Here is a 57,671-nt window from a genome sequence, read left to right as displayed (position 1 = left end):
AGAACACCTCGGAACAGAATTCGCAGAGTTTCCAGGACATCATGTGGGCTATAACACAGTGCATCATAAAGAGTTTGCTGAGAGGTTACACGACATTCTTGAGAATTAATCCGGAAACGTATCAATTGGTAGTGTATGAGCACACCAAAGAGTTATAAGACACTTCGTAATTTAGGGTTTTGTCTTTATATCTAAATTATAATACGATGCATGTTGTTTAAGAAAAGGGCGCGTTTGTTGAAGAATAAAGATAGAAAATGACCAAACTTTTTATAGTATAGAAACTTAAATTTGTTAGATAAGAATTCATTTTGATCAATCTTTTTTCAAAATGAATTCTCCTTGTTTACCATAAAGTACGAGTCTGTGAGGTATTTTTAATCAAAGTTTATTTCAAAGCAACAATAACAAACATTTTTCTTTCCTATCAAACTTCAATCTTATTTTTTCTCAATATGTTTCGTTTAATTTTATATTATAATAAACTTAGTTCTTTTTATTTATGCATATTTCCTGGGGGGAATCCTTTTGCTGAGGATTCCTTTTTTATTATTAAATAATTCATAAATAAACATAATTCAAATTGAATTTTAAACTGCTATTCATAAAGAAACTGTTGAAATAGCATGTTTATAAATGAATTGTTGCTTTCCGTGACTGGAAACTAGCACTGAAAATTTATCAACAGCGATAATGATTCCAGGTACTCTTACTCCGTTTAGTAGAAATATCGTTACTACTCTTTGTTTCTCTATTAATTTTTTATAAAAACTTTCTTGTGTATGCATTAATAGTTTCTTCCTCTCTTTAAATGTTCTAATCTTTTTAGATTCTTCTTATGGATGCAAAAAGAACGGTATAATTATAACATTTTTGATATATTAAAATTTTAGGATTTTAATATATTGTTATTCTTACACAGAGATCCCATATAAAAATAAAAGCCCTCACAATGAAGTGAAGACCTTTGTTTTTTTATCATCCACCAGTATGGCCGTGAGCATATTGTACGATTTTATCTTCGCTAAGAGCTTTTTGTGTATCAGTTACATTGCTAGCGTTAAACATAAACGTGAATACGGCTGTTAATCCAATTAAGCTAGACATTACTTTTTTCATTTTAAAGCCTCCATTTCAAAGTTTTGTTCTTCTGCTTGATGGCTAAGATAAAAATAATCGCTTGCTTTTGAACGGTTATTTTCTTGGTGGAATAAAACTGCTAATTTTTTAGCGTATTCCTGTACGTACTCATGTAGGTTTTCTCTTTCAAAATAAGAGATTCCTGTTTTAATTGTCTTCTCTAATTCGTCAGCAGAGACCTTTTGATTTAATTTTTCTAAAATTAAAAAGTGATGTTTGTATTCCTCATTCTTTAGCTCTTTACAAATCTCTAAGCCTTTCACTATAAGATTAGAAGTTTCTTTGGACTCACCAATTTTCATATGCTCTCTAGCTTTAATAAAGATTGCTTTATAATCTTTAGGGAGTTCTTGTATTACTTCAGAGAGGTATCGTATTGCTAATTCAGATAAATTTTGTCCTGAATACATTAAACCTAGGTTATGGCGTACAAACGTGATATTCTTTTCTTCACCAGATTTTTTGAATGTATTAATAGCTGTAATGAAATGTTCTTCAGCTTCCTCAAATTGTTTTAAATGAGTACAAGCTAATCCAATTAAATTATCGCATAATCCAATATTAGTTTCATATCCTGCATGTTTTTTAAAGATATCCTTTGCTTTGGTAGCTTCTTTAATTGCAGCAAGCGGTTTATAAATATGATAATGGAAAGTTGATAATTTAAAATAGAATTCAGCATGCTCAATTTCATCAGGAATGTGTTTTAAGAGTAATTCAGCTTGATTATAATGTTCTTTTGCACATGTGAAATCACCTGTAATATTTGAATGAATAGCTTTAAAGAAGTGGTAGTAGTATTGTAGAAACTGATCTGCAGGTACACCCAATGAATCTACTTTATCAAAACTATCTTTTCCAATACTTAAACTATCAAGCATATATTGATGACGAAAGTCTAAAAGAGCATAGTATAAAAGTAGGTTTTGATCTTCTTCGATGTTATGTATTTTTTGATCAATCTCAAGTTTTAAATTATGTGCCTTTCCTACATGTCTAGCGCGTATCTCTATATACCAGTCATTTAACATTTTGGTAACTTGCTCGTTCCCCTTTACTGAAGCAATCATTATATATTCCCCCATCCTATAGAAGTATGATAATGTTATATATTTCCATTGTAGCAAAATTTAAATAAAATTTAACTGTTATAGAATTATTTTTCAATAAAATTCAGAAAAAACATTCAATTTTAAATAACCGACTTATATTGAATTCACACTTTATGAGTAGTACGGATGCAATAGAAGTATGGGGAATTAAATCATCGACATTACGTAAAAGAATTAATGATTTCCCAAAAGGCTTAATCCGTAAAATTAGCACGGCATATGCTGTTACTTAATTTGGAAACCGCTGTGTTTTCGGTTCGGATAAGAAATAAGTAAAAATAAAATAGGGGAGGTGGTGTTCAATGAAGAATCACACAAGGAATTCCAAAGGTCAATTACTAAAAACCAATAAGAAATGATCTCACCTAAAGCAAAAACAGCGTGAAACCATATCAACTTGGCTAAGGGAGGCTTATATAGAGAAGATTAAGGTTCATAACCGTAGATTGAAACCGAGAGAACATGAGGATGTTTTAGAAAGAGTAATGAGTAAAATCTATGATCGTGAAATTTGGATTTCGGATTACGAAGTAGAAAAGTATTACAAAGGAAGAATAAATAAATGGTATAACAAACACATTTCATTGAAAGAAAAAAATGATAAAGAGGAGAAAATATGAAACATAGTATCGGAAATTTTAGTTCTTTATATATTTTATTATAATTATAGTTACTTAACTTATTTTAGAACAATTGGTTATGCTTTTGAGAGTTTAAGATCAGTCCAAGTGGGTTTAAGAAGCCTTGATGGGGAAATAGTAGTAAAAATACTACAACGCTATCTAAATACCAGAAAATCAAACGTTCAAATTCAATAGATTAAAGAACTTATTTTAACCATCCCGGATCCTGAAAGACAAAACGAAATAAGATTCGAATATATTCACAAGAAACCTATTTTCGAAACTCTCCATCGTACAATATCGATGCGATTAGATAGAATCTTGACTAAGGATAAAGGCTTTGAACCACGCTTTGACCACCAATTTTTTGATGATTTCAAATTAAATGGTAGTTATGTATCCTCAACCAATAAAGGATTTCTTATTTCGTATAACAGTGATAATTTAACTATTAAAGTTTCACCTAATTTTACAACTGGAGAAACGAATTTAGTAAGTAACAATACTGTTTATAATGAAAATGATCCGTTCGAAATACGAGAACGGATCATTCCAAACATTAATGAAACATTTTGTAAGTTAGGGATTACTATCAGAAGAAACTGTACTATAGCAATATATCAAATGAGCTGTCCCTATAGACGGCTTATTTGATATGTTGCTTTGCGTGAGTTTTTTCAAAAGTGTTGGCGGTATCCCATCATTATCAAGTCAATATAACCGTACTACCTTTAAAATGGAAAAAGTGGTACGTCTAGGATGATAAACTGCATATATTAAACCTCCCCTTATTGTTAACTTTTAATAAGAAGAGGCAATGTGTATCCAAATTATATTTTAAAGTATCCCATGGTGAATAGTTTGATTATAAAGAAGGGTGTAATTATACATATTTAATAGAATTGGGACTTGAAGTGTTAAAAGATCATAGTTTAACAGACATATATATTTCATTTTATAAAGTACGATTAACGTGTAGTATAACCACCATTTGCAAAAATAATTTGACCGTTAATCCACCAACCTTCAAGAGTTAAGAACTTTATGATTGGTGCAATATCTTCAATTTTAGTCAATTGATTATGTAATGTTTGTGATTTATGAAATGCTACAGTTTCATCTGTCTCTTGCTCGTAGAAGAATGGTGTATCCATTGGTCCTGGGGCAACTGCGTTAACAGAAATACCACGATTCATAAATTCTTTTGATGCTGCTCGTGTATATTCTTCTACCGGTGCTTTTCCACCTGCATAAGTTGAATAGTATCCTGTATATGCTGCTAGTAAGGAAGTTGCTAGTGTAATAACCTTTCCGTTGTCATTCATTTGTTTTTCAGCTTCTTTAATAAAGAAGTATGCAACTTTCGAATTCACTTTATCCATTTCATCAAATTCTTCTACAGAGGTTTCAGAAATTGGTTTACGTAATACCTTTCCCACTGTGTTAATAGCGATGTCGACTTTTCCGTATGTTTCGACTGCGACTTGAAACATCTCCTGAATTTTAGTAATATCCGTTAAATCAGCTTGAAATAATTTTGCCTGGCCACCTGTATTTTGAATATCTAAGAGAATTTTTTCAGCATCTTTTTGTGATTGCTTACTATGATAATGAATAAGAATCTTAGCTCCTTCAGCAGCGTACATTTTACTTAATAAGCCACCTAAATTTTTAGCTCCTCCAGTAATAACAATAACTTTCTCATTTAAAGAATCAAATTTTGCCATAAAATATACCTCCTAAATGTAATTAATTATTAGTTTAAACTTTAAAGTGCACTTTAGGGCAAGTGGTATTGTGAGTTTCTAGCTTTTGCATCTTCATCTACTAGTATTTTTTCTATCTGAATAAGTAGGTACATACTGTAAATGAAAGGTATTATTTGACCCCAAAAAAGACATTAAAGACATTGCAAACTACAAAAAAATAAAGGAACATTAAATTAGCAGTAAATAGTAATGTTATAAAGTTAAGTTGGTGAAATTATTGAGGGTTTAAATTCTATAATTAATAGTTAATACATTAAAGGTAAGAGAGTAGCTTAGGTGTTTATGTGAAAAATATAAACCTTAAAGAAATAATTGTTAGTAATTATACGTTGAATTAATTGAAAGTTCTGTTTTAAAGATTATAAACACAATATAAAAAATAGAAATATTGAACTAAAATATATGGGAATTAGTAAGGAGAGTAATAAATGAATGTTTATTATACGTATAGACAACAAGCAGAAATATTAAAAAAAATTGGACACCCTGTTCGTTTGTGTATATTGCAGCAATTAATCAAACGAGGTAACTGTAGTGTGACTGAATTATGTGACCTACTAGAGGTCCCACAATCTACCATATCTCAACATTTATGGATTTTAAAAGAATTGCATATTGTGGATTGTAAGAATGAAGGTAGGGTGAAGATATATAAAATTTGTCATGAGGGCGTAATAAAAATCGTAACATTATTGGTGAAAGTATGAAATGTAAATTATAAATGTAATGTTTTATCAGGTGATTTATGTAATGTGGGGAATAACATGATGTGATAATGATTAAGCGCTAATCACAAATATAATAATAAAGGAAGGAAGGAATATGAAAGCAGTCGAGCGAAAAATTAGAATTCTGTATTTACAAGAAAATCATTGCGGAGAATGTAATTATGTAGATAAAGAGTTTCAATATTGTATTCAAAACTGTGAGGTAGGACAAGAATTAAATAAATTATATGACAAAGGATTTAAGAAACGATCTAAACAAAGGAAAAATAAAGGGGAAATTTGGGATGAAAAGTGTGAACATGCAAATTGGTTATATGAAAAAGGAATAGAATATCCTGTTATTGCGAAGATATTGGGGTGTCATATAAGTAGTTTATATAGGGAGCTCAAAAAAAGAGGGGATTTAAAGAATCCTAGTAATAAAAAATTAAAGGATTTTAAGTTTTATGTATAGATTTTTTAGGAGAAGTATAAGTAGTGAATATAACCCCTTATAAAATATGAAATATCTATTGAAGTAGTCTTCTACAAAATGGAATTTATTCTTATTTTTTCAAAAATATAGAGTAAGGAAACTATTCAAGAGGGAACAATAGATGAATGGAGTGTTGGGATTCTTGAAATTAATTTAGTAAAAATTATCGATATGCATATTTTATTCTTAGCAGAAAGCAAAAGAATTGGTGGAAAATGGAACGAAGGATTTTAAAGAATATTATAATATTGAATATATTTCTATTCAATTATATGAATGGGATTCGAAGGGACAGGATCAGTCTAATATAATGTATAATTTTACTGATGATTAAACTAAATATATAACGGATAATTCTAACCTATCAGCTAGCTTTGTTCTTGTTATTGGGTTTAATGCTAATAAAGATTATGGTAATGCTTATGGAGGAATGTTACCACAAACGGTAGGTTTAGAAGTGGGTGAATCCATTCCATTAGTTACTATTAAAGATGTTCCTATCGATAATATGATTTGTAGTATAGAAAGCACAATTAAACATGAGTTATCCCATACTTATAGTGTTCCAGATGATAATAAATGGCGAAGAAATAGTGTAATGTCTTCTAAAGTAGGGGTTACAGAATGGTCTTCAACTGAAATGGAAATTATTAAAATAAATAGGGATCGTTATCAAGACCATAATATTTAGAAGGGTATTGGTTACTGTTCACTACATATTAGTTTATAAGTATGATGATTTGTTAAATTTAGAGAAAGAATATAAGTAGGTACACAATCGTAGAGGGTGGATGAGATTGATGTGATATTTAAGAATGAAAGAGGTCTCCCTTATGGTGCGATTGCCAATAGATCCTTTAGATTTCCGACTCCGTAAAAAATAAAATAATCAGGTGATGTATGTTTTTATGCACATATTATTTACTATAAAAGCAGTATTTGAGACAACATATTGAATAAGGAAAATAAATATTTAAAAAGACGCTTTATTAAATATTTAAGGTTCTAAAACATGTTAGGATTCTCTTGCAATCAAAGTTATCAAAAAAATAAATTTTGTCTTATATAAACAAAACCGAAGCTCGTAATGAAACTTCAGTTTTGTTATGTAAAATGAATTTTTAATATTAAGTAACTATTAATATCTTTTTCAAATTTTAACCACTATACGTGAAAATATCTAATTTTAAATATTTATTCGCAAAAAGGATAATATTTTCTTTAGATTTCAATGGTGAATACATTTAATCATAAGAATTTTTTTATTTCTTCCAAGTTACGCTTGGTAGGTATAGTAGAAATAAAGATAACTGGTACGTAATTAACTTTAATAGGAGTATCAGTTATAATGCAGGATAGATCTGAGTATTCTGTATTTAATCTTATTAAATCTTCATAATGTACATCTATAAAATTTATATTTCGTTTGAATATTAGTTTAAAGAATTCCACTAAATATCTTTTCCAATGTTCTCCTTCCTTAGTGTATAGAATTATTTGAGATGCTTTTTGTTGTATTTTCATTTGTCGCGTTACAATATACATAGTTAATAAAGCGACATGAGTTGTAGATATATTAGGACGTAGGCTAGCATTGCTCATTTCATACATTTTCTGTAAAATTCCCAATTTTCTGTTAATTAAATAAAAGATAGCAGAGTGTTTTTTTCTTACATGAGAAGTAGTTACATGGTTTTTCCGATCATTAGATCGTAAAAAATTTTGTTTTTTAGGCAACAGTATTTGGTTTAATAAATTTATAAATTCAAAATCACATAATAAGTTCATTTTTAATTTTTCCTCAAGTTGGCATATGAAATCTTTTAAAATTGGCGAAGGCTCTTCTATGGAACGAATGGGTTCAGGATTTTTTGCTTTTTTATACGTATACGCTGAACAATTAATTGCAATGATAAAAATAGCAATATCCGAGTCTGTTAATTGAATATTTTGTTTTTCGAAAATACATTTAGTGATTTCTTTTAATTTTTTATATTTAAATGATTTTTGTATTTGTTTAATTTGCCAATACTTTAATGAAATTGAATACCCGTTGTATTTTCTTTTTAAGTATAAACAAATAAAAAAAGATAGTTTTTTAATAGAGTCTTTATAGAATATTATACCTTTAGTCTTTTCAACTGTTTTTAAGTATTCTATGAGTAATTCGCGCTTAAATTCCTTAAAAGGCCACTCCTGATCACTATATGCATTTAGATATAAGTCATAATACATAAGGAGTATGTCCACATTGTTTCCTGATAATCTTAAAGGGGATCTTTTTAATTTTATATTGTGCTGCTGTAAGTGATATGTGACCTCGTTTAAAATATTCTGTACTTTTTTATTTTGAATATATAATTTTTCGGCTAATACTGAATTAGATGATATTTTTGTATCTAATAAAATAGTTAGTGTTTTAAAAAATAGAGTGTGTTTCCAATATAAAAAATCTATCTCTTTATTGTATGAATTGAAAGGTTTGCATAATTTTACATCTTTATTTTTGCTAGTTTTGATAGACCAGTTATTAGGAAGGTTTTTCTGTAAGTATAATAAATCTCTTTGTATTGTTTTTGTAGAACAATTAAGTTTAATAGCTAGTTCATTTATGGAAAACCATCTAAACTCTTGTACTAAATGTTTTAAAATATGATATTGACGTTTAATTAGCATATCGGATTCAGTTTATTGATTTTTAAAGAAATATTAAAAATCAATAAACTCCTTCCACCTCCAGATTAATAGTTTTTTGTGGTAATTTTAATTAAGTATGTTGAACACAAAATATTTTAAGGTATAAAGTGCACTTTAGGGCAAGGAAAGAACTGTTCATAAATCGATAAGTCTAATAAGTGTAGTTAAAAGGGGCTATTTGAACAACATTAAATTTGTCCGGAATGTGGACAAAAGGTATTTTAGATTTATAAATAGATGCTATTCATACCTTGCTTATATTTAAAAAAGGGAAATGATGACTGGAGGGTTGAAATATAACGGTAAGTGGTATTACTTTACCTCTAATGGAGATATGGTCCTAAATACAAAGTTAGATATAAAGGGTTTATTTATAGCTTTGATAAAAATGGTGCATGCATAAACTCTATTGTATAGTAGCTTCATATAGCTAAAGTAAATAAGATTCTTCAACCTTTAAATGTAAAGGTTGAAGAATCTTATTTTTATACATGTATGTTTATCGTCATCAATATACTCGTTTAATAATATATATAAAGTTCCCTATTATTTGATGTAATACTTCCTTAAAAAAAGAACCATCCTAAATTTTATTAAAATATATATTTAACATTTTATTTTTTTGACATTTTCGATATCTCTGTAATTATATTAATAAAACACATAATTGTAATTATGGGGATGGAATTCTCTGTTGGGTTTTAAAAAGTGTATTTAACATGATTTTTTATTGTAAGAAAAAACAAATTAACAAGTGTAGGCGAAAAATTATATAAAGTACGATTCTCAATTATAAAGTGAAGTTTTGCGGATGCAAAAGAAAAACATGACTATTGATAAGCTTGATTTCAAGGGCTGAATTATGTTTGAATGCACGCATAATATATAGAATAATAGCCTTTCACCTGATCAAAAAGAATCAGGTGAAGGGCTATTATTTTCTTTCAATAATATATGAGAGTGTTGAATAGTTTAAAGGTGTTCCAACACTCCTTTTAAATATGGTGATTGAAATATTCCAAAGAATCTTGTAGTTGTTTCTTTAAAATTTTCCTCTATAAATAATGTTTAATCTCACTAGTCCTTTTTGCTAAATTTTGTACGTGTAATTGCCCCGTCTAGCATAATCTTTCTATAGAAATAGTGATCAGTGTCTTTATAGCATTTCCATCCATCTTTGTCACAAAATCGTTTTAGTTCTTTAAATGGCGGCATGAATTAAGTGTATAACGCCGTCTAAATCATCTTATAATAAAACGCTTATAATAAACGGAAAGTGTTCACGACGATTTGAGGCAGTGTAGTATAGTTAGAGGTTATCAAAGTAATCTTGTGCATATTCAATAAATTCAATAGCTAAATCACGAATAGACGGTTCTGACATCCGAAAAAGTTAGAAAATTGAAAAAATATATTTGTCAAACTATTAATTTGAAAATTGAAATGTGTTATTTATTGTACATTTATTAATGTAAATTTTCCTTTTAATAGTTTACTTTGAAGCATTTTACCGAGGGAAATTTATGGGGAAAGTAGAGGCCCATTATTATTTTTTCTTACTTAGTGACAATTTAGTTATCAGAGAATTGGAAGGGGAGGTATGAATGAAAAAATCAACAATATTTACAGGCTGTATTATTACAGCTATTGTGGCTAGTCAAGTACTACCATTACCAGCAAGCGCAGCTGATAAAAAACAAGCGGATATTCAAGGGATAAATACAAGTAATGTCGTGGTCTCATCAACACTACAAAACTTAGGAACACAGAGTGTTTTATTAAAGACATATGCATTAACTTTATTAAAACAACCTACAGTAGCAATTGAGGCTATGCCAAACTTGGGGGTGTATCAAGAAAAGGCGAAGCAACATGCCAGATATTGGTTGGATACAGTGCAACCTAGTTTTATTGCTGCAAACCAGCAATTTGTTTCATTCCAGCAAAAATTTCTAAATTATTATAATAAGTTAATCGAATTATCTTCCAAAATAGAAACAGATAATCAAGCTAAGCAAGAATTTGTTATTGGTATTAAAAAATTACAAGAGTGCTTGAATAATCATCAGAATGAAATTCAGAAAATGTCATCTGGTTTACAGAAGTTTCAACAAAACTTTAATGTTGATGCAGAAAATTTTATAAGTTTAGCTGCAACAGCAAAAACATCTTTGGTAAATAAAAATGGGGAAGTAGAACAATTAGTAAAGCAAATTGAAACATTGAATAGTGATATTACATCTCAAATTGGAGTAATTGTAGGCGGAACTATTGGTATGGTAGCGGGAATTGGAGCTATTGTTTTTGGAACTATTGTTTTATTCACAGCAACTGTAGCAACAGGTGGTGTTGGTGCTGCAGTTGTCGTGCCAACGCTAGGTAGTATAGCGCCTGCGCTAGGTGGAATTGTTGGTGGAACAGGTGGACTTATTGGTGGTGGTGTTACAGTCGGATTTGCAGCTAAAAAATTAGAGGGAAAACGTAAAGAATTACAAGAAATTACGCAGAAATTAGAGAATGCCAAAGCAGATGCAGCTGCTTTAACTCTTTTAGTAGGACAAGTAAACACATTTAAAGATACTGTAATAAAAGGTAAGGAAAGTCTAGAGGGATTTGGCGACAATTGGTATGAATTAAAAAATAATTTTACCGAACTGCAACAGAATGTGAATAAAATCAACCCAGATAGTTCAGTTTTACAAAATAATTTAGTGCAGATTAAAAAGAAGGTAGATGGTTTGGCTGTTCAAGCTAAGCAACAAGAGAAAGTAATTACGGATATTTCTTATCAATAGAAAAAGTTTTGATCATTATTAACATTATTTAACTATTAAAAAGGAGGATATTTATGAAGAAAATACCAGTTAAATTAATGACATGTGCTGCATTGGTAGCAACTTTATCTACAGCAAGTATTATGCCATCCTACGTTTTTGCGGCTGGAACAAAAGAAGTTACGATGAATACGGAAAAACAACCGAAATTACCTGACAAATATTTGGGACCAGAGGGGCTAAAAAAGTCATTGGAAGATACAGGTTCACATGTAATAGTGTTAGATGCTTATGCCCTAACTTTATTAAAATCACCTCAAATTAAACTGGATAAAGCTTTATTTAAAGAACAGAAAGAGAAAGATCTAGTAGACGCCGTTATAAATACTCAAAAAGTAGCTCAGGGTAATGCAACACATTGGATAGATGTTTTAAAGCCAGAATTAATTAATGTAAACCAAGGTATTGTTAATTATGGAGCAAAGTTTGATAATTACTATCAAACTATTGTGGATGCTGTTGATGCGAAAGATAAAGAAACTACAAAGCAAGGGATTGAGCGTTTATATAATAGTGTACAAGAGAATAAAAAGAAAGTAGATCAGTTGGTAGAAAATTTGAAAATCTTTCGTGATAAGTTACTTACAGACACGAATAAATTCCAAAGTACGACAAATCAAATAGTTACAAACTTAGAAGGGAAAAATGCTATATTGCCATCACTAAAACAACAAATTGATGCCTATAATTCTCAAGTTAGTGCATCAATTGCAATGATTGCCTCTGGTGGTGTTTTAACCCTTATGGGAACAGGATTTGCAGCACTTACAGTAGTATTAACCTTAAGTGGGGTAGGATTACCATTCGCAGCTATCACAGGTACAGTAGCAGTAGGAGCTATTGGTGGAGGAGTTACGCTAATCGTAACAGGAAATAATAAATTAAAAGAAGCAAATGCTCAAATCGCAAAATTGACAATGCAATTAAAGGATACTGACTTACAAGTGGCAGCTTTGAAAGTTGCGAGTGGTCAAACTAAGACATTTGCAGATACAATTAATGTAGCGATCGATTCTGCAGAAGCATTAAAAGATCAGTGGACAACAATGGGGACAAAATACAAGTCTTTAATAGACAATATTGATGAAATTTCACCAAATTCCCTTGCATTTATTAAGGAAGATTTGAAAACAGCAAAAGATAGTTGGGTAAATATTAAATCTTATGCAGATACATTATATTCTAAAATTACAATTCGAAAATAATATTTAGCAATTAAAAGTTGTCTATCCCCTTGTGCATTAGAGAGTGTACAGGGGGATAATTATTCAGGTAAGAAAGCGGTGATGTGCATGTGCTTGTTATCTTTTAAAAACTTTATTGCACGTTTAGGTTTATGTGTTGGTATAACCCTTTTATTTTTCACACCAATGTCTGTATTAGCACAAACAAAGAGTCCAGGTGCTATATTAAATTTAGAGGTTGGCAGATTACTAGATTTAAGTTCCGGATTTTATAATACGTTAGTACAATATAAAGGCCTAGAACATAGACTTATTTCTGAAAATACCTTAGCATCAGTTGCTAAACACGTAGATGACATGGGGGGATTAGGAAAAAGGTGGTTTATTGAAATTGCGCCCCATATGAAAAATAAGAGAAAGCAAATTCTTTCTTACAACGCCATTTTTCAACAAAAGTTTAATGCTTTGCAACTACAAGTGCTAAATAAAGATAAAGAAAAAATTCTTAAATCGTTAGAAACTATTCAATCTGATATTGATATACAAAAACAAGGTGTTACAGAATTTCTAGCAGTTGCTAAAATATTTAGAAATGATGTTAGTGCTATTTCTAGGCAACTTCAAAATGATTGCAAGTTAATAAAAGTTATAATAGATATGAAAGAGGAAAAACAAGGCTATCCTGTTATAGGAGAGAATCTTTTATTAAATCGTATTGTAGATAGTATTAATTATATTAATGGAGTTAATGGAGGAGCAGAGGGGTTATTGAGCCATTTAGAAGCAATGAATACAAATTGGATAGTCTTAGAGGCAAATCTGAAAAATCTCATTCAAAATATAAAAGATACTTCTGATATAAATATGAATTTTATTAATGCGGATATGAAAATGATGAAAGAAAATTGGAATAATATTCATCTTAAGACTCAACAACTATACTGGGAAGAGGACTAGATTTAAGCTATTTGGATATCATAATTACTTAAAATTCAGCTACTTCTACTTTCAGTAAGATCGTAAGGATTACTAAGTCATGGATAGTTCAATGATGGTATTATAATGTGTTAAATAGCAATCAGATAAGGTATAGAATTTAAAAATTTATATTTTTTTATAGAGAGTTGTCACTTCTAATAAAACATTAAAACAACGTAAGATTTGTCAATTTCTAAGACAAATCTATTGTTTTATACTTGGTTGATAAGAATTAAAATTTAATTAGTGCATATAACAATTTTATAATATATCTAGGGAGTATTATGGTTAATAAATAGATTACAATTTTAGAAATTAATGGCCCCCTAAAAGTTAAAAAAAGATAATTTTAATCAAATTCATTTATCGATGTATTGGTAATTTAATCTGTTTGATTTAAGCTTATACCCTTATTAGAACATGATAAAACCATAAACCTAACTATCTAGATTATATAACCATTGTTAGGGTTGCACTATTTTTTAGACAAACTCTTTTTAAAAAGAGTTTGTCTTTTTTTATACATATGACTAATTATAAAATTTTTTAGGAGTATTTTTTAGAAAAAGTATCTATTCTGAATTTTAATAAGGGTACTTTATAAAAAATTAAAAAGAATAACATTCTGATTTTGTTATTAAGAATTACTATTATTATTAAAGAGGTATTATCTGAGTAATAAGTTATCGTGACACCTAATAAATAAAATATTTATATTTAAAAAGGTTTTATTTTCAGTGTAAAAACATACAACCTTTTTATTGAAAACAACATATTAGGTACTACTTAATGTGTTGTTTTCAATAAATTTTGTTATGCATCTATAATCGCGCTGGGTAGGTAAATTAAAGATTTTTATAACTGGTATTGATTGATGAATAGGAAGGTTTGTATTCGTAATAATTAAAGCAATTTGATTGTTATTTAAAAACTCCTTTAGACATGAGAGGGATTTTGTAAATATTATAATTTCAAATTGAAAAGGAAAATATTTTTTTATCCAAGATTTTAAGTAAAACAGTATCCCTGAATCAGTAGAAACATATAATAATAATTTGAGTGGTTGTTGTTCCGTATATCCCCTTACGGATTCTATTAATAAACTAATGATCGCAACTTCTTCTTCTGGAATCTTAAAATGATATTGAGAAAACAATAAATTGTATTGATTTTGTACTTGTGAAAAGGTCTTAGGAAAATTATTTTTTATATAGTAGGTATTTGTTTCGTATAAATTATTTTGTAAAGAAGAGGCAAATCTGTTAAATGAGTGTATGTTACTCAAGTAGAATACCCTCTGTATACATTTTGTAACATGGTTAATTAGCTCTACATTTTTCAATACTGGAATTTGTAAGTTTTTTTCTAGGTTTGACAAAAAATCGATTATTTTTGTATCTAAATAAATTGCTTCTTTTTGGGTTTGACTTGGTGTAATATTTTTAGAAATAATGTGATTCTCTCCCCAATATTTCGCGCCTATTAAATGTATAGTGAAATATAATATTTCATCATTAGAGAAGGAAATATTTGTTTCCTTTTCCAGAGGAGATATAATCTTTTTACAAGTTTTATAATATGAAGTATCTTTTAATATAGCGTAATCTCTAGAATCAATATGAATGGGTTTATTGGTTTTGATTCTAGATACGGTTATTGCTAAAATACAAGCTAACAGATGTTTATCATTTTGAAAAAAAGTAATGTTCCATGTTTTTTCAAACATTTCGATAAAATAATGAATTCGATTTTTTTCATAATAATTGAATGGCCAATTTTGTCCATATATATTTACATATAAATCAACAATACATCTTCGAATTAACCATTCTTCGCCCTGGATTTGTAGAGGACGCTTTGTTAAATGTAAATTATACCGTTTTACAAATGTTTCAATTTTAAGCAATGTACATTTAATTGTATAATAAGAATAATTAAATTCACTTGATAATGATGTGAGTGTAACGTTTTTATGATGTAGTATATGACAAAATATTTTATAGAAGCTTGATTGATTTCTAATGTTATATATTATATCTTCGATTGAAGAATTTGTTGGTTTTCTTAATCGAATACCATAACCTCGTTTAGTTTGAATTTCCCAACTATTGGGTAGATAATCTTGTAAAATGTGTATGTCTTTTCTTAAGGTATTACTGGACCAATTTAGAGTATTTTTTAATTCTGTTAAATGATACCATCTATCTTCTTGAGATAAGATTTCTAAGATTTCTTCTTTTCTTCTAATATGTAAATCAATACAATCATTGTAAACTTTTTGTGGCATCATTCTCACCTCCTAGATTATGTTATAAAGACAAATTTAGTATTATCTAATTTGTAGAAGTATTATATAAAAATTTGAGGATGAATAAAAATCACAAAAAATGATTAGTTCAATCAATTTTAATGATTTTATCTGTAATAAATTTTTATATTGTTGTTTTTAGATAACAAGTTTTATTGTGAGAGTGATTGGTTCATATTCCAACTGTATGAGTTACAGGAAGGTTCTAAACTAAAGCTTTTATGTAAAAGGATATTTAAACTTCAAGAAAACCTGTTTGAATACTAAGAGGCATTATATTTATGGTTATTTGGATAGTTTTCCTGAGAATGGGTTTTAAAATAGGGGATGTGTTTGTAAAAAATATTGAATTATTTTGTATGGACTATAATACATACAATTTCCTTCTAATCAGTAGGACTTAAAGCCACTATATTATTATTTGCTCCGATAATAAGAAGTGAATAGCATTTGGATGGTTTCATTAATAGATGTATATGTTTGGCTTTCTAAATATTTTCAAGTGATTACTTAAAGTTATTAGAATATATATTCTAGATAGGGTAAAAATCTTTTGAGTAAAGTTCTCGTTTTTGGACAGCTGTGTTAATACTTTTATAAACTTACGTAGTAGTAAATAAAAAATATAGCCCCCTTTGTTGGGAGCTATATTTTGGTTGAGGGAAACATCTGTAGAGAAATAAAATTGATTTATGAGTATTAATATCTATTTTTAATTTAAGGAATCTAACTTGATCATTTTTTCCTCTACTTTATGAATTGCCTGAACTATTTTTTCTTTATCTGCTAATAATTTCTTTTTTTGATTAAGGAAAATCTCTTTTCTTTTTGGAAGCGTTTCAGGACCTTCCATGTGAAGGTCCACAATATACTGTAATGTTTTAATAGGCATCCCTACAGACCTCATACACGTAATTAATTCGACCCAAAATAAATCATCCTCGGTAAAACAACGATATCCATTGCTATCGCGTTCTATAAATGGAAATAATCCCATTTTGTCATAATAACGAATAGTGTGTATAGCTATATCTAATTTTTCTGAAACTTCTTTGATAGACATTGTCATTGAAAATGCACCCCTAATATTTATATATTAATATTTATAATAATTCATTTAATGGCATTGTTAATTGTTTAAAATAGAATTTTTTTGACAAGTAGATAGCTCTGGTAACCATTTATATCTATTAATAGTTCATGCCCTATTAAAGGCTAATCCGAATTAATAAAATCTTTTTTGTACTTCAATCTATTTTATGATATTTAAAAGGAGGATAAGGTTTCTATATGTATAAGTGGATTATAACGCAATTATTAGATAACTACAAATTCACAAAATTTAGGTAACTCTTGTGAATTTAAAAAGAATAATTAAGAAATCCAAATAAAAAAACTGCCTAGTTCAATAATGTTTAGAAATAGGTAGTTTTTTTATTTGGAAAATCTAATTATGTATAAAAAGTGATTTAATTATTTATGTAGTGAGAAAAAGATGTTATAAGAACTGTTTTATTTCTTCTAAATTGCGCGGAGTAGGAATTGAAGAAATTAAAACGACAGGTATATATTCACATTCGATAGGTGTATCTGTTATTACACAATGAATATCTAAATATTCCGAATGATCTTTCGTTAAATTCTCAAGTTTTATATCTAAGAAATCAATAGTTTTTTTAAATGTAAGTGAAAAAAAGGCTTGTAAATAGAGTTTCCAATACTCTCCTTCTTTAGTATATAAAATTACTTGTGGATTTTTCCTTTTAAGCTCCATTTTCTTTGTTGCAATATACATAGTCAATAAAATGGTATTATGTATTGAAATATTAAGAGGAATATTAAGTTTATCATATGTAATTTTTAGATCTATTAATTGTTTGTTAACAGATCTAAAAATAGAAGAATGAGTTTCTTTCAAGTGAGTTATAAAAACATGATTTTTAGTATAACCGCTAAATAGATTATTGTTTGCTTTAACAGAGTTAGTGAGTGTTTTATTTAGGGCTTGTATAAATTTTATATCATTTAACAATTCAACTTTTAGATTTTTTTCTAAATTTCGAATGAATTTTTTGATAAATGGACACAAGGGTTTTGTAACAGAATGAATTGATTTGATATAATCTTGTCTTTTATAAGTATATTCTGAGCGGTTAATTATTGTAAGTATAATAGCAACGTCTACTGTTGATGGTTGAATATTATATTTCTTGAAAATATTCTCTATCAAATCTTTTAGTTGTGTGTAATCATTTCTTTTTTTTATTTTTTTTATTTGCGAATGCTTTATTGCTACCAAATAACCGTTATATTTTCTCATTAAATGTAGGGCAATAAAAAACGAAATTTCTTTTTTTGTTTCTTTATAAAATTTTATTCCCCTCAATTTTTCTACTTCTATTAAAAACTCTATGCAAAGTTCACGGTTTATACCTTCAAAAGGCCACTCTTCATCACTATAGGCGTTTAGATATAGTTCGTGATACATAAGAAGAATTTTCATATTATTTCCTGCTATTCGTAGAGGACGTTTTTTTAACGATAATTGGTATTTGTTTAGATATAATTCTACGTCTTTTAAAACTTTTTTTACCTTCTTGTTTTGAATATATAACTTTTCTGCTAGTACTGAATTAGATCCTACGTCAGTAATCATTAATATTTCTAGTGTTTTAAAGAGTAAGGTGTGACGAAGATACAGATAATTTATGTGATCAATAGATGAATTAAAAGGTTTGTATAATCGTATACCATTGTTTTTATTTTTTTTAATTAACCATTTCTCTGGTAATTTTTTTTGTAAGTATACTATATCTCTTTGAACGGTTTTAATAGAACAATTGAGCTTTCGGGCAAGTTCATTCATAGAGAACCATCTATCTTCATGTACTAAGCTTTGTAGAATGTTGTATTGACGTTGAATTAGCATAGTGGGATATATCTATTGGTTTATTAACTAAATTTGTTAAAACCAATAAATTTCTAGACCTCCTGTTCAATTTAGTTTTAGATTATTATAAAAGTGTGAAGGTATTCTAACCCCATAAAGTGAACTTTATGGCAAGGCCCAGTAAGCGTGAACTGCTTTTGCATTCTACATAGGTAGGGTAATTTAATTGTGAAACTATCATAATTAAGTGACATGTATTTCAACAATGTTAAAATTGTTCATAAAATTGACAATTTTATTGTTTCGCATTTAATTAAGAACTGCTTACATATTATATAAGTAATAGGATTTTTTAATTTTGAATTAAGTACTTAAAGAAAATCAAAAATTTTAAAATTTGTATATTTAGTTGAACTTTTTTAATGAAATTGCGCACCCAATCTCTAAATAGAGGATTCTTTTATACGAATAAATGAAGTTGAAAAATATGATTCCATTCATTTGTATAATTTTAATGTTTGAAGTTTTATTATTGTACGTTTTTAATTTTAGAATTTGTAAAATTAGAATGGACTTTTTCAATGGAATTAATCGTATGTATTTGTTGAGAATTAAATAAAGCACTATATAAAGATAGTAATTGTAAATTTAAAAATGTATATTACAGCCATCATAAAAAGTGATGAGTGTGATCAATTGTGTTCATTTTAAAGTTTACGTCTATTAAAATATAATTTTCTTGTAAGTAATTATTGATATGTAATATATATTCCTATATTTAAGGAAGTGATAGTTGGAGAGAGTTAAGTTTATACCTGTGGTTTCGAAATGAAAATAATAACAATTACGATTTTCATATAGTGTAGGATATATCAGTCCTTATGTGGAGTTGGATGGAGGTATTTTGAATGGTTAAAAAAAGCATAATGGTTTTAGTATTAGTTTTTATTGGTGTATTTTTATTTTTATATTTTTTTAATTCTGGAGTAAGAGCAAAAAATGAATCCAGCAATAAACATGATATAGCTCAATTAAGAAATGGAAAAGAATCCCAAAAGGAAATTAAACAGGAGAATGATAAAAAGAAAGTTGAAGAAGAGGCACAAGCCAAAAAAGTTATATATTTAACTTTTGATGATGGGCCAAGTAAGTATACGCAAGAAGTATTAAACATTTTAAAGCAAGAGAATATAAAAGCGACATTTTTTGTAATTGGCTCAAATGCGGAACAATTTCCAAGTTTGATAAAAAGTGAAAAACAATATGGACACTATGTGGGTCTGCATAGTATGACTCATGATTATAAAAAATTATACACTAAAGGAAATTTTTTATCTGAAATGAAACAAGTTCAACAAATTCTTCAACGTATTATACATGAGAATCCAATACTTTGTAGACCACCATATGGATCTAAACCAGGATTAACTCAGGATTTACGCAATCAAGTTGCTGAAGCTGGGCTGAAAATTTGGGATTGGACAATTGATTCTTTAGATTGGAAGTATAACAAAGTTCCATTAGAACAGTCTGTCCCTAAAATAGTTGAAAATATTGTATCACAGGCAAATAAAGATAAAGAAATTATATTAATGCATGATATACATCCTCAATCGGTTAAGGCTTTACCAGAAATTATTAAGCAGTTAAAGGCGAAGGGATATACATTTAAAACGTATAGTGAAAAAGAGCATATGACTTTAAATTTTTGGCATGACAATCGTTTATAAACTAATATATCCAGGTATTTGATTAATGATTATAGTGTAGAAATATATTTTTACAAAGGGAGACGTTATGAAAAAGTTGAAGGAGTTATGGCATCGCTCATTGACGCAATGGATAGTAAAAACTGTTTATTATCTTGCAATTTTATTTGCATTACTTTGGTTATATGGGTTTCATGATACAAATACAAATCCTTTTATTTACAATGAATTCTAAGGTGGGAACGTTATGAAGTTATTAGAACAAATTGAAAAGTGGGCTGCAGAAACGCCTGATCAAACCGCTTTTGTTTGGCGAGATGCGAAAATTACGTACAAACAATTAAAGGAAGATTCTGATGCGTTGGCACATTGGATTTCTTCTGAGTATCCAGACGATCGTTCACCAATTATGGTGTATGGCCATATGCAACCTGAAATGATTATTAACTTTTTAGGATGTGTAAAAGCTGGACATGCTTACATTCCTGTAGATTTATCTATCCCAGTTGATCGTGTACAACGTATTGCTGAAAATTCTGGTGCGAAATTACTTTTATCGGCAACAGCAGTAACTGTAACTGATTTACCAGTTCGCATCGTAAGTGAAGACAACTTAAAAGATATTTTCTTTACTCATAAAGGGAACACTCCAAATCCTGAACATGCGGTAAAAGGTGATGAGAACTTCTATATTATTTACACATCAGGAAGCACAGGTAATCCGAAAGGGGTTCAGATTACTTATAACTGCCTTGTTAGCTTTACAAAATGGGCTGTAGAAGATTTCAACTTACAAACAGGGCAAGTATTCTTAAACCAAGCACCTTTCTCATTCGATTTATCTGTAATGGATATTTACCCATCATTAGTAACAGGTGGTACACTTTGGGCAATCGATAAAGATATGATTGCGCGTCCAAAAGACTTGTTTGCTTCTTTAGAGCAATCGGATATTCAAGTATGGACTTCCACACCTTCTTTCGCTGAAATGTGTTTAATGGAAGCATCTTTCTCTGAGAGTATGCTACCGAACATGAAAACATTCTTATTCTGCGGCGAAGTGTTACCAAATGAAGTGGCTAGAAAATTAATTGAGCGTTTCCCTAAAGCAACAATTATGAATACGTATGGTCCAACAGAAGCTACTGTCGCTGTAACAGGTATTCACGTTACAGAAGAAGTGCTTGATCAATACAAATCACTTCCAGTTGGCTATTGTAAATCAGACTGTCGCCTTCTTATTATGAAAGAAGATGGCACGATCGCACCTGATGGTGAAAAAGGTGAAATCGTAATTGTCGGTCCAAGCGTAAGCGTTGGATATTTAGGAAGCCCTGAATTAACAGAAAAAGCATTTACTATGATTGACGGTGAGTGCGCCTATAAAACAGGCGATGCTGGCTATGTTGAAAATGGTCTTCTATTCTATAATGGTCGTCTTGATTTCCAAATTAAGCTGCATGGTTATCGAATGGAATTAGAAGAAATTGAGCATCACCTTCGTGCGTGTTCTTATGTAAAAGGAGCAGTTATCGTTCCAATTAAAAAAGGTGAGAAATACGATTATTTATTAGCGGTTGTTGTTCCTGGAGAACATTCATTTGAAAAAGAATTCAAATTAACATCTGCAATCAAAAAAGAACTCAATGAGCGATTACCAAACTACATGATTCCACGTAAATTCATGTATCAATCTTCTATTCCAATGACACCAAATGGAAAGGTAGATCGCAAAAAATTATTGAGTGAGGTTACAGCATGACCGCATATGGATCATTTTATTTTTTCGCTATAGTGGGCATTTTATTAATACCTACTATCATAGCTGGATTAAAAGGTAAAATGTTGCGCAAATATAATGCCGTTTTAACATTAGTCATGATTGCTATTATCTTCTCAGATAAACCAAAGCAAGCAATGATGTTAGCTGCATTTATTATTTGGCAATATGCCCTTATTAAAGGCTATTTAATTTTAAGAAAACAAAATAATAGTACATTCACATTTTGCATAGCTGTTATTTTATCGATTTTGCCTCTTATTTTGGCAAAAATCGCACCATTTGCATCGTTATTACCTGAGTTAAAACTTGTTGTTTTTCTAGGTATATCTTACGTAACATTCAGAGCAGTTCAAATGGTATTTGAAGTTCGTGATGGTTTAATTAAAGAGCTTTCTTTCTTTAACTTCTGGGAATTCGTTTTATTCTTCCCTGCAATTTCAACAGGACCTATCGATCGTTACAGAAGATTCCAAAAAGATATTCAAAAGCCACCTAGCGCTGAAGAATATCAAAATTTACTATATACAGGACTAAATCGTATTTTCCAAGGTTTCTTGTATAAATTTATTATTGCTTACTTAATAAAGCAATATTGTATGGATCCAGCATTCGCTCAACACGATACAATCTTTTCAAATATGATTTACATGTATAGCTATAGCTTATATCTATTCTTTGATTTTGCTGGTTATAGCTCTTTTGTAATTGGTGTAAGTTATATGATGGGAATTAAAACGCCAGAAAACTTTAATAAGCCATTCCTTAGTCGTAATATTAAAGACTTCTGGAACCGCTGGCACATGAGTTTATCATTCTGGTTCCGTGATTTTATTTACATGCGTTTCGTCTTTTTTGCAACGAAGAAAAAGTTAATTAAGAACCGTTACACTATTTCGTATATCGGGGCATTTTTAAACTTTTTCATTATGGGAATTTGGCATATTACTGGTGAGCATGTGTATCAATATATCATGTATGGCCTTTATCACGCTGCCTTGTTCATCTTATTCGATATTTTTGAACGAAAAAACAAGCAGTATAAGTTTTGGCCAAATAATAAATTTACACACATCCTTGCGATTGTAATTACGTTCCACGTTGTATGTTTTGGTTTCCTAATTTTCTCTGGATATCTTAACAGATACTTTTAATGCTCCTCCTTATTTCATTAAGAAGTTGCACATATAATGTATTCGGAAATAAAGGAGATCTTAAAATGATAGAATTTAAAGAGCAAGTATTAGATATTTTAGAAGAAGTAAGTGAAAACGATATTGTGAAAGAAAACTTAGATGTTTTATTATTTGAAGAGGGGTTTATTGAGTCATTAGCTGTAGTGCCTTTATTAATAGAATTTCGTGAGCGTTTAGATATTGAAGTTTCTATTTCTGATTTTAATCGTGACGAGTGGGCTACACCAAATATGATTATTAAGAAGTTGGGAGAAATTCGATGAACAAAGTTAAAAGTGGTTCAATGTTTCTAGCGATGACCCTTTTTGCTGTATTCTTACTTATTCCAACGCGCTTCCTACTTCCACTTTTAAGTGATGAAAAAGTAGAACAAGCTGCTACTTCTTTAAAAGAAGAAAAAATTCAAAGTATGATTTTACAGCAAAAGATGTTAGCAGATCCAAAATATCTTCCGATGTACGGTTCATCGGAATTCGCACGTATGGATGCTTTCCATCCATCTAATTATTTTAAAGTAAAGCCTGAAGGATTTACGCCATTCCTTCTTGGACGCGGCGGAACACAAGACCTTGTACATGTATTAAACTTCGCATCTACAATGGATCAATTGAAAGATAAGAAAATGGTATTCGTTCTTTCTCCGCAATGGTTTGTACCACAAGGTATTGACGAAACGCACTTTGCACCTAACTTTTCAAAACAACAAGGTTACCACTTCATTTTCAACAATGATTTAAAACCTGAAATGAAAAAACAAATTGCAAAGCGTTTATTAAACTTTGAGATTGTAAAAAAAGAAACTTTATTAAAAATTTCGCTTGAAGGTATCGCTTATGATGATACGAAGTATAAAGTAAAAGCACTTGCTGCTAAACCTTTCGCTTATATTTACCGTAACATTTTAGATCGTAAAGATTTATTTACAGCTATGTTTAATATTAAACCGCATAAAGAGAAGCTCGATCCTTCATTAAAACAAATGAACTGGGAAGAGGCTCGTAAACATGCGGATCAAACAGGTGCAGCAGAATCTGGATCTAATGAATATGGTATCGAAGATGGTTACTTCAATAGCAAAATTAAGAAAAAATTAAAGCAACGTGAAGGTTACTTAAAAAATGATGCTTATGACCAATCGCCAGAATATGAAGATTTACAAATTGTACTTGATTTATTAAAACAATCTGGTGCAAAACCACTCTTCATTTCTGTTCCTGTCAAAGGTCCTTGGTACGACTACGCTGGCTTCCCGAAAGAACGCCGCGAAGCATACTATAAGAAAGTTCATGAGCAAATTGAAAAAGCTGGTTATCCAATTGTCGACTTCTCAAATCATGAATATGATAAATACTTCTTAAAAGATCATATGCACTTAGGTTGGAAGGGCTGGGTTTACATCGACGAAGCCATCCAACAATTTTATAAAGCAAATTAATGAAAAGACCGCTTGAAATATGTAGTGATATTGTTTGATAAGCTGAAAACGTGTTAGTTTTGGTTTTTGGCAAAGAAGGTTGTCGACTATTTTTATCTATGAATTAAGAATCCTGTGTTCTAGATTAAATTCTCTTAGAATACTTTATCTCTATACTGTACCACCTCAGTTGATATTTTAGGCAGAAACTCACTGGTTTGGTTTTCGCACTCTATGTTCTTTGATAACTTCATGTATCAAGTTATCAAAGAACTTTATAGAGCTAGTTTTTTAAAGTTTTTGGTTATACTAAACTGAAATTCCTCTCCTACTTATCGTTGGGCTATTCTTCTTTGCATGATTAAGGAAGGAGAATTCTTTCGCTAAATTTATTGAAAATAGAAACGTGTGTAGTTCAATATTACCGAATAGAAGAAGAGTGGAATATATTAAGTTTATGGGTCCATACTGTTTAGATTATTAAATGTTTGTTTATGCAATAAGGATTGGAACCACAAGGAGAAACAAATCTAATCATCATAAAAAAACAACTAATATTAGTTAAAATGAAACATTAAAACAGCAGCCAATTTGTCTACGAATTATACAAATTGGCTGCTGTTTTAATGATATTTATTGTTTAAAATTTAAATGTAATATCACACTGAATACATTAAATAATGAGGGAGGTTCAGTAATGAAGACTAATTTCTTTGAGGTGGTACAAGTAAAGGTTGTGAAGTAAAATGTTCCAAATCGTTAGCAGGGTTTCCGGCCTAATAGGTACGAAACATGAAGAAAAATGTTTAACGAGGGTCACAGGTATAAAAAATATCGAAAATTCCCCTAGAGTTATTCCTATTTTGGATCGAGAGGGTTCGTATTATAAAGGAAAGCTAAGTTTGTAGTTAATACTATGTAAGGAGTGAATCATGATGCCACTAACAGAAAAGGAATTACAAAAACAAGTCAAAAAAGGATTAGAAGAAAAAAAAGAGTTTGAAAAAAAATTCGAGTCAAAAGATGCAGCCCAAAAAGCAGAATTAAAAGATATAGGTTTAAAAGAGAAGTTAAAAAACGGAATTAAAGATAAAAAATGGAGACCCGAAGATGAAAAAAAAGTAGATATATTCCTGAAGCAAGCACCTGTATTAAAAGAAGATTTGCATATCACTGTTAGAATGACAGATTCTTATAAAAAAGAAGATACAAACAAGAAAGAAACGAAAGATAATAACAAAGTTACTACGATAAGTAATGAATTTTATACAACAGAAAACTTGAGCAGTAATTTAGAGAATTTAAGAGCGAATGAGGAACTAATTCAAATTCAGATCCCCGCTGGAGAACGCGTTGGCTATTTCACAGGGGAAACGGCAGAAGATACACGAGTTCTATTACGAAAAAATGCCGTGTATCAAATTGATGAAGTGGATGGGAAAACTAACACAGTTATAAAAGGGAAGATGCGTGTAGTTTGGAAAGCGAAATTAATAAAAAGCAAATCAGAAAACACATCAGAAGAAAAAAAGAACCCTAACTCAACGTTTAATGCGAAAGAATATGGAGAGAAGTGGATAAAGAAATTAACGAAAAGCGAATTAGCAGCTATGAAGAAGTACACAGGGGATGACTACGATGCTTTAAACACGTATTTACGCACGGGGGAAATAATGTCAGGTTATTCAAAAAAAGATTTGAAGCAAACTATAGCTTTCATGGATAAAGCAATCCAGAGAGCATCTCTTCCAGAAGAAATCACAGTGTATAGACGCAGTACAGAGCAGGAGTTTAAAAGGGATAAAAATTTCTTAAAACACATGTTTAACCTTGATTTGGATTCATTAGATTCATTCGAAACCTACATTAAAAAAGCAATCGATCTTGTGAACGCTAATGTTGGTAAGACAAATATTGATAAAGCATATAGAAGTACATCTTTAAAGAGCGAGGGTTCAGGAGATCCCTTCTTCCTTAAGAGGCCTATTAGAGTAGAGATAACGATTCCAAAAGGCACTCATGCACCTTATTTAGAGAGTATTTCTAGTTTTCCAGAAGAAAAGGAAATATTGTTGCCACATGGATCGAAATTTAAACTAACGGGAGCATCTACCGTTCAAGAAACGATAAGAAATCAACTAATAAATGTATTGGTGATTCGGGCTAAGTTGATAAAATAACTTTAAGAGTTCCATTAAAAAAATGAGTAAATATATAATACCTGTGGTCTCGTTACATTCCTAGTAAACTTCCAATCTACTAGGTTTTAAATATGAAGAAGAACGCTCAATGAGCGCCACTGCTCTCAAAAGTATAAGCTAAAACGGGTTTGAGTCATCCCATGATGATATAAGTGGGCTCTTATGACAAGAGAATTGTAAACGTAACATAAATACAATATGAGGAGGTTGCATAATGGCAACAACCAATTCTATTTCACAAAATTCTTTCGATTTAGCTCCCGTAGGGTTATATGGAATTTTTTATAAGAAAGCTCTTTTTCAGGACATGATACTAGGGGTTCAAGGAGAAAATGATGGAGGGATTTTTCATTTTATGAGCCCTCAAAAGTATCAATCAGATTTGCATCTCACTTCCTTTGAATCAGCGAGATGGGTTGGAAGACTGAAAATCTCTGAAGCGGGTGATTATCTTTTTTCTTCATCCGACAAATGGCGTTCTTGTATGAAAATTTGGAAGCAAGTTACAGTTCAAGTTTCACCAGATGTACTGAAACAAATGACATGCACAGAAGATAAGGACGACAAAATATATACGATTCCGGAAAAAACAGATCCTAATGCGAAGAATGCCTTTCGCGTAATATATAAACAAGGCGTGTATCAGGTACTAAAAGAAGAAAATGAGGATGACAACTGGAATGTGGAGATACGTATACCTAAGACATCAAATCGAGAAACGTATAGCGGAACAATTTCATACCTGATGCAACAAGGAGATCTGACTGGTCATCTAGAGAAAGGCATCTATAAAATCCGAGTTGAGTATATGCCACTTATACCAATAGCAGCAAATGAAAACATTTTTACATTATATTGGCAAACTCCTACAATTCTAAAGAAATCAGGAGGAGATCCCGCTAAGAATACGGTAATCCCTACGGGAAATTTAAGAGGACCTGATTTTTCAGATCCAGATTATTTCCCTACACATATTACCGATAATTTATTTAATAGTGAGCAATATATGATTCTTGATTCAGAGGAGATACAATCTTTGGTATCTAGTAATCAGCCTCCTGAAACACAAACCACTGTCTCATATAACCGTAGATCAGCAGATGCTAACCTGACAGATGAAACTAACTCAGATGATTATAAAGGAGCGGATGAGGCCGTCAACATAACGCTAGATCAACTGAAAGCTATGACGCTTATACAAAATCGTATCAAGCAGATTGGGAACGATCAAGATGTGATGGAAGAGCAAATGAAGCGTTGGGCGAAAGCTCGCAAGGACGAAAACATTGCTTTCAATATTGAAACGATGATAAAAATGCTATGGAAAGAGAAAGCACCTATGTTCATTCAGCAGTTAAAGAGTTCTCTTTCGATATTACAAAAGCAAACATCCCAAAATCTAATTTCCACTCTTCAAGAACTTATTAAGGACATAAACCCGAAAACAAATAATTTCAAGATTGAGCTACTGGAAAAATTCATTTTGGAGTTAGATGCTTTTTCTAAAGAAAAAAGTGCTTTGGTGAAAAATTCATCGGAACTATCTAACACGGTGTCTATACTTAAGAAAATACTAGAGGAAATGAAGGAGTTGCATGCAAATCAGACGCAAACTTCTGAGGCAGCTATAGCTGCCTGGAAAAAGGAATATGTATATAATGAGGATCCTAAAAAGAATTTAGACCCGGATTATGATGTGACAAATCCACATGCATTTTATGCCGATGCGAATAACGATGGGATAACGAATTATGATTCTATGCAGGGTTTTACGGTTACATCCGATGGACAAATACAGCCTTATGGAATGAAGAAGGATTTGCCAACCTATTATTGTAATTATCGTCTGAAAAGCACAACAGGAGATCCATTTATAGACACGAATAAATTAATCGGTTCCGGTACCGTTGAACGAGTGGCTAATATATCAGAATTGGCAAGAAATCCGTTAGTAGCAGCGTATCCACATATAAATGTAAACATGGTTGGTTTTCAGTTAATCCCAGAAATCACTAAGACTGAAGGAGTCGCAAAAACCTATTCATTTTCCGTAAGTAATTCTCGAACAGATTCGCAGACAAATAGTACTGGGCAAACACATGGTACGGAAGTGGCGGTACACGGAGAAATATCAATATCAGAAAACCCCTCAATTGGAGGGGGAGGATCGAAGAGTTGGTCGAACAGCTTATCAAATGAGATGTCCACTTCAAATACTACAGAAGTAAACACTACCAGTGGTAAAGATGAGTCTATGTCTTTTCAAAAGAGTTTTAACACAGCAAATTACGCGATGTTTAATGGCTTGGTAAGATATCGAAATTCAGGAACTGCTGGTGTCAGTAAGTTATTACCGACCTTCAATTTTAATTACCATGATGGAAATAAAATGGAACCTCTTGTTACTGTGAAGCCAGCAAAAGATGGATCGGCAGAAGTAGGCTTACTTCAATCAGATGCCTCGTATCCTCCTGATGATCAGGACACCCCTTTAGTTATTAAATCAACTGATGCTTTTAATGCAAATCAAATTCAGGCGTCTCAATCACAAGTTCAGGCCATATTGTCGGGGCGCCCAATGAGTTTAAGTTTGCTACAATATGATGGTTATATACCAGATGGGGAACCAACCTCTAAAAACCAATGGGTACAGCATTTAGATAAAATACAAGAGCGTACAGCCTATTTGACCCTGATTACGCCAGATGGGGAAATGTATGATAGACGCATCGCAGCACCAAGAGTGAACAATACAGTGAACGATTTAGGCTACAAAGGCATCAATCCAAATAAGATAAGTAAGCTTCCCTTCACATATGAAGATATCGATAAAGCCCATCGTTTGACGATCGGAGAGGCCATAATACTTGCATTCAGTGATAATCCATACAGTGATAATTCCTCACAAAAATTTGTAAAAACAAATAAGAATGGCATTAAGTATGATCTGCAGTCAAAGAATGTGAAGATTACAATTTCTAGGCAGACCAACGAAGCTTTAGCTAAACAACAAGCTTTTGCAAAGAAAGAAGTAGAAGAAACACAGCTTTATTTAAAACAGTTAGAGCGCGAGAGGGCAGAACAAAACAAAAAGATAGAGAATGAATTTAAGAAGTTAAAAATGAAAGACAAAGATAGAAAAGAATGGCTATATAATTTTCAACAGAACAAACCAATACAAAAAAAACTGGACACCCTTGAACAAAACAAACAATTTATAGAGGATCAACTCGAGCATATCACGCCAAAAAGCGGCAAAGGTTTACAACTTGCAGCAACGGATGTTAAACAGCTTGAAAGCCAACTTGAAAAGATAAAAGACGAGATTGACAAACTAGAGACAGAACAGATAGGGTATCAAAGCAAAATGGACGATATTCTGAAACGGGCAGGAGAAACGTTGAATCAAGAACAAATTGAAGATTGGACAAAAAAGATAACAGAAAAGATAGCAAGCATGGATCTTGTACAAGAGTGGATTCAGCAACAACGGACAAAGGGACAAGCCTATTTGGACGAAATGAGAAAGACACTCGAAAAAAAGAATTTTTATGATTATGAACTTCTACAAGGAATGCGCTTGCTTATACAGATTCCACCTATTGTAACGGCAACATTCAAAAATGCTACCACAGAAGATAAGCACACGTACCAAGAACTGTACTTGAAAAATCATTTCCTACAAGAAAAGCTAAAGTATCACATTAAATTACTTCCGCCTTCATCGACAACAACGCAAAAAAATATGCCGAAATTGGGTTCTTTTACCCCAGCTACAGAAAAGAACGTATTTGGATATAAAGAAGGGGTCCTAGAACCGAACACAGAGCAAAATACGAAGATTCCACATCTTTCTAATAACGATCGAATTGAAGTGTGGATTCAAAAAGATGGAGAAAAAGAGTATAACCTTCTGATTTCAAAAACGGTAGGACAAATACCAGGTTTCCGAGCTGACAAACCAAAAGTAGACACAACAAAACTGACAGAGAACTTCATATTCCAGACATTTAAAGTGGATTGGTCCTACCCGAAAGCGTGTAATGGCGTAGCACTCTCTATTCCTTCCCCTGATATATTAAAAGAGTTTCTATCCTTTACATTAGAGGTAACGGACCCTACTACCAACAAAACGGCTAGTTATGGACCTGTACTGGCATCGGAAATAAGAAAAAACGTTGTACCCGAAAAGAACTCAACGAAACAAAGCTGTACCTTTGATTTTTCTCTTTTTAAGGACTTTGATATGAAAAAAAATTACTGGGGATATACGTTTACACTGAAAGGAAAATTAGATGAAGCGGTACCAAGCGGCTGGGAAAAGCAACAACCTGGTTCTTGTCATAAAGATGAGCAGAACAAGAAGAAAAATTGTGTTACATTAGTACCTACATTTGAAGAACCAAGGACAATTGCGTTATGTAAACAAATTTTCCCCGGAAAAATGTTTAGTCTAGAACAGTATATGAACGCTTTTAAAAATAAAGGAAAACTTTCTAGCCCTTTAACAAATCAGAAGTCAAAAGTAAATGGGGATCATGTCACATTTAATAGGGTATATCCAGAATTCGTAATTGAAAGACAGGGGGAACTTTCCAATCATCCACTTCTTCTTGCTGGTATTAAAAAAGTTACCTGCAGCTTTGCTAACACAGCAGGTACAGAAGTTATAATCCCAACCGACACACAGTTTACAACAGAGAATAATACATTACATGTCCGCTTTAATACCAAAATAGATGTAACACAAAAAGAAGAACCAGATGGATGGAAAATTGCAGGAGAGGTTGCTAAAGGGGCTTTCTTAAACATCTTCATCCCCTCATCAATCAAGAATATTAAGCATGAATTGAATAAATACCACACATATAGTGCAGAAGTAGACGGTTTAATCGGGTCAGACAAACAAGATAAAAACATTACGATTCAGCTTACTGTAGATAAAGATATATTGACAGATAACAATCACGAAGATCAACTGTTTATGATTTTCGAGACAAAGATATAATATCATGGGCCTATCCATATATTTTTAGTTCTGAAAGCATACAATTGGATCCATGAATCATCAGAAAATAATAGGAATAGGTAACGGTTATATCATGGGGCCTAAATAGCTGTTACCTGTTATTTTATACAAATAAAGGAGCAAAAATCGTATGGCAAACATGCAAGTCCTTCCCAAAAATGGGCTATTAGCTTATTATTTCGAATCTCCATATTTTCAAAATCTATTATTTTTTTCAAAAGGAACGTATACAGATACAAGGGTACAAGTAGACCCTAAATTTATTTCTCCTGATCAAAAGGTACGCGCAGTGAGGTGGTTAGGAAGAATTCAGCCGGAAGCAACAGACGAATATTACTTTTCTACATCAGATGACGCATATGTGGTCTTACAAATACAAGATAAAGATATCGTAATTAATCGAGATGAGTATAATGCCGTATCCTTAACAAAAGATCAACTGTATACGATGCGACTAGAATATGTATTGCCTGACCCCAAACCTGTTGAGGAAATAAATTTATCTTTGAAATGGTGGTACAGTGGGGCCAGCGACGGCCAAAATATTCCGAAAAACAAGGTATATGTCCCTAATTTTGAAACAGGGACAGGTATTACCGATCTTTCAGCTCATTTATTTAAGGGAGGCGAAATTCATGGCGAATAAAGTTAATTGTAAAAAATACCCTAACCATCCTAGCTGTAAGAAAACAACTACAACACCTGGAACACCCACAACACCTAAAAAGGATCCATTCAAGGAATATCCCAATCTAAACCAAAATATACAAAAACTATTAGAAATCGATAGCGATGGGGATGGAATCCCTGATGCTCTAGAAAAGAATGGCTATACAATTTCTGAAGTATTTGACCAGGAACACGGCTATTTTAATGTCATGCCTTGGTCCGAAACATACGATCATAATCCTGATTTTTATAATCATCACCCAAAATATATTTCGAACCCCTTTGATAAGAATACGGTAGGGGACCCTTACACAGATTTAGAAAAAGCAGGCCGAAGCATCTATATAGAGGGGAGCATATTACAGGAAGCCTATCATCCATTAGTAGCTGCTTGTCCAAGTGTTGCAACATTTATGGAAGGATTTATTTTAAAAGATGTGCAAGACAAAGAAAATACCAGCACAACTGGCCATACTTATCATACAAGTTATGGATTTGAAGATACGAGAACGATTGGAAATGGAATCGATTTAGCTAATGCGGGAAAGCTCGAGTTCGGCGGAAAAGGCGTAAAAAATGGAAGAAGTGGAGAACATGGCGGCGAAACACCGAACATTTCAGGTTCTGTGCGCCTTTCTAGGAACTTAAAACATCATACGAATGAACAACAAGGGGTGACAACAGTCTCCTCCTTGCAAGAGGCTAATCAGCAAACTTCCGAATCATTAACAACCATTCATTCGGCAAGTGCTGCTATCTTACAAGGAATTGTTCGTTATCAAAATATGGGAACCGCTAAGATCAGTAATATGCGTCCTACACTGAATTTTCAAGTGGAAGACCAACCGTTGTTCACGTATAAAGTACCTGACGGAGCAGAAAAATTAAGTCCGGGAGACAGCTATCCCTCATTGGACACAACAGGAACAATTGTTACACCGGGCGATTCATTTCAAGGGCATCCGTCTACCATCGATACAAGAGCAAAAAAGAAGCTGGCAGAAGGAAAACCATTGAAAGTCGTGACAACTCAAATTGACGGAACATTCAAGGCTACAGCTGGTTCGGGAAAGTATGCCCCAGGAACAGAGGTAGAGTGGTCCCAAGTTACAGATACAATGATGCAGCGTACAGCACGTTTACTCTTAGAAACACCAAATGAAACGCTAGATAGAAGAGTCGCGGCTCCTTCCGCAGATGAGGTTGTTGGAATACCTGACAAAACGAAACCAGAATCGGGTATACCGCAAATTACAGTGGAACAAGCCATACAATTTGCCTTTGGAGCCAAAAAAGATAATCGTGGGAACCTCGTGATGACAACACAACAAGGGCTGACGTATAAAATTGATCGTTCGCATGTAGCTTTGCATGTGAATCAAAAAACAGATGCATTAATCGCGAAGCAGCTGCAAGCTTTTAAGGACAAAGGCGACGACACGAAAAGTGTATATGATGTGACTCTCACGAAAGAGATGGTTATTTTAATCAAACCTATTTTAGAAGTGAATGCTTTTTTAAATAATGACTATTTATATATAGAAAATCAATTCGACCAAAGCTTGTCGTATAGTGTATGGAAAAATACAGGAACGGGCAGTAAGCTACTGAAACAAGGAATTGTACCGTCTCATTCTACGATAGGAACGGGGTATTTCTGTGTCAATCCAGCGGAAGAGATATCAATTTTAGTATCAGGGCGCGTATCCCAAGTTATTTTTAAGGGGGTATTTTCCAGTTTAAAAGGATTTGAAAAGAATGTTCTTCAACCAATAGGGGATGCTCTTCATATTCAAAATACTGAGTACCAATTTCCTATTAGATGGAATTGGCACCTACCATTATTCGATAAAATTCAAGAGATTTATACCCAGTATACACCTTGGAATCGAGAACCAAAAAATAGATTAGTGACTGATGGCAAGTATTTTTCTGAACAAATTCAAGTATTGATTGAAAAAGAAAAGATTAAACTAAGACTAAAGTCTGTGGGTCCTGATTACTCTGAAAACACTGATTATTTCCAGATTAAACTAACGTCTTTTGATGTTGAAATGACAGTGAATGGTGTTACGCATACACAAAAGTATAAAGTGACGCAATGGCCTAATCCGTTATATGGTATACCGGAATATAATATACGAGTTCCCTTTAAGAGCGGTGTGAAAAATTCTGTGCATATAAAATTCTCTTTATATGGCAAGTATTTTATGACAGAGCATTCTTCTTTCGAAAAGAAAAAGCAAATAGATGGTTTGGCAAAGGAAACTCCTAACAATGATAATATTAAATTGTGCGCTGTTAATGTTGCAAAGCTTCTTCAGAAACAAACATCAGTAGATGATGTTCCTCTATATAGTGGGGAGGTTGATTTTAACGTAATCATACCAAAGTCATATGAATCTCAAAAAATTTTACCAATCCAATATAACATGACGAATAATACTCAACCCGTTTCTTTGTATCAAAAAGCAGAAAGAATATATATGTTTAATAAAAGTCTTCAACCCGTTTCGTTTTGTATATTAAACCAGTATCAGGAATCTGTAAAGCAGGGGATCTTAGAATCATTTAAATCAATTTCAATGGGTTTTAAAGAACTACTAAGCTGGAAAAATGGGGTATATAAGGGAGATCTAAAAGAACTATCTGACCGAATTATTATTACAATAAATCAAATGCCCATATTTGATGGTAACCCAAAGGAAGTTCCATCAAAAGAGCAGATACAAAATGATTTCAAAGAGGTAATAAAGGGATATGAGATAGATTATTGGCACATGAATAATAACACTACTAACCCGGCATATGATAGTGTATGTTTTAAAAAAATAGATTCAAAATTTTGGCGTGCTCTTGCTTCTTATGAGGTGAAAGTAGATGGGAAATTAATTGGAGACAAGCCTATTCGAGTTCTAGAATTAGATGGAAAACACATCATTAATTTCTTTGACTACACAGGGGAGACAAGCCTGCATCCAAAAAAGGGAAAGTGGGTAGACATTATTGCACATGATATATTTGGAGACTCACATTCCGTATTTAGCGGACGAGCTGAATTATCCGATGATTTATGGAAAGTACACTATAAAGTAAGTGAGTGGCATAAAAAAGATAACGTTTTTGACGCCTTATATCTTTCGCCTATACCAACAGGCCTTACAGAGAATGTGAAATCATATGATATACAGATTAATAAGGATAAATACCAATCTGTTCTATTTGAAGGTAAAGATAATGGTGGATATGTTCGAGATCAACGATTACAATTAGATTTTTCTAAGAAGGAATTCTTAAAAGGGACACTTCCAAAGCTAGGAGATTTCATTAAATTAACCATTCATACAGTGGAAGGTAAACATATTGAGATTGATTTAGGAAAGGTAGAGGAATGTACTAAACTAGACAGTGTTAATAATCTGGAAAAGGTACATGCGATTACGGAATGGACTAAAAAGGATAACCATTATACACAGGTAAGTTTTAATAATGGGTCAGGGGAGATTATAAGCTATGTATTTAAGGTGAATAATCATTATTATGGAGAAATTCCTGTAAGTACTACAACGCAAACATTAGATTTATCCAAATGTAATAACAATAAGCAGATACAAAAAGGAGACTATGTTGAAATATATGCGTATAAAAAAGATGGAGAAGGAGTCCTCATTCAAAGTCGATATGCCGGAACCACAGGTCTTCTAGGAGCATATCCGACAGAAGAGAGTATAAAAAAGGCATTTGTTATAATGAAATGGGCTAAATCAAATCATGCATATACTTCGTTTATATTAGACAAAGTATCAGATCCAGTTGATAGCTATATTAAAAAGTATGAAGGGCTTGTGAACAATCAAATCGTGAATTTGACTCAGGCAGATACAGCTTTTTCATTTGATCCAAAGCATCTCCCATTTCATGGAGATATCGTTCAAATCCTTGCCTATACGTATACAGGGAGAATAGTTAATTTAGGGAAATCACTAGCAGGAGCTACTGGGCTGGTGGTAACGGATGAAGAAGTCCGCTCTATGCATACTATAAAAAATTGGGGAAATGAAAATAAGATAATTATTTTTGATACGAATGAACTTGACAAGCATGATTCCATTCAAGCACGTATAAAATCATATACAATAGAAGTTTGGAAAGGTCCTAATACACCATGGGAATCTTTTGGTAATCCAATCTATCTAAATGAAAAGGGAGAGCTTCATTTACAAGACTGTAAAGCGAATAAACCATTTCCGCAGCCTCCTAACGTTGTAAGAGTTACTGCTCATTTCTTTGATGATACAATAAAACCTATTATAGTGTTGATAAGAAAAGTAGGAGTAACAGATCCTCCTCCGACTGAAAAGCAAATTCTTGAGGCACATAAAAATTACACATGGAATTTTGAAGGAAAGAAATTAAAATCGATTATATTCCCTCATGTAAATAGTGAGTATGCAAGTTATATTTCTACTTATCAAATAAATAAATGGTCAAATCCGATAACAGAGAAAAATGCTTTCAAAGTCAATGAAAACAAAGGACTAACTGTAACCTTTGAGAATGCAATTGATGTGACTAGCTTGCAGAAAATTGCTGTAGGAAATGGGAAAACGGAAGAAAGAAAGGTACAAGATGAGATTTCCGCTTTTGCTCATTGTATTAACATAGGAGAAAAAACAGAACTCAGACCAATTTTAGTTATAGGAACGTATGAAGGAGAAAAAAATGTAAGAGGAGTCAAGCCTGAACCGCCTACATCAAAAGAAGATATTGTAAAAGCACATCAAATAGAGAACTGGGTTTATGATTGGAATGGAACTCATGTTACTCTATTTTACTTCAATAAACAGTTGCGACAATATTTAACAGATATACAATATTATAGTGTTGAAATTAATGGTACGGAACATCTTCCTCCAGATTATGTTAAAAATCAAGTTTTATCTTTGGAAACAGAGGAAGGCAAGGACGGGAAGGCAAATGGACCACAAGGCCTTCCAATTAGATTTAATACGTTTAATCTGACTGGTGGAGTAGGAAAAGAACTGCCGGGTCCGGGGGATACATTAAATGTAACTGCACATTTAAAAGATAACTCCTCATTGAAAGTAATTAAAAATTACAAAATTCCATCTAAAGAGTAGAAATAATGTAAATTCCTTGAGAATAGACTCTTATTTTTTAGAAGTCTATTCTTTTGCCCTTGTAATGTATTATGTAAGTTTATCCTGAAGAAGAAAGGTTTTAAGCATCTGAATTTGTTAGAAAAGCAGCTCCTAAAATATAATTTATTAAGATTGAAATGTTATTTGTATAACGATTGGAGGTTGCAAGTATGTATGATAACCGTTTAGCTAAGCCTTTAGGAATGGAAGTAAATATATGAACCCATTATTAAAAAAGTTTATGAATAGTAATATCCCTTTAATTGAAAAAAATTTAATTTATCAAATTGAAAATGTTACAGGACCATCACTTTTAAAAGAATCTATATTATATTCGTTAAATGCGGGAGGGAAAAAAATTCGTTCATTATTGTTACTAGTTATCCTCTCAACATTTAATAAGGATGTAAAAAAAGGTATAGAAGTAGCTTCTGTTATAGAAATGATCCATACAGCTTCTTTGATCTGTGATGATTTACCAATTATGGATAATGATGATATGAGAAGAGGGCTACCAGCAAACCATAAAGTATTTGGAGAATCCGTATCTATTTTAGCAGGTTATGCATTACAGTTTTTTGTATTTGGTATATTAGCTGATTTAGAAGATGTACCCCTTCAAAAAAAAATTAAAATTATTTCATTATTAAGTGAAACTGCTGGAATTCAAGGTATGATAGGCGGACAATTACTCGATATAGAAAGTGAAGAAAAAAAGATTACCTTAGAAGAATTAGAACATATCCATAATAATAAAACAGGAGAATTATTACGTTTCAGTATTGAATCGGGAGCTATTTTAGCAGATTGTACACCACAACAAGTAAGCATATTACGTAATTTTGCAAAACACATTGGACTCGCATTTCAAATTAAGGATGATATTTTAGATATTGAAGGCTGTGCAGAAGAACTTGGAAAAACAGCTGGAAAGGATATTGTAAGTTTAAAAAATACGTATCCATCTTTACTTACATTAGAAATTGCTAAAGATAAATTACATGAACATTATAGATTAGCATTAGAATCCTTGGCTCAATTGGATGAAGACACAATTCTTTTGAGTGAGATTGTTAATTATATTGTTATGAGAAATTATTAGGAGGGCTAGTTGTATTACACAATATAATCATGCATTGTGAGTTGACAAGAATTTAATAAATACCTTGCAACAACGTATGCCAAAAAGCAAAAGAGAACTTTTAAATTGCTCATGGATTCTGTTGAAAAGTTTATTAACAGGTCAAGTTTTGAGTTGAGTGCGATTAAATTGCGTGAAATAATAAAAAAAATCGTGATTTGTTATACGTTGAAAAACCGCAGTTTATTCGTAAACTGCGGTTTTGTTTATATAGGAATAGTGTAAGACATCCATTAACTTGAACTATATGTCTATAAAGAGACTAATCACCAAAAAAATAACAATAATTCGGTTCATTTATTCCACTTAATACAGAAAATGGGCGAAAGTCTCATAGTTATGGGAAAAAGATGGTCTTTGATATTATATATTCACTATAAAGATAGTGCGTTGAGAAAATAAAAGAAATCGGTTTAAATTTAACATTTGAAACCCGCAAGGATGTACATTATGTGTTTATTTTTATGAATATTGTATCCTTAAAGTTCTTTCAATTATATGAGTAGAAGTTTTGAGTATTTCTGTTCTTAAGTTGATGAGCATGGGGCTCATATAAAGATACCCAAAATGAGAGAGTTATAGTTTAAAATCGATAGATGAAAAGGAGTAGCACAGCAAGTTCCTTCTTATAGAAAATATTCAAGTAATAATCCGGTTCCCATTAGGAAACCGAAGATTGTATTTGTTTTTGCTGTTGCAATCATCGCAGGTACCATTTCCATTGGAATGCTTTTGCCGATAAAGCCTTTCGTCGCTTTAAATGCTTTCGGTGCACTTAAAAATACGATAAGCATCCATGGTGATACGATGCCCACGATAATTAAAGCAATTGTCCAAATGTAGGAAACGATGAACATCGAAGCAAGTACACCAACAGCTCTTTCACGTCCAACGAGAATTGCTAACGTTTTACGACCGTTTTCTTTATCGCCATCCAAGTCACGAATATTATTAGCTAGTAAAATGGCACCAATTAAAATGGAGCTTGGAATAGATAGTAAAATGACTTCTGATGTTACAGTGCCAGTTTGGATAAAGAATGAAATCCCAATAATAATGACACCCATAAATAATCCGGCTGTCAACTCTCCAAATGGTGTATATGCAATTGGAATTGGGCCACCTGAATAAAGGTAAGCAACAGCCATACAAATAAGGAGAATTGCAGCAAGCCACCAACTAGAATTTATACAAATATAAACACCTAATAGTATTGCGATGCCGAAAAATCCAAATGCTAAGTTAAGCACGGTTTTAGGCTGAATACCATTGCGAACGATAGCGCCGCCAATGCCAACTGAACCTTCGTGATCGAGACCTCTTTTATGATCAAAGTATTCATTAAACATATTCGTTGCTGCTTGAATGAGAAGACAAGCAAGAAGCAGCATATGAAAAAGAGGAAGATGTATTAGAGTTATACCTCCGACCCGCATTGCATATGCTGTTCCGATGAAAACAGGCACGAAAGCGGCTGTTAATGTATGGGGGCGTAATAAACTCCACCAAATGCGCCAGCCTGTTTGTTTATCTGGCTTGGGCGCCATAGGAGTTGGATTCGTTTCGACGTTCATTTTCATATTGAAGCCTCCTTTTGTCACATATTGTACACAAATAAGTGTAGAAAAATCATCATTTAGTATCAACGTTTATTTTCTAGGAAGAGAAGGTTAATTTCTCAGAAATACTAGACGTGGACAAGCCTTTCATTTGAGGTATACATCAAATGAAAGCCCAATTATGATTCAAAGGAAATAAAAAAGCTTGCAAGAAGTTCTTATTGCAGTTATTAAACGTGTAACTGAAGAAAAGTATTAGTTGATTTTGAAAAAAAATCCATAGTAATATCGCTTTTTGTTTAATTTGTCATTTATTCGCGCCAGAACTCCTATCTATAGTATAGAGTTGTATAGTGAGCTGAAAAACATTCGATTTGTCTAATGTAAAGAAAAATTTGATTCGAAGTATTGGGAGAATTCCTGTAATTAAGAGTACAAAGCTAGAAAATAAACAAATGATATAAAAAATTGTAAGAGTTTCTATAGAGTTACAGTTGTCAACGAATACTTGATTAGTAAGGTTTATATAGTGAAAGGTTGTTTATGATAATAATTACGTTTTTGGGGGGTCTTTCAAACGTAAAAATCAAAATGTTTTTGGTTAGGTTTCTGTAATAGTAATAAGTGATTTTAGTAATTTGACAATAATATTATACTTTTATAAAAGCAGAGGTTTTCCCTCTCTTTTGAGCGCGCAGCTATTACAAAATTTCATATAGCTTATATATCTTGCAATAGTACGCTGAAAAATACGGAAACTATAAATTTGTTTATCTTATGTTTTTAATTAAAATACGGTTTAATCTTATGGTTTCAGGAGAACTGTGCTTTTTTATTATACGTATGGTTATAGAATCGTAGCTCATGAACCTAAATGATTTGTCAGGAGAGTAGTGATTGTGCACTGAAATTTTGCGCCTTTGTAGCAAGAATTCTACTGACGTAAGTAAACTTGCCCCTATAAAAGAGGGCAATAAAGTACAAACATCTAAAGTTAATAAGTTAGATTGGATCACAAAAGTTTGAATTTCCTCTTGGGACAGGTTGGATGTATACAGATTACATGTACATGCTTTTATGATATATAGTTAAAAAATTTCACCCCTCCTTTTATCTGAGTACATAAAGGAATATGTTTTTAATCCAGCTGATATGAAAGAATCAGGAATAGGTGAAAAACTTCCGGATGATCCTTTTTAACAGAGGGACATCATAATTGATTCTTATTGTTTTGATTTTTACTTTTAAAAACTAAAATTGATGTAGATGAGATTAGAGAAAGGTTAGAATTATTATAATAAACAATAATGGTTTTGATAGAAAACAAATTCTTAAAAGATAGTACGGATATTTTACTGTACTATCTTTTTGTCTAATTATTGATATTTTGGAAATTGAGGTTGGTTTACAGTTCACTATATTAATAGAACTGTAAATAATGATTAGAATTCTCGCAAAAATAAAAACATACGGAATTCAGTAGCGATTCCGAATAATCAACACCCTATATGTCTGTTGATTAGACATATAGGGTGTATTTTTAGCTGTTATTTAATTATATCATTTAAGTGTAAGATTTTTAATAAATAGAGGGAGGGAAGTGGGGTGAGAAAGTTTAGGAATAATGCTGTTATTTTTTATCAATAAGAAAAGAAATCTTATTTAATTGGAATCGTTATCAACAGGTATACCAACAACATTCTATATCGGGAGATAGGATTTACATTTTAATATTTATTATCTTTTATAGGCTAAATAAATTTTTAAGAAGAAGGGATGAATATTTATGGCTAATGATTATTTACCTTCAGTTGTGTCCATAGAACTTGATGCCTTGGAAAAAATGGTGGAAAAGGTTGTCACTTCAAAAAATATTAAGTTTTTTATTAAGCCTTCAAAAACGGTAATAAATGATATAGTTAAAGCCGCACATACAGACCAACTTAATTTTCAAACTATTTTTAGATCTTTTGCGATAACAGCTTCATCACTTATTCCATATGGAGGAGGATTCATTGCTCCATTACTTGAATTAGTATGGCCAAATGCTGATATTGTAAAAGAAAAAGACAATCAATTGATTGAATTGTTTTCTAAGATTGCAAAAGAAACCGTTGATGAAGCTATTAAAACTTTTGATTCAGCTATGATTACAGCAACTTTGAAAACTTTAAAAGATGAGTATAGTGAATTAGAGTCAGAATTTAATAATACAACTGATTATTATTCTATAGGTACTAGAGCGGAGCGTAATCGTACGAAAGTTGAGATTATCAATTCAAACTTTAAATTGGCATTAAACCAAGCTAGTAAATCAGGATTTGAACATGCTGAACTTCCTTTTTATACTGCTATTGCAACTGTTTATCTTCTATTTATAAAAAGTATAAAAACTAATGGTAAAGGTTCTAAACTACTACTTGACGATATAACTTATCAAGAATACGTAAATCTTCTTCCGAATTTTTCTAATACATCTATAAACCATATACGCAAAATATTTTTTGATTATGTAGAGAAAAATTCATTTCCGACTAGGGAATATTATTATAGTACGATTAGAAACGCAACATTCTGGAGAGTATTAGAACTTAACACATTTATACAAGAAAATGGAAAAACTTTTTATCTTGATGATAAAGGAAGAAAATTCACCGGTTGGTATTCAGATAGAACATCTAGTCACGCATATTTTCCTTATTTAGAATCTAACGCATATTATTATTTTTCTGATAAAAAAACAGATAAGTTCGAATTAGGAGAAATGGTAACAGGATTTTTCACTGATACAGATGGAAGAGAATATTATTTGTCTGAAAAAGACAACTTATCAATGTACGTTAGTCCAGAACCTAGTAATGTTTCTCCATTTAGAACATTGAATAAAGGGGAATTGGCTGTGGGTTATTTTGAACTTGAAGGGAAGAGGAGTTTTCTTGCAACAATGCCAATATTACATCCTCCAGAATTTAAAGAGGGTGAACTAATAACAAGATGGGTTCAAGACAGTCATTTTCATTATTATTATTTTGCTCCAAAAGATGGAACTCTCAACGATGCAGGTGAAAAGTTTCGAAAAGGACAAATGATGACTGGGTGGATTTGGGATGATCAAAATCGAGGTTGGTATTACTTGACTGAAAATACAATTACAAATATGGATCATACAACATTCAAAAGGGGCCAAATGGTAACCGGTAATATTATACTCTCAGGATCACCTTACAACTTTGATTCTACGGGTAAATGTATTAACTGTAAACCCAAAAAATAGTAAGTGCTTTTACGCCATTTTTGTAGAATTTAAATCCTAGTGACTACATTTTTTTAATAAAACAATTATAGTGTTCTACAATACTATTTAAATGTCCCAATTGTTTCTTTTTGATGCCTTTAGGCATCATTTTTTTGTGTTTTAATAGTTATTGAATTATGGCTAGTAGTGGTTATATGAAGTTATTTAAGCCAATGATACGCTTAAACTAAGCTTAAATTATTTTTAATATTTAATACAACTTTTTGATTGTATTATAAAATTTGTATTTTTCATAGGCTTTAACATAGTTCTATATAGAAAAAATTAAATTTTATCAGTTTAGAACTTGTAATGGTATTTGACAGGATTTTTTCTCAAAATGAAAGGAATTATTATGTTATAGGGGCTAACTAAGAACAGATATTAGAATTAAGTTAGGCTTAATATTTATCCATAGTAAGAGCAGTAAAAGTCACTTTTAATGTAGAAGTTTAACTGGGATAGTATTTATAAACTGTTAAACTTCGAATAACATAAAGTCGATTTGACTTTATGGAGTATTATTTGCTTTATGCTAAAATTCTCTTATGTAGTTTATACCTTAAGAAGAACATAGAAAATAAAAAGGGGGAGAAAAATAAATATCAAATAAGTTCGCGCGAAATACCGTTTTTACGAACAATTATATTAACTTTTATAATCTAATACAGCATCTAGGAATTTCTAGCTCATTTTCATGAATCTTAGTATATTCGTATGTATTTAGATGATTGGTATTTTATATAGAAATTATTAAATGCGGAATAACTCCTTGGAGATTCTTACAGTAAATTATAAGTTTTTTTCTTACATCAATCTAATTAACTCCTCATAAACACGGTTAAATTAACCAATTTAATTTGATACCGACTTTTAAATCGTTTATAAATATTGATTTTTGTATGAATGTATATATTAAAATACTTTTATTTTACAAACATTTACATGCAATTTTTTACTAGTTTTATAGTTTAATTTTAAATTTATCAATTGGTTGTCTATAAAACTTCATTAAAATTGTTACACTCTCTTCATTGAATTTCTAGGTTATTATAACAATATATAATTTTATTATATAAATAATTCTGTATAAAAATTGAATTTCGTGCAGAGTATATTATTATAATTTATTGTATGTTAAAAATGTTTGTGTTTTTTAGATGCAATTTTAACTATTTTTATTATAATAAACGTTACAGATAGAATTATGAAAATTCAGCTCTATTTTTGATTGAAAAGTCCTTTTTATATAACATTTCTCTATCAGTCTAAATCGTGAAAGTTGTTTTTCAAGGCTGGCTATAAATTCATATGTTTTGGGTGCTGTTTCTTTTAAATACTGTTTATCCTTACTTTCTATGGAATAATACATGGAAAAACACTCTGCAAAATATTCTCTTTCATTTTTTCTCCCATACCATTTCGTGGGGAAATTGTTTTTTCTTCTTTAAATAATTTTGTCATATCATCATCATCTGAAATATGTTTAAATATCATATCATCTATTGCATGTCCCATTTCATGAAGTGTTACCTTCTTCAATTCAGCTCCTATATTTTCGATCCCCCTTAAACTTATGTATGTACGCTTAAATCCATCATTATGATGAACTCCACCTACTTTTGGATTTCCATCTATATAATCGTCAGTAATACGAATGTTAGGTGACTCTTTGAGCCCATGTTGTTCGGCAATTTCTTTGGCCTCCAAGTTTAATAATTACATATAATCTATTGGTAATCCTTTTATTGCTTCAATAATTTCTTTACTTTTTTCATAATTATAGTTGGTATATCTACTGTTAAATTCTAATCTTATTAAGGGATTATCTTCAATAGTTTCAATACCTGATTGTAATAATTCGGTATTTAGCTCTTTACTATATTCAGCTATCCTTTGCTCTACTTTTTCTTTTGTGAGTAGCTTAGCTTCTATTTTAATCTATTGTTTCCCTTTTTTAGTAATAATTTTTGCATCTGTAAACTGTATACCATATCCTCTGTCCAGTAAAAAATCCTTCTGTCTCCTGTAAATTACCTGTATACCCCCCATGCGTTCCTTTTGGTACTTTCAACCTCATATAGATACAAGGTTCTTTGGCCAGATTCGGTCATATCCCGGACAAGGATGCCTCCATATATCCATTTTCTATCAATATACTTTGGTTATGTATATAAAAGTTTTTGAATACACCAAATTCTTCTCTATTAATATTTATACCTGTACGAAGAGTACCCTCTGTAAGACCAAAAAACTGTTCACTTACACGCTGATAGACATATATCAATTGGTCTGTTTTTTCTTTTTTTAGTCCTTTATCCATCTTTTCGATGGTTTCCTTATACTTATTATCTTCTTTAATGTTTCCTCTATTATCTTCTAAATCATGATTGATTTGCTGAGCCACCCCTTTATTATTCATATACTCTTTTATTTCATTTTTTTCTGTGGGTGTGAGTAAACGATCATGCCAATTTTTATATCGCTCATTTCTTTGCTTCTTCTTTTTTTCCTTCAAAATCAGAAATGTTTATTTCATAGAACATTTAAATCACCCCAATTATTTTTGATAGGAAGTAATATAAAAATAAATAAGTATTGCTTCGATAATTTGGTTCATAACCTAAAATTCTAAAAAAGACCAATGAAGTTGAACATTAGTATAGTTACTTCATTGGTCTTTTTCATTTTCTATAATACGTTATTTATTACTTTGTTTTTTTATGGTAGTCATCATGATAATAAATATTACATGTGGAATTATAAAAGTTGAGTTGAATCATTGGATACTTAAATTGGTAACTTCTTTCTGGACTAATCCTCTCTATCAATGACCCATTTCCATGTAACAGCACTTGCCTACCATCTATTAACGCAGCTATAAGTGCATAAGAATAGTACATTGTACCAATAAAACCTATAGGTAGATAATAATCGTCATTTTTTATAGTTAAATTTACATTTTTCTTTGTTATTTGGCCATTATGATGTTTGATAAGGACTTCATATTTATATACACTAAATAGAATTCTTTCATTTATAGGAGAATGGTATAATACTTCAACAATTTCAAAATAAGATGGCAACTGATTAATGGTTTCAGTGTTTTTTTTTAAGTTTTTACGTACTTCTTGAGAAGATGCTGAAACACCCTCAGGTAGTATTACTGGTATATTCAACTTCCATTGCTGATCGGCATTTCCATTTTGTTTATATAAAATTACATTCGCACTTGGGAGTGGTGCTACCCATGCTTTTTCTACATCTATACAATGTAAAGGATAACGTACACTTTCAATCATAAACGTATTTTTTTCACTTTTTGGATATTCCAATGCTGAGTCATATCTGCATTATTAAATGGTTGTATTCTAATTTGATTTGCATCGTTGATGCTTAAGGCTTGATTACTTCCTACTAGTTTGATGGAATATGCTTTTATGAGAAGACTAGTAAAAACATTTGGAGAACCAACGGTTCTCACAAATGACAAAGCTCCTATCCTACTTTGTGCGCTCAAAAAACTGAAACATAACGGTTTTTACGTACATACGAAACATTGCATCGTTAAGCATTTCAATAATCTCATCGAACAGGATCATAGACATATTAAGCGATGTATTCCAAATCCGCAGGATTTCAAAATCTTCATCATTCTTCACGTACAATCAAAGGTATCGAAACCATTCATGCTTTATATAAACGAAACCGCAGTTTACAGCCAAACTGCGGTTTTTCAACGTACAAGGAACCTCTTAAATTATGAATAGATAATCTTGTTTTGTTCAGTTACTTGATTAATGATAAATTTCACTTGAACTACTTATACAAATGCCACTAATATAGTGTTTCTGCTTCAAGAGAACATTTGGGTCATATGTTTGATAAATGCCAAATCTCCTGATTCTTCTTTTATTTTAATTAAATTCTTTGCATCTTCACCAACAACGTACCTTATCTGATTTGTAGTATCCGTTGCTGCTTGATAGATAACCTCTGCTACAACCTCAGGAGAGGTGAATTGTTCAAGCTCACTCATTTTTTCAATGCCATTCCTTACTAAATTGATAAACTTACTATAGTCCGTTAGGGATTCATCAAAGAAGAATTCCATCGATCTTCCGTTAAAGTCAGTGCTGATAGAGCCAGGTTCAATTAATTTGACATGGATATTTTGAGGTGCTAGCTCAAATGATAAAGATTCCGTAAAACCTTCGACCGCAAATTTAGTAGCATGATAAAGTGACATTGTGGGAAATGTAATTTTCCCACCCATTGAAGAGATATTGATAATTAATCCACTTTTATTGACTCTGAAATGAGGTAAGATTGCTTTTGTCATTCTCATTAGTCCAAATACATTCACATCGAACTGTCTTCTGATTTGGTCATCAGTAGCACTCTCGAAAATTCCCATTGTGCCATACCCAGCATTATTTAGAAGAACATCAATCCTACCAAATCGCTCAATTCCCTTTGCTATTGCTTCATGAATGGTATCCTTGTGCTCAACGTCAAGTCTTAATATTAAAACGTTATCTAGTTCATTTAATTCCGTTTCCTTTGCAGGTGACCGCATTGTAGCAATAACATTCCAACCTTTTCCAACAAAATGTTTTGCAGTAGCTTTTCCAATTCCAGATGATGCTCCCGTAATAAAAATAGTTTTCATTTTAGATCCCTCCGCAGTATGGATGTTTCGATCACTAAATTATCTTACAACTTAGAGTTCACTCTAAGGCAAGGAATATATATGCTTTTTTCTGTTCCCTTTACATAGCCTGTTTAGAAAGATGTACTGCCTTTATCATTTATTTGATTTTCAAATCTTTGTAAGTTTGTCAATAATGTTACATAATGCGCTTGGAATGTCTCAGTAGTTACTGCAACCATTGAAGCTTGTAAATCCTCTATTTCCTTTTTCAACGCTGCTAAAGGTTCCTCTCCCCTCTCCGTACCAAAAGGCCAGATGATCCCTAATACAGAAGAAACAAATGCTCCCCCATATGGTACAAGTGCTACAGCTCCTAGTACCAAAGTTTTAGCCAATTCCGTATAATTACCGGAGTTTGCACTAGAATATAGTTCTTTTAATGCTTGTCCTCCTAATGTAAGAATGGCCTTTTTCGTTGTTGCATCTTTTGAAAAAACCTTGTCATTCAAGATCGTTACTGCTCCATCTAAATTTTAAATTGTAATCTTGATTTATGAAATATTCGATTTGTCTAATGAAAGGACAAATTCGATTTTAAATATAAAAAAAGAATTAGCAAAAAACACCCCGAGTAGTATGTCATGTAGACGTTTCATAATCGATAGCAAAGCCAGCGCACTCCAAATATGTGGTGATATTGTCTAATAAATTGAAATCGTATTAATTTTGTTTTTTGGCAAATAAGGTTTACGTTTTTTTAAAATTCATTTTCCTTTTTTAATGCCTAGATTTCACTTCGTAAAGAACTTAGTTCTGCCATATTAGTGATTATATTGCAAAGTTTGAAAAACTAAGCATGTTTATAAACTACGGTTATCGTTTAAGAAATTCTGAAGAATTGCTGTAATTCTTTGTACGGTGAAAAAGAGAAGTCTGGAATGTGACTTCTCTTTTGTTTGTATATAGTATGAATCGTTTCGATTTTTTTCAATGTACGTGAAGCATGGTGGAGGTTTTGAAATCCAGTGGATTTAACAAAACATCCCTTAATATGTCTATGATCTTGTTCGATAAGATTATTGAAATGCTTAACAGTACAATGTTTCGTATGCATATAAAACCCACTATATTTCAGTTTTTTAATTGCACAAAGTAGAGCAGGAGTCTTATCTGTTGTAAGAACTGTTGGTTTTCCAAAAGCTTTGCAACAGAACCGAAAATCTCGTTGTTTAGTAACCGTTAGGTGTTGTACATACACCATTAGAATCAAAATCATATTTTTTGCCACCAATTTGTACCGCCTTTTTTTTGACTATCATACTACCGTCGTCAGGGTTGAAGTAATACCAGTGTTTCTCGACAGTCTTTGTATTCTTAATTTCAACCCATTTCGTCATCATTTGTCCGCGATCAAATATTTCTCCGTCAGAGTTTTTAAGACCGTCTTCCGGGCTGAAATAATGAGATTCCTTATCCCCGTTCTCATACGTAATGTCAGCCATTCCAGTCACCATTTGTCCTCGATTAAATATTTCTCCGTCAGAGTTTTGATCACCATCCTGACGGCTCAGGAAATAGGTTCTAATTGTATTATCTTCATCCTGAGTATTAATCCAACCAATAACCAATTCTCCTCTTTTAAATTTCTCACCTGAAGAATTTTCAAAATTTTCTTCCGGGCTAAAGTAATACATAGACCTCCCAATATTCAGCCATTCCGTGACCAGATTCCCGGAACGATTTTTATAATAGTAGTGCTGCTTTATTTCCTTTCCTGTTTTTCCGTCCTTTTCTTCTATCCACGTACCTAATGATGCTGCCATATTGAATGCTGGATCATGAAATGTTGTGTCAATCAAGTTTGATAAAAAGTTAGCTGCAGCTAAGGCATTGATTACGTTGTTTAAAGCGTTTTCAGCTTCATTCAGTGCTCTATTATGAGCAGCCCATCCCCCTGGAAATACAAGTTCTTTATTTATATCTTTGACCTTATCTTGGTATTTAGTTTTGAGTTCGTTCAGCTTTTGTTTAATTGTTGCACTTGTGTTTGGGTCATAAAAATTATGAGTTATCACTTCAGAATTGAATACATTCAATTTTTCTATCTTTTCCATGTTCTCGCTATTAGCTTGTTTATATGTTTCAGCAATGTATTTCTCATACTCAGCAATGGTTTTCTGAATATGTGCTGTACCATAAAAATCTTTTAAGGATTGAGAATCAAATTGATATTTAGGCCCTATTCCGTTTTTTTCTAAGTTTTTCAAAAAGATTATATGAGCAGCTGCTACCTGAGTGTATAAAGGTAAGTCGTCTATTTTGTGTGCCTCTTCTTTAGCAAGTTTTAGTATTTTACCGAAGTGAAACTCAATCTGTGCAGCCCAGATACGTCGAGTTTCCTCTATACTACCCGCGGAATAATATGTTGAATGATTTTTGCCATTAACCGAGTTTTCAAGGTGTGTTATATTTTCTGTAAGGTTTGAAAATTCTGTATTTAAATCTGTCAAATGTTGATCTGCAATTTGTTTTTTTGTATCTTCTTTAATCTCATCCTTCAGTTTTTCTAGTTGTTCTTTAATCCCTCCTTGTTCGGGCCATATATAACCAACTATTGGACTAATAAACATACCATATGGAACAAAATCAAAGCCTGCTAGTACCATCGCTCTTAAAGCATTATTCGCACTTGCAGAACCACCAGTTTTTGCAAAATTAAGAAACTCCTTCATTGAAGTTCCTGCAAATTTTTTACCATTCTTGACATTTAATTCAGTAGACGCTTTTTGCCAAAATGTTTTTTCTTTTTCTTCTGGACTCATCTGGGTCCCTACATCGTTAAGAGTGTGTGAAGAAATTACTGAAATATTATCTTCTTCAGCAGCAAATGCAGTGGCAGTACTTCCTAACGTACTTACTCCTAATGTTATTGTTGTGACTGTTACCAGAAGCGCTTGTTTGTATTTGCGCTTTGCTTGTGTTCGTTCTTTATACTTCATATGTAAATTTTCCTTTCATGTTGTATTTATTCACTAATGGTGGTATCACATCAAGTAGAGGTGATATGTTTGATTATAATCGTCTACTTTTCGTTGTATTTAATAAAAAGTAGTTTTGTTTAACTGTTTTTTCTTATTGACGAATACAAAAAACGTTATTTTTAGAATAAATTTAGATAAAGCGCTATAGGGGGAGGGAAAAGATTCTCGGTATGAGGGGCCACTAGGGGATTTAATTACAAATAAAAAAAGAACTTTATATAAGTTCTTTTAATCTACTTTACGATTCCTACTAACAGGTTAAAAAGCTATTATAAACAAAATTCAATAAAAAATGTTTTCCCACTCTTTTTTATAACTCGATTTTTTGATTAGATAGATGTTAACTAAAACAGAATTATTTATTGCGTTTGCTTCGTGCTGACTAAATCAAAAGTCGATTGTCTACTGACAACCAACTTTTGACTCTTATAAATATTGTGTTTGTTAAATCTGAATTTAATGAGAGTATGCGTTCATTTCTTTTTTCTGTTCTAATGTAATAGAAGCAAAATATTTTTTAGTCTATTCTTTTGTAGATTACTATGTCATGCTTCAAACTTAAAATTAATATTCATATTTGTACTTCCCTTAACTTTTTATGTGTTATAAGACTTTACATTAGAACCATTTATTAACGTTGCCCTAATAATCAATGTATTTTGTCCTCTTTCTTGGACTGTAGAAGCACCAGTTATTTTAAAGGTTGATTCTCTGGCCAAAAGTACTTCTTTTTCTCCTTTAAATTTAGAAATAGAATCTATATAGGGCGCGTGAGCCCCTTTTGGAATTTTTATTTCCATACGAATTGCTGAACGACCAAAAGCTTAATCCTTTTGTAAAGATGTACTTGTATATGCTGGCGCGGTATACGTTTTATTTATATTTTTTTGTACAAGTATAATTGCTTTTTTTATGTAATCTTCGAAATTTTTAATCCCCTCTAAAGAATTGAAATCAGGCCCCCATATCGGTTGCAAAAAATATTTTGCCTCATTAAACTCTTGTTCACCAGTATTCCTATATACCATAATATCCTCTTTTAAAATAGCTTTATTTATTGCAGAATCAATTAAACGTATTTTATCTTCTAGTTCAAGCTTAGAAATAGTTGATCCTGAAGGTATTTCTTGCCTCTTATTTCTTAAGTATTGATTTATATACACATAATTTTGTCCAGTATAATAAGTAATTGCACTTTTTTCATTAGTATTTAAGGTAGTCAACCATTCAACACCATAAGCTTCCAGGTCAGTCGAATTTGTACTTTGAGTAGTATTTATATCTACTTCAGTTGCTAACATAGTTATAGTTCCTATAGACATAAGTGCATAGATTGCTATTATGATCAAGGATAAAGACTTCAACACTTGGTTCTTAAACATATTATACATTCCTCCTAAAATAGTACTTATATCAGTATTTGTTCCTAAGTGAAGTTATTTAATGTAATCTCGAGGTGAAAATGAGAAAAGAGATTGTTTTTATGTATAAAAAACTCATACATACTCCGAAATGGAAGTAGAAAGAAATCCGCTTTTCTGGAAGAAGTCTAATAATCTTCGCTCATTATATTTTTTTTATTAAAAGTGCAATTCTAAATTTCTATACATAGCAATCTAATTTATGAAACTTTATCTGTAGTTTTTAGTAAAGGTATACACGGACGCTAACGTAAAGAAAATTCCCACTTTTCTAACCTGGTTATTTATCAATAGATGATTAAAAAATTCTTAGAATTTGATTTGAACCACGCTGACTTAAAGGCCTGTTTGAAGCAGCGTAGTTCTTCACATCTCATAAACCATCAATTAAATTTAACAAAACTTACCCGTAGTTCCTACGGTGAGTTTTGAAGTGTCTGGTGCTAATTCCCCATGATGCCTACGTTAACCTAGTCTTTGCAATTTTTACAAACATTGTTTGATAAAATATTGAATATTTTAAAATTATAAAGATTTTTCTGTAATTAACCTCATACCCTCAGTTTTCAAAGAGCAATCTGTACAAATATATAGTAGTATCATTTTGGTTTACACTAACGGACATTCATTATTCTAGTGTTAGCATACCTTCACACAAATTGAGGTGGGAGCTTTTAGGTGGACAGAGATAAAAAAATTCTTAAGTTAAAATGTTATCGAATTATATTGTAACCTTCAATATAAGCAATACCGTATGTTACAGCTGTTGAAATTTCTACTGATTTAAATAGTATCTTCCACATTAGAATGTTTTTATGAACGTTATATATATCAGCATGAAATAGCGTTTCAGAAACACTATTATTACGAAAATAATCATGTAGATCTTTGGAGTCAGTCCATCTAAATATTTCGTAACATTTAGAATGCATAATGTACGTAAGCTAAACATCATGTATGAGATTCTAAGTGTTTAATATTAATAATCAGATCTTTCAACGTTGCTTGACGCATAGCTCTCCTGAGCCCGTGAGATTAAACCGTGTTTGTTTGTAAAAACATAAATGAACATGCATAGGGTAATATAAACTGATTTAGTGTTTCTTTACATATCGATATGAATTTATCACAATGTTGCATTTTAAAATCCCTTATTATCATTACATAAATCCAACCAAAAACACTTTAAATTTTATGTTTGATAAAATCAAAAAATGCAAATACAAGTATTAACTATATTTCATTTCAAGTTTGAATATCTAGCTTATGATAGGCGTCTTTTGCACATATCATTTTACAAATTTTAGCGATCAAGTTCTCGTTGACTACTATCATGCCATAGAGGCTCATTTTATTCACACTAAAAAAATTAGACGAACTCGAAAGGCAGGCGTTACAAAATAAACGTTAACATCATGTGAAATATACATACTTATTGAACAAGCGATTCGTCGCTTCAAATTCCCACGTATGGTACGTTATTTTTGCGATTTAGCTGGTGTAAGTCGAAGTCGAAGTGGTTATTACGCTTGGCTTCATACGGTTGAAGTGCGTAATCAAAAAGTAGTACGTGATGAGAAAGATTATAAATTAATTCAAAAGATTTTCAACCAGAAAAAGAAGCAGTTTCGTACACGATTTCTCAAAATAAAGTTAGAAAATACAAGGGCAATTACAATGAATCTCAAGCGTATCTTCCGAATTATGCGTACATACAATCTTAAAACACAGATTCGTCGTGTTAATCCATACAAACAACTTGCAAAAGCGAAACAAGAACATAAAACTTGTCCGAACTTATTACAACTTCAATTCAACCAAGAAGAGCCAGAGAAAAGTATGTTAAAGGGTATTACATATTTGTTTTATGGAAAGGAAAGAAAGCCTAATTATCTTATATCCAAGATAGTACGACACGAGAAATTCTAGTTTATCATGTTTCCCATTCTTTACAGATGGATATTGTCTATCAAACATTAGATAAGTTAAAAGATAGTTTAGGAGATACCATTCATCCTGAAGCACTTTTGCATTCTGATCAGGGTACTCACTATACGCATCCAGAATTTCAGCGCCGTGTAAAGGAGGTGGGAATAAGAACAATCTATGTCACGGAGAGGAAACTGCTTAGATAACGCTCCAATAGAATCTTTTTTTGGTCATATGAAAGATGAACTAGACTATAAGTTTTGTCAAACGTTCCAATCTCTTAGGCAGGTAATAGAAAATTATAATTATGATCGTTATCAATGAGCACTCAAAAAAATGGCCCCGGTACAATACCGGAACCATCTTTTAGGTGCCTAATTTTAAAGGTCTTTTTATTAAACTGTCCATTTTATAGGGTACAGTTCATTAACGGGGGAAAGTTCGGCTCTTTTTTATCTCAATTTTCTTAGCGTGGTTTTTTGGAAAATGCTGACGGTACTCCGAATAGTATATATAACTTATTTTCAACTAAAATGAATATATTGTTACGGATTAAGGCAAATTCCGAATTTATCAAATTCATACATTTTACCATCTATAGTTTGCTTAGTATTGGAGATAGATTGCCCTCCTGGACTGAAATATACCCAGATTTTTGTACCTGCTGGTTGTTTCTTAAGTTCTTCATTCTTTTTTATTATAGCGTCCGGACTTATATGGTTTCGGAGCCCAATAACTAATATCATAGACATTGCTGAATCTGCGCTGAATGATAGCCATCCAGTAACCATTTGTCCTTTTTCGAACTTGTTAGTTTTTTCAGGGCTGAAGTACTGCTTATTGTACCAACCCGTTACCATATGTCCTTTTAGATCGAAGACATACGTTGCACTCTTAATGTGCACGAATCCAGTAACCATTTGTCCTTCCTCGTATTGATTAGTCTTTTCAGGGCTGAAGTAATACCAATACCCCTTATAGTCCAGCCATCCAGTAACCATTTCTCCTTTTTCAAATTGATTAGTTTTTTCAGGGCTGAAGTAATACCATTTATCCCCGAATTGGTTAAGTTCAGTTAACATGTTCCCATTCTCATCAAAGCAGTACCATTTCCCATTTTCTTTTACCCATCCACCAACCTTTACCATCAATCTGAATGCCTCGTTACCCCATGTATTGTTATAAAATTGATTCTTTTGATGTAATAAGCCTGCATACTCATTCATAAAATCTGTTGCTTCTTTTATTTCTTTATCAAAGTCTCTAAGAGATATCGAATGTTCGAAGGCCTTTTTTTGTTTTCTTAAATCAGCTATTACATCCGTCATGCGGTCTAGGTTGTCCTGGGGTTTAGGGTTGTTCTTTCCTAGCACTTTGATTGCGATAATCTTCATCTTTTTTTCGAATTCTTTGTTACCCTCTTCATATGTTTTCTTTACGTGATTTAAGTATTCTGTTCTTCTTATTGGAAGAGGAGTAATAAATTTTTCGTTGATGGTTGTAGAATCAAATTTTAGTAATGTTGATTTTGCATTTTTTTCCATGAAGTGTAAGAATTCAAGATAAGCTACTGCAACAATAGTGAATATAGGAAGTTCAGCTATTAGTCGATTCTCTTTTCGGCTACGATTTAAAAGCTTATCAAAGTCTGAGTTCATTTGCAGTACATCTGCACGGCGAGTTTCTTCTATACTGCCCGTATAGAATGATTCAGTTTTTTTACCATTTATTATGTTTTCGAATTCGACTAACTGTTTTTTTAGATGCTTGGTATCTGTACGAAGAATATCGAGGTCAAAATCCTGAATTTTTTCATCCATCATTTTAACAAGTTCATTCTTCATTTTTTCTATCAAATTTTCCGAATTTGGAACGTTTTCGGGCCATAGTAATCCAAGTAGCGGAGAAATAAATGCACCTCCATATGGAATTAATGCCGTAGCTCCCATTGCTATAGTTCTAGCAGTATTATTAAAATTTCCAGAGTTCTCATGTGCATCTTTATAAGCAGATTTTAATGTATCTCCTCCTAATAAAATAAGCTCTTTTTTATTCTTTAAATTAAATCCCTCTGAGTTTACAGACTTTATTAATCCATCCATTAACTTTTCAAAATCTTGGCTATTAGTCCCACCACTAGCACCCAGTGAATCGGAGCTAACTTGCTGTGCCTTGTTTATATTTTTGTTTGTGTGTTCCATAATAATATCTTCCTTTCTATCAAATTATATAGTCTATCCCTTTAATTAAGAAATAGATAAAACCCCAATTAAATGTGTGTTATTAATTATAAATACATCTTCCTTTATTTCACTTGATAATACATTTGAATTTTAATATTAAATAATAATAAAAAAAATATCTAATTTGTCTATCGATTAAACAAATTAGATATTTCTCACTTTTCAGTATTTTGTTTTCGTTTATATTAGGTAATAACTTTCCACTCATATCAAACAAAATACAATAAAAGAAATTAAATAACAGTAATTCTTTATGATAATTAAGTTACAGAATATCTTTCAAAAGTGAGCAACGGTGCTATATATTCAGCTAGGAATATGTAACCAAGTAAAGGAGTTAAGTCAAATATTATTAATCATGCAAAAAATTCACGCCCTATATAAATAAACCAGAAGTCTTGGTACAGACTTCTGGTCTTTGATATACAATGGGATATAATTTTTTCAATTGCATAAAATATAATAATTTTCAATTAAACACTTTCAATTT

General features: G+C 31.5%; 41 protein-coding genes and 4 pseudogenes (1 of these 45 running past the window's edge). 26 read left to right on the top strand and 19 right to left on the bottom strand.

All coding sequences use genetic code 11. The features are described 5' to 3' along the window. On the top strand, nucleotides 1-109 hold the final stretch of the coding sequence (locus tag NZ044_RS30355) for an alpha/beta fold hydrolase (RefSeq protein WP_273634926.1). It extends 701 nt beyond the left edge of the window; the window shows 109 of its 810 coding nt (coding positions 702-810); its start codon lies off the left edge, out of view; it ends in the stop codon at nucleotides 107-109. 493 nt (nucleotides 110-602) lie between these two features. On the opposite strand, the gene hfq is transcribed toward NZ044_RS30355, so the two are convergent. The 3 genes from hfq to NZ044_RS30340 all read right to left on the bottom strand — a co-directional run bounded on the left by hfq (nucleotide 603) and on the right by NZ044_RS30340 (nucleotide 2,210). After that, entirely contained in the window at nucleotides 603-788 is a 186-nt protein-coding gene (gene hfq / locus NZ044_RS30350; protein WP_086406639.1) for an RNA chaperone Hfq, read from the bottom strand. A 190-nt stretch (nucleotides 789-978) separates the two neighbouring features. Continuing rightward, nucleotides 979-1,119 carry a hypothetical protein gene (locus NZ044_RS30345; RefSeq protein WP_000757474.1) on the bottom strand — a complete coding sequence of 47 codons (141 nt, stop codon included), beginning with the start codon at nucleotides 1,117-1,119 and terminating at the stop codon, nucleotides 979-981. Next, a complete protein-coding gene (locus NZ044_RS30340) occupies nucleotides 1,116-2,210 on the bottom strand; it encodes a Rap family tetratricopeptide repeat protein (protein ID WP_086406640.1) in 1,095 nt (364 codons plus the stop codon). The genes NZ044_RS30345 and NZ044_RS30340 overlap by 4 nt, the downstream gene beginning before the upstream one ends. A 149-nt stretch (nucleotides 2,211-2,359) precedes the next feature. Between NZ044_RS30340 and NZ044_RS30960 the strand changes: the two are divergent. Further along, nucleotides 2,360-2,485, top strand: a pseudogene (locus tag NZ044_RS30960) (helix-turn-helix domain-containing protein); the annotation flags it as partial. A gap of 156 nt (nucleotides 2,486-2,641) precedes the next feature. Next, on the top strand, nucleotides 2,642-2,872 hold the full coding sequence (locus NZ044_RS30335) for a transposase (RefSeq protein ID WP_340950323.1): 231 nt from the start codon (nucleotides 2,642-2,644) through the stop codon (nucleotides 2,870-2,872). A gap of 971 nt (nucleotides 2,873-3,843) precedes the next feature. Here the strand turns inward: NZ044_RS30335 and NZ044_RS30330 are convergent. Then, nucleotides 3,844-4,602: an SDR family oxidoreductase gene (locus NZ044_RS30330; RefSeq protein ID WP_340950316.1), complete on the bottom strand. Its 759-nt coding sequence runs from the start codon at nucleotides 4,600-4,602 to the stop codon at nucleotides 3,844-3,846. Nucleotides 4,603-5,072: 470 nt separating this feature from the next. Between NZ044_RS30330 and NZ044_RS30325 the strand changes: the two genes are divergently transcribed. The 3 genes from NZ044_RS30325 to NZ044_RS30315 all read left to right on the top strand — a co-directional run bounded on the left by NZ044_RS30325 (nucleotide 5,073) and on the right by NZ044_RS30315 (nucleotide 6,538). Further along, on the top strand, nucleotides 5,073-5,351 hold the full coding sequence (locus NZ044_RS30325; protein ID WP_340950315.1) for an ArsR/SmtB family transcription factor: 279 nt from the start codon (nucleotides 5,073-5,075) through the stop codon (nucleotides 5,349-5,351). A 115-nt stretch (nucleotides 5,352-5,466) separates the two neighbouring features. Further along, on the top strand, nucleotides 5,467-5,826 hold the full coding sequence (locus tag NZ044_RS30320; protein ID WP_098349505.1) for a hypothetical protein: 360 nt from the start codon (nucleotides 5,467-5,469) through the stop codon (nucleotides 5,824-5,826). 451 nt (nucleotides 5,827-6,277) lie between these two features. Further along, nucleotides 6,278-6,538 carry a hypothetical protein gene (locus NZ044_RS30315; protein WP_017762451.1) on the top strand — a complete coding sequence of 87 codons (261 nt, stop codon included), beginning with the start codon at nucleotides 6,278-6,280 and terminating at the stop codon, nucleotides 6,536-6,538. 557 nt (nucleotides 6,539-7,095) lie between these two features. Here NZ044_RS30315 and NZ044_RS30310 read toward each other — a convergent pair. Then, nucleotides 7,096-8,523, bottom strand: a complete 1,428-nt coding sequence (locus NZ044_RS30310; RefSeq protein WP_340950314.1) for a helix-turn-helix domain-containing protein — start codon at nucleotides 8,521-8,523, stop codon at nucleotides 7,096-7,098. 295 nt (nucleotides 8,524-8,818) lie between these two features. On the opposite strand from NZ044_RS30310, the gene NZ044_RS30955 reads away from it, so the two are divergent. The 4 genes from NZ044_RS30955 (at nucleotide 8,819) to NZ044_RS30295 (ending at nucleotide 13,519) form a co-directional block, all read left to right on the top strand. After that, complete coding sequence (locus NZ044_RS30955; RefSeq protein ID WP_142950533.1) at nucleotides 8,819-8,947, top strand: hypothetical protein; 129 nt, start codon at nucleotides 8,819-8,821, stop codon at nucleotides 8,945-8,947. Nucleotides 8,948-10,148: 1,201 nt separating this feature from the next. Next, on the top strand, nucleotides 10,149-11,339 hold the full coding sequence (locus NZ044_RS30305; RefSeq protein ID WP_340950312.1) for an HBL/NHE enterotoxin family protein: 1,191 nt from the start codon (nucleotides 10,149-10,151) through the stop codon (nucleotides 11,337-11,339). Nucleotides 11,340-11,392: 53 nt separating this feature from the next. Further along, nucleotides 11,393-12,583 (top strand): HBL/NHE enterotoxin family protein, encoded by a 1,191-nt coding sequence (locus NZ044_RS30300; RefSeq protein ID WP_340950311.1) that lies wholly within the window; start codon nucleotides 11,393-11,395, stop codon nucleotides 12,581-12,583. A gap of 87 nt (nucleotides 12,584-12,670) precedes the next feature. After that, nucleotides 12,671-13,519 (top strand): hypothetical protein, encoded by an 849-nt coding sequence (locus NZ044_RS30295; RefSeq protein WP_340950310.1) that lies wholly within the window; start codon nucleotides 12,671-12,673, stop codon nucleotides 13,517-13,519. A 796-nt stretch (nucleotides 13,520-14,315) separates the two neighbouring features. On the opposite strand, the gene NZ044_RS30290 is transcribed toward NZ044_RS30295, so the two are convergent. The 3 genes from NZ044_RS30290 to NZ044_RS30280 form a co-directional block, all read right to left on the bottom strand. Next, nucleotides 14,316-15,827: a BglG family transcription antiterminator gene (locus NZ044_RS30290; RefSeq protein ID WP_017762445.1), complete on the bottom strand. Its 1,512-nt coding sequence runs from the start codon at nucleotides 15,825-15,827 to the stop codon at nucleotides 14,316-14,318. 733 nt (nucleotides 15,828-16,560) lie between these two features. Beyond that, nucleotides 16,561-16,917 (bottom strand): MerR family transcriptional regulator, encoded by a 357-nt coding sequence (locus NZ044_RS30285; protein ID WP_017762443.1) that lies wholly within the window; start codon nucleotides 16,915-16,917, stop codon nucleotides 16,561-16,563. 429 nt (nucleotides 16,918-17,346) lie between these two features. Beyond that, entirely contained in the window at nucleotides 17,347-18,777 is a 1,431-nt protein-coding gene (locus NZ044_RS30280; RefSeq protein WP_340950308.1) for a helix-turn-helix domain-containing protein, read from the bottom strand. An 869-nt stretch (nucleotides 18,778-19,646) separates the two neighbouring features. Here NZ044_RS30280 and NZ044_RS30275 point away from each other — a divergent pair. The 11 genes from NZ044_RS30275 (at nucleotide 19,647) to NZ044_RS30225 (ending at nucleotide 39,000) form a co-directional block, all read left to right on the top strand. Continuing rightward, complete coding sequence (locus NZ044_RS30275) at nucleotides 19,647-20,468, top strand: polysaccharide deacetylase family protein (RefSeq protein WP_017762441.1); 822 nt, start codon at nucleotides 19,647-19,649, stop codon at nucleotides 20,466-20,468. Nucleotides 20,469-20,535: 67 nt separating this feature from the next. Next, nucleotides 20,536-20,682, top strand: coding sequence for a teichoic acid D-Ala incorporation-associated protein DltX (locus NZ044_RS30270; RefSeq protein ID WP_078438732.1), 147 nt, complete (start codon nucleotides 20,536-20,538; stop codon nucleotides 20,680-20,682). 12 nt (nucleotides 20,683-20,694) lie between these two features. Continuing rightward, on the top strand, nucleotides 20,695-22,209 hold the full coding sequence (gene dltA / locus NZ044_RS30265; RefSeq protein WP_340950306.1) for a D-alanine--poly(phosphoribitol) ligase subunit DltA: 1,515 nt from the start codon (nucleotides 20,695-20,697) through the stop codon (nucleotides 22,207-22,209). Then, a complete protein-coding gene (dltB, locus tag NZ044_RS30260) occupies nucleotides 22,206-23,381 on the top strand; it encodes a D-alanyl-lipoteichoic acid biosynthesis protein DltB (RefSeq protein ID WP_340950305.1) in 1,176 nt (391 codons plus the stop codon). Before dltA ends, dltB begins: the two co-directional genes overlap by 4 nt. Before the next feature lie 65 nt (nucleotides 23,382-23,446). Continuing rightward, nucleotides 23,447-23,686 (top strand): D-alanine--poly(phosphoribitol) ligase subunit DltC, encoded by a 240-nt coding sequence (gene dltC, locus NZ044_RS30255; RefSeq protein WP_098349564.1) that lies wholly within the window; start codon nucleotides 23,447-23,449, stop codon nucleotides 23,684-23,686. Next, on the top strand, nucleotides 23,683-24,858 hold the full coding sequence (gene dltD, locus NZ044_RS30250) for a D-alanyl-lipoteichoic acid biosynthesis protein DltD (RefSeq protein WP_340950303.1): 1,176 nt from the start codon (nucleotides 23,683-23,685) through the stop codon (nucleotides 24,856-24,858). The genes dltC and dltD overlap by 4 nt, the downstream gene beginning before the upstream one ends. Before the next feature lie 914 nt (nucleotides 24,859-25,772). After that, the gene (locus NZ044_RS30245) at nucleotides 25,773-27,017 is read left to right on the top strand and encodes an ADP-ribosyltransferase (protein WP_340950302.1); all 1,245 of its coding nucleotides are present in this window, start codon (nucleotides 25,773-25,775) and stop codon (nucleotides 27,015-27,017) included. A 235-nt stretch (nucleotides 27,018-27,252) separates the two neighbouring features. Continuing rightward, nucleotides 27,253-32,046, top strand: coding sequence for a binary toxin-like calcium binding domain-containing protein (locus NZ044_RS30240; protein WP_098349450.1), 4,794 nt, complete (start codon nucleotides 27,253-27,255; stop codon nucleotides 32,044-32,046). A gap of 151 nt (nucleotides 32,047-32,197) precedes the next feature. Next, nucleotides 32,198-32,713 carry a PA14 domain-containing protein gene (locus tag NZ044_RS30235; protein ID WP_017762419.1) on the top strand — a complete coding sequence of 172 codons (516 nt, stop codon included), beginning with the start codon at nucleotides 32,198-32,200 and terminating at the stop codon, nucleotides 32,711-32,713. Then, complete coding sequence (locus tag NZ044_RS30230; RefSeq protein ID WP_340950301.1) at nucleotides 32,703-37,877, top strand: binary toxin-like calcium binding domain-containing protein; 5,175 nt, start codon at nucleotides 32,703-32,705, stop codon at nucleotides 37,875-37,877. Before NZ044_RS30235 ends, NZ044_RS30230 begins: the two co-directional genes overlap by 11 nt. Before the next feature lie 238 nt (nucleotides 37,878-38,115). After that, the gene (locus NZ044_RS30225) at nucleotides 38,116-39,000 is read left to right on the top strand and encodes a polyprenyl synthetase family protein (RefSeq protein ID WP_098349448.1); all 885 of its coding nucleotides are present in this window, start codon (nucleotides 38,116-38,118) and stop codon (nucleotides 38,998-39,000) included. A gap of 665 nt (nucleotides 39,001-39,665) precedes the next feature. Here the strand turns inward: NZ044_RS30225 and NZ044_RS30220 are convergent. Further along, nucleotides 39,666-40,619, bottom strand: a complete 954-nt coding sequence (locus NZ044_RS30220; RefSeq protein WP_340950300.1) for a 1,4-dihydroxy-2-naphthoate polyprenyltransferase — start codon at nucleotides 40,617-40,619, stop codon at nucleotides 39,666-39,668. A 1,765-nt stretch (nucleotides 40,620-42,384) separates the two neighbouring features. On the opposite strand from NZ044_RS30220, the gene NZ044_RS30215 reads away from it, so the two are divergent. After that, complete coding sequence (locus NZ044_RS30215; RefSeq protein ID WP_098349447.1) at nucleotides 42,385-43,872, top strand: insecticidal delta-endotoxin Cry8Ea1 family protein; 1,488 nt, start codon at nucleotides 42,385-42,387, stop codon at nucleotides 43,870-43,872. Between the two features lie 1,189 nt (nucleotides 43,873-45,061). Here the strand turns inward: NZ044_RS30215 and NZ044_RS30950 are convergent. The 4 genes and pseudogenes from NZ044_RS30950 to NZ044_RS30200 form a co-directional block, all read right to left on the bottom strand. Then, nucleotides 45,062-45,271: pseudogene (locus NZ044_RS30950) on the bottom strand (hypothetical protein); the annotation flags it as partial. Further along, the gene (locus tag NZ044_RS30210; protein ID WP_098349446.1) at nucleotides 45,250-45,603 is read right to left on the bottom strand and encodes a hypothetical protein; all 354 of its coding nucleotides are present in this window, start codon (nucleotides 45,601-45,603) and stop codon (nucleotides 45,250-45,252) included. The pseudogene NZ044_RS30950 and the gene NZ044_RS30210, both read right to left, overlap by 22 nt. A 400-nt stretch (nucleotides 45,604-46,003) precedes the next feature. Continuing rightward, nucleotides 46,004-46,411: an ADP-ribosyltransferase gene (locus NZ044_RS30205; protein WP_170954511.1), complete on the bottom strand. Its 408-nt coding sequence runs from the start codon at nucleotides 46,409-46,411 to the stop codon at nucleotides 46,004-46,006. A gap of 190 nt (nucleotides 46,412-46,601) precedes the next feature. Continuing rightward, nucleotides 46,602-47,228: a hypothetical protein gene (locus NZ044_RS30200; RefSeq protein WP_273634992.1), complete on the bottom strand. Its 627-nt coding sequence runs from the start codon at nucleotides 47,226-47,228 to the stop codon at nucleotides 46,602-46,604. A 96-nt stretch (nucleotides 47,229-47,324) separates the two neighbouring features. Between NZ044_RS30200 and NZ044_RS30195 the strand changes: the two are divergent. Further along, nucleotides 47,325-47,659: pseudogene (locus tag NZ044_RS30195) on the top strand (DDE-type integrase/transposase/recombinase); the annotation flags it as partial. Nucleotides 47,660-47,749: 90 nt separating this feature from the next. On the opposite strand, the gene NZ044_RS30190 reads toward NZ044_RS30195, so the two are convergent. The 5 genes and pseudogenes from NZ044_RS30190 to NZ044_RS30170 form a co-directional block, all read right to left on the bottom strand. Further along, a complete protein-coding gene (locus tag NZ044_RS30190; protein ID WP_340950296.1) occupies nucleotides 47,750-48,565 on the bottom strand; it encodes an SDR family oxidoreductase in 816 nt (271 codons plus the stop codon). A 113-nt stretch (nucleotides 48,566-48,678) separates the two neighbouring features. Next, entirely contained in the window at nucleotides 48,679-49,056 is a 378-nt protein-coding gene (locus tag NZ044_RS30185) for a hypothetical protein (RefSeq protein ID WP_098349442.1), read from the bottom strand. Nucleotides 49,057-49,427: 371 nt separating this feature from the next. Then, entirely contained in the window at nucleotides 49,428-49,808 is a 381-nt protein-coding gene (locus tag NZ044_RS30180; RefSeq protein WP_410994093.1) for a DDE-type integrase/transposase/recombinase, read from the bottom strand. Beyond that, nucleotides 49,777-51,546 carry an insecticidal delta-endotoxin Cry8Ea1 family protein gene (locus NZ044_RS30175; RefSeq protein ID WP_273634994.1) on the bottom strand — a complete coding sequence of 590 codons (1,770 nt, stop codon included), beginning with the start codon at nucleotides 51,544-51,546 and terminating at the stop codon, nucleotides 49,777-49,779. Before NZ044_RS30175 ends, NZ044_RS30180 begins: the two co-directional genes overlap by 32 nt. A gap of 638 nt (nucleotides 51,547-52,184) precedes the next feature. After that, nucleotides 52,185-52,889, bottom strand: a pseudogene (locus NZ044_RS30170) (ADP-ribosyltransferase). Nucleotides 52,890-54,479: 1,590 nt separating this feature from the next. Here NZ044_RS30170 and NZ044_RS30165 point away from each other — a divergent pair. From NZ044_RS30165 to NZ044_RS30945, 3 genes are read left to right on the top strand one after another with little or no spacing between them, the layout of a single operon-like run. After that, nucleotides 54,480-54,938, top strand: coding sequence for a hypothetical protein (locus tag NZ044_RS30165; protein ID WP_273634995.1), 459 nt, complete (start codon nucleotides 54,480-54,482; stop codon nucleotides 54,936-54,938). A 26-nt stretch (nucleotides 54,939-54,964) separates the two neighbouring features. After that, the gene (locus tag NZ044_RS30160) at nucleotides 54,965-55,144 is read left to right on the top strand and encodes a hypothetical protein (RefSeq protein WP_410994089.1); all 180 of its coding nucleotides are present in this window, start codon (nucleotides 54,965-54,967) and stop codon (nucleotides 55,142-55,144) included. Continuing rightward, on the top strand, nucleotides 55,116-55,262 hold the full coding sequence (locus tag NZ044_RS30945; protein ID WP_082199935.1) for an IS3 family transposase: 147 nt from the start codon (nucleotides 55,116-55,118) through the stop codon (nucleotides 55,260-55,262). The genes NZ044_RS30160 and NZ044_RS30945 overlap by 29 nt, the downstream gene beginning before the upstream one ends. A gap of 221 nt (nucleotides 55,263-55,483) precedes the next feature. On the opposite strand, the gene NZ044_RS30155 is transcribed toward NZ044_RS30945, so the two are convergent. Next, nucleotides 55,484-57,139: an insecticidal delta-endotoxin Cry8Ea1 family protein gene (locus NZ044_RS30155; protein WP_340950289.1), complete on the bottom strand. Its 1,656-nt coding sequence runs from the start codon at nucleotides 57,137-57,139 to the stop codon at nucleotides 55,484-55,486. Between the last annotated feature and the right edge of the window lie 532 nt (nucleotides 57,140-57,671).

The sequence above is a fragment of the Bacillus sp. FSL K6-1338 genome (genome assembly GCF_038006965.1).
GTDB classification, from domain to species: Bacteria; Bacillota; Bacilli; order Bacillales; family Bacillaceae_G; genus Bacillus_A; species Bacillus_A thuringiensis_S.
Note: the sequence above shows the minus strand (reverse complement) of the source record. Positions and strands in the feature narration are given on the sequence as shown.

Coding starts and splice junctions, on each gene's coding strand:
- hfq (WP_086406639.1), bottom strand. CDS start 788: ATGCATACACAAGAAAGTTTTTATAAAAAATTAATAGAGAAACAAAGA.
- NZ044_RS30345 (WP_000757474.1), bottom strand. CDS start 1,119: ATGAAAAAAGTAATGTCTAGCTTAATTGGATTAACAGCCGTATTCACG.
- NZ044_RS30340 (WP_086406640.1), bottom strand. CDS start 2,210: ATGATTGCTTCAGTAAAGGGGAACGAGCAAGTTACCAAAATGTTAAAT.
- NZ044_RS30330 (WP_340950316.1), bottom strand. CDS start 4,602: ATGGCAAAATTTGATTCTTTAAATGAGAAAGTTATTGTTATTACTGGA.
- NZ044_RS30325 (WP_340950315.1), top strand. CDS start 5,073: ATGAATGTTTATTATACGTATAGACAACAAGCAGAAATATTAAAAAAA.
- NZ044_RS30320 (WP_098349505.1), top strand. CDS start 5,467: ATGAAAGCAGTCGAGCGAAAAATTAGAATTCTGTATTTACAAGAAAAT.
- NZ044_RS30315 (WP_017762451.1), top strand. CDS start 6,278: ATGTTACCACAAACGGTAGGTTTAGAAGTGGGTGAATCCATTCCATTA.
- NZ044_RS30310 (WP_340950314.1), bottom strand. CDS start 8,523: ATGCTAATTAAACGTCAATATCATATTTTAAAACATTTAGTACAAGAG.
- NZ044_RS30955 (WP_142950533.1), top strand. CDS start 8,819: ATGATGACTGGAGGGTTGAAATATAACGGTAAGTGGTATTACTTTACC.
- NZ044_RS30305 (WP_340950312.1), top strand. CDS start 10,149: ATGAAAAAATCAACAATATTTACAGGCTGTATTATTACAGCTATTGTG.
- NZ044_RS30300 (WP_340950311.1), top strand. CDS start 11,393: ATGAAGAAAATACCAGTTAAATTAATGACATGTGCTGCATTGGTAGCA.
- NZ044_RS30295 (WP_340950310.1), top strand. CDS start 12,671: ATGTGCTTGTTATCTTTTAAAAACTTTATTGCACGTTTAGGTTTATGT.
- NZ044_RS30290 (WP_017762445.1), bottom strand. CDS start 15,827: ATGCCACAAAAAGTTTACAATGATTGTATTGATTTACATATTAGAAGA.
- NZ044_RS30285 (WP_017762443.1), bottom strand. CDS start 16,917: ATGACAATGTCTATCAAAGAAGTTTCAGAAAAATTAGATATAGCTATA.
- NZ044_RS30280 (WP_340950308.1), bottom strand. CDS start 18,777: ATGCTAATTCAACGTCAATACAACATTCTACAAAGCTTAGTACATGAA.
- NZ044_RS30275 (WP_017762441.1), top strand. CDS start 19,647: ATGGTTAAAAAAAGCATAATGGTTTTAGTATTAGTTTTTATTGGTGTA.
- NZ044_RS30270 (WP_078438732.1), top strand. CDS start 20,536: ATGAAAAAGTTGAAGGAGTTATGGCATCGCTCATTGACGCAATGGATA.
- dltA (WP_340950306.1), top strand. CDS start 20,695: ATGAAGTTATTAGAACAAATTGAAAAGTGGGCTGCAGAAACGCCTGAT.
- dltB (WP_340950305.1), top strand. CDS start 22,206: ATGACCGCATATGGATCATTTTATTTTTTCGCTATAGTGGGCATTTTA.
- dltC (WP_098349564.1), top strand. CDS start 23,447: ATGATAGAATTTAAAGAGCAAGTATTAGATATTTTAGAAGAAGTAAGT.
- dltD (WP_340950303.1), top strand. CDS start 23,683: ATGAACAAAGTTAAAAGTGGTTCAATGTTTCTAGCGATGACCCTTTTT.
- NZ044_RS30245 (WP_340950302.1), top strand. CDS start 25,773: ATGCCACTAACAGAAAAGGAATTACAAAAACAAGTCAAAAAAGGATTA.
- NZ044_RS30240 (WP_098349450.1), top strand. CDS start 27,253: ATGGCAACAACCAATTCTATTTCACAAAATTCTTTCGATTTAGCTCCC.
- NZ044_RS30235 (WP_017762419.1), top strand. CDS start 32,198: ATGGCAAACATGCAAGTCCTTCCCAAAAATGGGCTATTAGCTTATTAT.
- NZ044_RS30230 (WP_340950301.1), top strand. CDS start 32,703: ATGGCGAATAAAGTTAATTGTAAAAAATACCCTAACCATCCTAGCTGT.
- NZ044_RS30225 (WP_098349448.1), top strand. CDS start 38,116: ATGAACCCATTATTAAAAAAGTTTATGAATAGTAATATCCCTTTAATT.
- NZ044_RS30220 (WP_340950300.1), bottom strand. CDS start 40,619: ATGAAAATGAACGTCGAAACGAATCCAACTCCTATGGCGCCCAAGCCA.
- NZ044_RS30215 (WP_098349447.1), top strand. CDS start 42,385: ATGGCTAATGATTATTTACCTTCAGTTGTGTCCATAGAACTTGATGCC.
- NZ044_RS30190 (WP_340950296.1), bottom strand. CDS start 48,565: ATGAAAACTATTTTTATTACGGGAGCATCATCTGGAATTGGAAAAGCT.
- NZ044_RS30180 (WP_410994093.1), bottom strand. CDS start 49,808: ATGGTGTATGTACAACACCTAACGGTTACTAAACAACGAGATTTTCGG.
- NZ044_RS30175 (WP_273634994.1), bottom strand. CDS start 51,546: ATGAAGTATAAAGAACGAACACAAGCAAAGCGCAAATACAAACAAGCG.
- NZ044_RS30165 (WP_273634995.1), top strand. CDS start 54,480: ATGGTACGTTATTTTTGCGATTTAGCTGGTGTAAGTCGAAGTCGAAGT.
- NZ044_RS30160 (WP_410994089.1), top strand. CDS start 54,965: ATGGATATTGTCTATCAAACATTAGATAAGTTAAAAGATAGTTTAGGA.
- NZ044_RS30945 (WP_082199935.1), top strand. CDS start 55,116: ATGTCACGGAGAGGAAACTGCTTAGATAACGCTCCAATAGAATCTTTT.
- NZ044_RS30155 (WP_340950289.1), bottom strand. CDS start 57,139: ATGGAACACACAAACAAAAATATAAACAAGGCACAGCAAGTTAGCTCC.